Genomic DNA, 57,671 nt, shown 5'->3' with positions numbered 1-57,671 from the left:
TCGAACTCAAACCCCGGAAGGCGTTCGGGCCGCTGCGTGTCGCCGTCACCGGTGCGACGGTGAGCCCGCCGCTGTTCGAATCTATGGAATTGCTGGGTTCCGAACGCACCCTGCAGCGGCTGCGAAACGCTCGGACCTGGGAAAATGAGGTAGAGGGCCAAACCGATTCGGGTTAATCGCCCTTGGTTTGGTAGTCTGCTCGTCGGCTCCAAAGTCCGCTGTCAGCGCGCTGACCTGCGGTTCTGCGAGGCCAATGGGGTATGGTGTAATTGGCAACACAGCGGTTTCTGGTACCGCCATTCTAGGTTCGAGTCCTGGTACCCCAGCGCAAATCATTTGCACGACAAGTGATTTGGTGTGATGCATACCGGTGAGCTAGACTGTCAAGTCTGCGCGCCACGCGCGTTGCACGGAAATGTTCTAGCCCCCGTCGTCTAGCGGCCTAGGACGCCGCCCTCTCACGGCGGTAGCGTGGGTTCGAATCCCATCGGGGGTACCAGCTCTTCTTCGAAGCTAGCGCCAACTCTCGGCGCGGTAGTCACCTAACATCCGCAGTGCTTCCTCGGTCAGCTCCGGATGGCGGTTACGCAGGGTCCAGATCACAAATTTGCGTGCTTGATGCGCGCCGGCCTTTGCGACGTCCACCTCGATGTCGAGGGTCTCGGCGCACAATTCACGGATCCGGTCGCCCTGTTCTCCGCCCACCTCGCCAGAACTGAGGTGGTGGACCAGCGCATCGCTCAATGGCCGCTTGATCTTCTTATGGCGTAGACCCTCACGGAAGGAGTCGAACGCATCGCGCGCGAGCCGGCCCACCGCCGTGCCTACTGCTGCGGCGCCGTTGACCCGCCCACGGGCATCGCGGGCATGCCGAGCTTGCGGTGATCCCAGGACCGAATGCGGGTAGGGCGCACCCGGACCGCGATGCGCTTGTTGAGCATCGTCTCGACAAATGGCTTCATTTCTTCGGTGTACGGGGCGGTGTACCGCTCGAAGACGCTGACGCCCACCTGGAACAGCTTGTCCGGGTCCTCGACGATTTCTGCCTGGCCCTCGATCGCCACGCCGCGCAGGGTGTCGTAGGTGAGTCCGTCCTCGATGAGGCATGTGATGGTGGGATTGCGCTTGAGGTTGACCACCTTCTGCGACTTGGCCTTGGTCTCGAACCACAGCTCGCCGTCGATCACCGCGTACCACATGGCGACCAGGTGCGGCTGCCCGTCGGCGCCGATGGTCGCCATGGTGGTGTTGCGTGAGTTGTTGATGAACGCGGTGATCTCTTCGTCAGACATGACGATCTGCGAGCGCTGGTTGGTTCCCATCTTCGGAGCTTAAAGCCGGGCTGTTATCGCCTCTGATGCGGCCACGAGATCGGCGGCCCAGCGAGCGCCCGGCCGCCGGCCCATCCGATCGATGGGGCCGGAAACCGATATCGCCGCAACGACATTGCCGTGCCGGTCGCGAACGGGCGCTGACACACTGGCGACCCCCGCCTCCCGTTCGGCGGCGCTTTGCGCCCAACCGCGCTTGCGTACATCGGCCAGAGCACGCTCGGTGAATGTCGCTCCGGGCAGCACCGCGGCCTGGGTGGCGGTGTCGCTGTGGGCAAGCAGAACTTTGGCACCTGATCCGGCGGACATGGGCAGGCGTGATCCGACCGGCACGGTATCGCGAAGCCCCGCTGGTGGTTCGAGTGCCGCCACGCAGATGCGGACGGTGCCTTCGCGGCGGTAGAGCTGCACGCTCTCGCCGGTGATCTCACGCAGTTTCGGCAGCACCTGGGTGCTGGCGCTGAGCAGCGGATCGTTCACATGTGCGGCGAGTTCGGTCAGCCCGGCGCCGAGCTGCCATTGCCCGTCACCGTCACGGGAGAGGAGTCGGTGGACCTCCAGCCCCGCCGCCAGCCGGTGAGCGGTGGCCCGAGGGAGCCCGGTGCGCTCGCACAATTCCGCCAGCCCGCAGGGGGAGTCGCCGATGGCCGTCAGGACCTGCACCGCTTTGTCGAGGACGCCGATACCGCTATGCTGTCTCACGGAACGATACTAGCGTTCCAAATAATGAGACGCAATGAGCACGGAGCCAATGATGACTAGTGTCCAACAGCCCCGGACCCTGGCAGAGAAGGTCTGGGACTCCCACGTAGTGGTACGCGGAACCGGTGAGGGTGAGGCCCGAGAGCCAGACCTCATCTATATCGATCTCCATTTGGTCCACGAGGTGACCAGCCCGCAGGCCTTCGACGGCCTGCGGCTCGCCGGGCGCCAGGTGCGTCGGCCGGATCTGACGATCGCGACCGAAGACCACAATGTGCCGACGATCGACATCGACAAGCCGATCGCTGATCCGGTGTCGCGCACTCAGGTGGAAACGCTACGGCGCAACTGCCAAGAATTCGGCATCCGCCTGCACCCGATGGGCGACGCCGAACAGGGCATCGTGCACGTGGTCGGACCGCAGCTGGGCTTGACTCAGCCGGGCACCACAGTCGTGTGCGGCGACAGCCATACCTCTACACATGGGGCATTTGGGGCACTGGCGATGGGCATCGGGACCTCCGAGGTCGAGCACGTGATGGCCACGCAGACCTTGCCACTGAGGCCCTTTCGGACCATGGCCATCAACATCGACGGCCCCCTGCCGACGGGCGTCACCAGCAAGGACGTCATTTTGGCGGTGATCGCCAAGATTGGCACCGGAGGCGGCCAGGGCTATGTCCTGGAGTACCGCGGGCAGGCCGTCGAAGAGATGTCGATGGAGGCCCGAATGACTATGTGCAATATGTCCATTGAGGCGGGTGCGCGGGCAGGCATGGTCGCCCCCGACGAGACGACATATGCGTATCTGAAGGGTCGTCCCCACGCCCCCGAGGGGGAGCTGTGGGATGCCGCTGTGGCCGAATGGGACTCGCTGCGCACCGACGAGGGCGCTCAGTTCGACGCCGAAGTGCACATCGATGCCAGTACTTTGACGCCTTTTGTCACCTGGGGCACCAATCCGGGGCAGGGAGTGCCCCTCAGCGCGGATGTGCCTGATCCGGAGCTGATGGCCGATGAGGAGGAGCGGCTGGCGGCCGAGAAGGCGCTGACCTATATGGATCTCACCCCGGGTACCCCGATGCGTGAGATCCCGGTGGACACCGTGTTCGTGGGGTCCTGCACCAACGGGCGGATCGAGGATCTGCGCGCGGTGGCCGACGTACTAAGGGACCAGAAGGTGGCCGAGGGGGTCACCATGCTCATTGTTCCCGGCTCGATGCGGGTGCGTGCGCAGGCCGAATCCGAGGGACTGGGTGAGATTTTCACGGCCGCGGGCGCTCAATGGCGCCAGGCGGGATGTTCCATGTGTCTGGGGATGAACCCTGACCAGCTGTCTCCCGGGCAGCGGTGCGCGTCGACCTCGAACCGGAATTTCGAGGGCCGCCAGGGTAAGGGCGGTCGTACCCACTTGGTGTCACCGGCCGTCGCCGCGGCCACGGCGGTGCGGGGAAAGCTCTCATCGCCAGCTGATTTGGCAAAATCCGCGCTCTAGACCAGCAGGGAGAGGAAATAGTGGAGGCATTCGACACTCACACCGGAATTGGTGTGCCGCTGCGTCGTTCCAACGTCGATACCGATCAGATCATCCCGGCGGTGTACCTCAAGCGTGTCACCCGAACGGGTTTCGAGGACGGTCTCTTCGCCGGTTGGCGTGCCGATCCCTCGTTCATTCTCAATCAGGAGCCGTTCAACCGGGGCAGCGTGCTTGTCGCCGGGCCCGATTTCGGCACCGGATCGTCCCGCGAGCACGCCGTGTGGGCCTTGATGGACTACGGATTTCGAGTAGTACTGTCGTCCCGTTTCGGAGACATCTTCCGGGGCAACGCCGGTAAGGCCGGTCTGGTCGCCGGATTGGTGGATCAGTCCAACATCGAGCTGCTGTGGAAACTGATCGAGCAGAACCCCGGTTTGGAACTCACTGTGAATCTTGACGATCGGACAGTGACCGCCGGAACGGCGGTGGTGCCGTTTGATATTGACGACTACACCAGGTGGCGGCTGCTCGAAGGACTGGACGATATAGGCCTTACGCTGCGAAAAGTCGACGAAATCGAAGCTTTCGAGGCCTCTCGGCCGGAGTTCAAACCCCGCACTTTGGAGCCCTCCGAGTAGCTGATTGGGCGCCCTTGGGGGCCAAGGGCATTCCTTTTAGGTCGGCAAAAGGCTTAGAGAATTTTGCCGAAATTACGCGTGGCACTTGGAAATCAGGTGCAGTTGGGTTTACCGTGTTCGAAGTCGGTTCAAAGTGGACCACTGGCTTCGGAGGGTTTTACATGAACAAAGCAGAGCTCATCGACGTTCTGACACAGAAATTGGGCTCGGATCGCCGGCAAGCCACCGCCGCGGTGGAGCACGTCGTCGACACCATCGTTCGCACCGTGCATAAGGGTGAGAGCGTGACCATCACCGGTTTTGGCGTTTTCGAGCAGCGTCGCCGCGCCGCACGTGTCGCCCGCAACCCGCGTACCGGTGAGACCGTCAAGGTGAAGCCGACGTCGGTTCCGACGTTCCGTCCCGGTGCACAGTTCAAGGCGGTTGTCTCTGGCTCGCAGAAGCTTCCGGCCGACGGTCCCGCTGTGAAGCGTGGCTCCACCGCCGCCCCGGCGAAGCGTGCCGCCGCCAAGAAGGCAGCCCCGGCCAAGAAGGCTCCCGCCAAGAAGGCCGCCCCGGTCAAGAAGGCAGTGGTCAAGAAGGCTGCTCCCGCCAAGAAGGCGCCCGTGAAGAAGGCAGTGGTCAAGAAGGCCGCTCCCGCCAAGAAGGCGCCCGTGAAGAAGGCAGTCGCCGTTAAGAAGGCTGCTCCCGTCAAGAAGGCCGTGACCAAGGCTCCTGCCAAGAAGGCTGCGACCAAGGCTCCCGCCAAGAAGGCTCCGGCCAAGAAGGCTCCGGCCAAGAAGGGCCGCAAGTAGTTTCAAGACAACATCGGGTCCCACCTCAGGGTGGGGCCCGATGTTGCTTTTGGGGCAGTGTAGGCGGCTAGCCGCCAGTAGGCAGCGGGCTGTCCAGATGGTCTGCGGCCAGCAGTTTCTGGCCGTGCATCGACAGCACCCACATGCTGCCCTTGCGGTTACGTGACTTATCGGGGCGGACACCGTCGCGATCTGCCCACCATTGGATGAGGTCTGGGATGACCCGTCCCTGAGTGCATACCACCCGGATGCCGTCCGACCCGGCGATTTCGAGAATTCGGCGATGTGCACGCTTTCGATCAGCCCAGTAGGCCTCTTCACTGAGTGCGGGCTCGCTATAGATCACCGTGTTCAGTTCCTCGGCAAGCGGTTCGACGGTCTGCCGGCAGCGCAATCGATCGGCAGCGTGAATGGCACTGGCGCCGAATGCGAGTAATTGACTGGTAAGCGCTTCGGCCTGGGCGCGGCCTTTCTTGTCCAACGGACGCAGCGTGTCATCGCCGGAATAGCGTTCCTTTCGCCCCGCTTTTCCGTGGCGCACAATGATCAATGTCCGAGTGTCAATTTCGTGCTTTGCGAGATTTCGCAGCACTTTCCGATCAACGGCGTAGCTGACCGTCTTGATCGCCCGCGCTACCGACATCCACTGAATCTCATCGACTTCATTGTTGGCTTCAAACTTCCCGTCCAAAGCTTGTGCCGCCCAATATCTGACGCGTTTGGTTCCCTGGGCCACCGGGTAACTCACCGATGGCAATCGTCTGCCGAGCCGGGCGCTGAATCCGGTCTCCTCGGCGATCTCACGGACGGCGGCGATGGCCGCCGTCTCACCGGGATCGAGCTTGCCCTTCGGTAATGACCAATCGTCGTACCGTGGCCTGTGCACCAGCGCCACTTCGATGGCTCCGGCAGTGTCTTCCTTGTACCGCCAGAGTGCGGCTCCGGCAGCAAGGACCGCAGCACCGGTCCGCGTCGTCGGATCGGGCACGAAAGCTCCTTCGGGGGAGAGTTGTTCAGCCAGAAGAACCTGGGCTAGCTCAGGTATGTGAGCGGTGCCGTTTCATCATTTCGACCTGATGGTCGCGCACCTCCTCGCCGTCCGCAGGCGAGGCCAACCACTGACCATCGGACTGCAGCTCCCAGCAGCGGGTCCGGGAGTCCAACGCGGAGGTGAACATATCGTCGAGCTGTGCGGTGAGCTTCGGATCGGTGACGCGTGCAAGCACCTCGACCCGTCGGTCCAGATTACGATGCATCATGTCGGCGCTGCCGATCCAGAATTCATCGATGGCGTTGAAGTGAATGATGCGCGAATGTTCAAGGAACCGGCCGAGAATGGATCGCACCGTGACGTTGCCGGAGAACTCCGGAACGCCAGGTCGCAACGCGCAGATACCGCGCACCACCACCTCGACGGGAACACCGGCCTGCGATGCCCGGTACAGCGCGTCGATGACCTGCTCGTCCACCAACGCGTTCATTTTCATTCGGATGCGGGCATCCTGCCCGGCCCGATGAGCTGCGATCTCCTGGTCGATGCGGTCGATGATCCCCGCGCGAATTCCGTGCGGTGCCACTAACAGGTTGCGGTAGGACACCTTCCGTGAATACCCGGTGAGCGAGTTGAACAGGTCGGTGAGGTCCGCGCCGATCTCCGGGGCGCTGGTCAGCAGGCCGACGTCCTCATAGAGCCGGGCGGTTTTCGGGTTGTAGTTTCCGGTACCGATATGGCAGTACCGACGGATGGCGGACCCCTCGCGGCGCACCACCAGTGCGGTCTTGCAATGCGTCTTCAGGCCGATCAAGCCGTAGACCACGTGCACGCCGGCATCTTCCAGGGCTCGGGCCCACTTGATATTGGCCTGCTCGTCGAAGCGCGCCTTGATCTCGACCAGGGCGACCACCTGCTTACCGGCCTCGGCGGCATCGATGAGCGAATTGACGATGGGCGAGTCGCCGGAGGTACGGTACAGCGTCTGCTTGATGGCCAGCACCTGCGGGTCGGCCGCCGCCTGCTCGATAAACCGTTGCACGCTGGTGGAAAACGAGTCGTAGGGATGATGAACAAGCACATCACCGTCGCGCAGGGTGGAGAAGATGCTCTTCGGGGTCTCGCCCTGACCGAACGCGGGGTGGGTTGCCGGGACGAACGTGGGGTCCTTGAGTGCGGGACGGTCCACGCCATAGACCTGCCACAAGCAGGACAAGTCGAGCAAGCCCGGTACCTGCACCACATCGCCGGGATTCACATCCAGCTCACGCAAGAGCAGCTCGAGCATGTGCTCGGTCATATCGTCGGCGACCTCGAGCCGAACCGGTGAGCCGAACCGGCGACGAGCCAATTCACGTTCCAGTGCCTGCAGAAGATCTTCGTCGCGGTCTTCCTCGACCTCGAAATCGGCGTTCCGTGTGATGCGGAATGCATGGTGCTCCACGACTTCCAGCCCCGGGAACAGCGCCGACAGATGCGCGGCGATGAGTTCTTCCATGGGAAGGAAGCGGGCGGTGTGGGCCGCCTGCGCGGCCTCGGCGCCTTCCGGACTGCGCAGCCTGACGAATCGATCGACGTTGTCAGGCACCTTGATTCGGGCGAAGTGCTGGCCACCTGTCTCGGGAACCTGGACGGTGATCGCGAGATTCAGGCTCAGGCCCGATATATAAGGGAACGGATGCGCCGGGTCCACGGCCAAGGGGGTCAGCACCGGAAAGACCTGGTCGGTGAAATACGACGAGAGGTAACTGCGCTCGTTCTCCGACAAGTCCGCCCAGGTGACGACGAAAATGCCGTTCTCGGCGAGTTCGGGCCGTACCGACTCGCTGAACACGCGGGCGTGCTGGACCGAGATCTCCTGCGTGCGCTCACCAATCAGTTTCAACTGCTCACGCGGCGACAGGCCGTCGGCCGAACGCACCGATAGGCCCGTCTCGTCGCGGCGTTTCAGGCCCGCCACGCGGACCATGTAGAACTCGTCCAGATTGGAGGCGAAGATCGCCAGGAACTTGGCGCGCTCCAGGATGGGCAGTGATTCGTCGGCGGCCAGAGCGAGCACGCGCGCGTTGAAATCCAGCCACGAGAGCTCCCGGTTGAGGTACCGGTCTTCGGGCAGCTCCTCACCCGACGCGATCGTGGTTGCGGCCGGAGGAACGCTGGGTGTGGTCACCCTTGTGATCATAGAGTTATCGGCCCGACTCAGAGCGGCAGCGCTGCTCCCAGTTCACGGGCCGCGCTCAGATCTTCCGGGGTGTCCACATCACAGCGCAAACCGGGCCAATCGCCGGTGAGCTCGACGGCCCCCGAATCCCGGTGTCGCCGTGCCGAATCGATTCCGAACAGCGGATTCAGCTCGCCGTCGGTGCTGAACAGCGCCGCCGTGCCGGTGCCGTGCCGGTCGGCGACGAAGCTGCGCGCATGGCTGCGGGCAGCCTGCATCGCGGCCGCGAATTCCTGGGCCGTCACCGCGGGAAGGTCGGCCTGCAACACAACAAGATTCGGAGATGCCGCCCGCAGCTGGGTAGCGGCGCTGCGCAACGCGTTGTTCAGCGGGTCGGGGTGGCCCTCAGGGGTGTCATCGAAGATGAACCGGGCCCCGGCCTCGCCGGCCGCCGCCTTAGCCGCGGGATCAGGGCTGATCACCGCCACGGTTCGGGCGGCGGAGAAGGCCACCGAGATGGCGTGTGTCAGCATGCCCAGCACCAGCCGTTCCCGCTCAGGTGCGGGCAGGGACGGCGCCAAGCGGCTCTTCGCGGTCGCCAAGTTCTTGACCGCGATGATCACGCCGAAGTCTGTGCCAGCCTGTCTGCCCACGTACTCCATGGTGCCAGCCCCGGCTAGGGTGTCTGCCATGGCCACGGCTGCGGTGATGGGTGCTGGTTCCTGGGGGACCGCGTTGGGCAAGGTGCTTGCCGACGCCGGACACGATGTGCGGTTGTGGGCACGCCGATCCGAACTAGCCGATGAGATCAATGCGACGCACCGGAACTCGGTGTACCTCAGCGATGTGGATCTGCCCGCTTCGATAGTCGCCACGGGAGTGGCCGAAGAAGCCCTGCAGGGCGCCGACTTGGTGCTGTTGGCGGTGCCGTCGCAGTCTCTGCGCGCCAACCTGACCCCCTGGGCCGACCTCATCGAACCCGGGTCCTCGGTGGTGAGCCTGGCCAAGGGCATCGAGGTCGGCACGCTCATGCGGATGAGTCAGGTCGTCACTCAGGTGCTGGGCACCGATCCCAGCCGGGTTGCGGTGCTGACCGGCCCGAATCTGGCCAGTGAGATCGCGGCGGGCCAGCCCGCGGCCACCGTCATCGGGTGCACCGACTCGACCAGGGCCGTCGCCCTGCAGCGCGCCTTCTCCACGCGTTACTTCCGCCCGTACACAAACGCAGACGTCGTCGGCTGCGAGGTGGGGGGCGCGTGCAAGAACGTGATCGCCCTGAGCTGCGGCATGGCCGCCGGAGTCGGGTTGGGGGAGAACACGATAGCCACCATCATCACGCGCGGGCTGGCCGAGATCACCCGGCTGGGGCTGGCGCTGGGCGCCAGCCACACCACGCTTGCGGGTCTGGCGGGGGTCGGCGACCTGGTGGCCACCTGCACCTCGACGCACTCGCGAAACCGGACCTTCGGCATGCGGCTGGGCAGCGGTGAGACGCTGCAGGAGGCACGTAACGCCGCCGGCGGTAGGGTCGCGGAGGGAGTCACCTCCTGTGAGTCCATCCTGGCGTTGGCATCGAGCTATGACGTCGAGATGCCGCTCACCGAAGCTGTTCATGGCGTCTGTCATCGCGGACTGAGCGTCACCGATGCCGTCGCGCAGTTGTTAGGGCGCAGTACCAAACCGGAGTAAGCACATGCCAGAGCCAGGGATATCGACCCGGGCCGTTGTGGCCGCCACCGCCGAACCTGTTGCCGGGCAGCCTTTTCTTGCGGGGCCGGTATTCGCCTCTGCCTACCATCTGCCGGTGCCCGAGGACGACTCTCTGGACACATACGGGCGCGCATCCAATCCCAGTTGGAGACAGTGGGAATCGGGTCTGGCGGCGCTGGAGCGCGCCGATAGCGCGCTGGTGTTCGGCTCGGGTATGGGTGCGATCGCCTCGACGTTACGTGCGCTGGTCCGCCCCGGACAGACGCTGGTGGTTCCGGAGGACGGTTACTATCAGACGCGGCGCTATGCCACGGAAAACCTTGCAGCGCTGGGTATTAATGTGATCGCTGCCAAGTCAGATGAGATCGTGGCCGCCGCCGCGCAGGCCGATGTGGTGGTGGCGGAGACTCCCTCCAATCCGCGCCTGGATGTGGTGGACCTGACTCTGCTGGCCCGTGAGACGCACGCCCGCGGTGGCGTGCTGGTGGTGGACAACACCACGGCCACCCCGATGGGTCAGCTTCCGCTGGAGTTGGGCGCCGACCTGGTGGTCGCGAGCGCGACGAAGGCGCTTTCCGGTCACAGTGACCTGATCGCCGGGTACGTCGCGGGGTCGCGCGAGGATCTGCTGTCGGCCGTCTTACAGGAACGATCGCGCGCCGGGGCGATCCTCGGTCCGTTCGAGGCCTGGTTGGGGGCGCGCAGCCTCGCCACCGCCGGGCTGCGATTCGAACGTCAGTGCCAGAACGCGCTCGCACTCGCGACGATGCTGGGTGAACACCCCAGTGTGGTGTCGGTGCGATACCCCGGGCTTGCGGGCGATCCCTCCCATCCCGTGGCGTCCGCCCAGATGAGCAGGTTCGGTTCCCTCGTATCGATCGAACTGGCCAGTGCCGACGCCGTGCATGCGCTGGTGCGTGCCAGCGAGCTATTGGCCGCTTCGACGAGTTTTGGTGGCGTGCACACCTCGGTGGATCGCCGGGCGCGCTGGGGTGACGCGGTTCCGGAAGGATTCGCGCGGATCTCCCTGGGTATCGAGGACACCGACGATCTGCTGGCCGACATTGAGACCGCGCTCGCAGCCGGTACGGTCTGACACTGTGAACGACTCCCGGATCAAGGTCGCGCTCGTGTTCGGCGGACGTAGTAGTGAGCACGCGATTTCCTGCGTGTCCGCCGGCAGCGTTCTGCGCAACCTTGACCAGGATGCGTACGAGGTGGTGGCGGTCGGTGTCACCCCCGAAGGTGGCTGGGTGCTGACCGATGGCGACCCGGCGCAGCTGGCGATCAGCGACCGCACGCTGCCGCAGGTCACCGATGCCTCCGGTACCGAGCTGTTACTCGCCACCGATCCGCGTCGCGCGGGCCAATTGGTCAACGTTGATTCGAGCGCCGCAGGACAGGTGCTGGCCTCCGTGGACGTGGTGTTCCCGGTGCTACATGGGCCCTACGGCGAGGACGGCACCATTCAGGGTCTGCTGGAGCTGGCCGGAGTGCCCTATGTGGGCGCGGGCGTGCTGGCGAGCGCGGCCGGTATGGACAAGGAATTCACCAAGAAACTGCTGGCCGCTGAGGGGCTGCCGGTCGGCAAGTACGTCGTGATCCGTCCGCGTGATGCCACGCTGACCGCGGAGCAGCGCGAGGATCTGGGACTGCCGGTGTTCGTCAAGCCTGCCCGGGCGGGCTCGTCATTCGGTGTCTCGCGCGTCACCGCGTGGGAGGAACTGCCTGCCGCGATTGCCCATGCGCGCCAGTTCGACCCCAAGGTGATCGTCGAGGCCGCCATCGTCGGACGCGAACTCGAGTGCGGTGTGCTGGAGTTCCCCGACGGTGATATCCGTGGCAGCGTGCTCGGTGAGATTCGGGTCGAGGGTGTACGTGGTCGCGAAGACGGGTTCTACGACTTCGAGACCAAGTATCTCGATGACACGGCCGAATTGGACGTGCCCGCCAAGGTTGACGACGAGGTGAGCGATCAGATCCGCGAGCTCGCGGTGGCGGCGTTCCGGGCGATCGATTGTCAGGGTCTGGCCCGGGTGGACTTCTTCCTCACCGAAGACGGCCCGCTGATCAACGAGATCAACACCATGCCCGGATTCACCACGATTTCGATGTACCCGCGGATGTGGGCGGCCACCGGTGTGGACTATCCGGCGCTGCTGGATGCGATGGTGCGCACCGCGCTGGCGCGGGGTACTGGCCTGCGCTGATTCAGCGGGGTAGTGGCAGCGGATCGGGTTTGACGGCCGGCAGCGCCTTGCCGATGGCGTCGGACATCTCGACCAACGGTTCGGTACCTGAACCATCGGGCATGGTCACGGCGATGTAGACGCCGCGATCCACGGCAAACCAGGTGGTGATGCCCACCGCGGCATCGGTGACCCGAAACCATTGCACCCCGTTGATCTGCTCGACCGAGGTGCCGACGGCGAACTCGGCCGGTCGGTCCACACCGCAGCGTGCGACCACCGAATCTTGGCCCCGGCGCCACGCGGCCGCCGCGGGCGGTTTGGGCTCGACGATCTGCGCCCGCTTCCAGTCGCCCGCCATGTTGTCCGGATAGGCCTTGGTCATATCCACACACAGGGGCGAATTAGCCTGAGGTGCAGGGATATTGGTGATGGCCATGGGTTTCTTATCGTCCTGGAACTGCGCGAATTTCAGGACGCCGAAGAGAACGGCCAACGCTGCGACCGCGCCGAAAATGGCGATACCGATGAGGAGCTTGCGGGGCGGGCCGTCTTCGGATTGCACGGGCCTACACTAACCGAGTGCCAAATCTGGGCGATACCGGCGAGTTCGGCGTGATCAGCCGGCTCACAGCGGGTCGTGTGCCCGGTGTAGACGTCCAGCTCGGCCCGGGCGACGACGCCGCAGTGGTCCGCGCGCCGGACAGCAGAGTTCTGGTATCAACGGATATGTTGGTGCAGGACAGACATTTTCGCCTCGACTGGTCATCGGCATCGGATATCGGCCGAAAAGCGGTGGCGCAGAACGCTGCAGATATCGAGGCCATGGGGGGACGGGTCACGGCCTTTGTGGTCGCGGTGGGTGCGCCCGCCGAAACCGACATCGCGTTCCTCGACCAGCTCAACGACGGAATCTGGGCCGAAGCGGCGCGGGTGCAAGCATCGGTCGCGGGCGGAGATCTGGTGGCTTCGCGCGAGCTGGTGGTCTCGGTGACCGCGCTCGGCGACCTGCAGGGGCGTGCCCCGGTGACCCGTGGCGGGGCCACCGTGGGAGAAACGGTTGCCCTCTGCGGCGCGCTGGGCACGTCGGCGGCAGGACTCCGCCTGTGGCAGGACGGTATTGACGAGTTCCCGCAGCTCCGCGCGGTCCACCTGGTGCCGTCACCACCGTATGGGCAGGGTGCGGTGGCCGCGCGAGCCGGAGCGACGGCCATGACGGATGTCTCAGACGGTCTGTTGGCCGATCTGGGACATATCGCGGAGTCCAGCGCGGTCCGCGTCGACCTGAGCTCGTCGAACATGGAGCCGTATTTGGTGCCGCTGGCGGGCGCCGCGGGGCTACTCGGTGCCGACCCATGGGAGTGGATCTTCACCGGCGGCGAGGAGCATGCCCTGGTCGCGACCTTTCCCGATGAGGTCCCCGCGGGCTGGATACCTATCGGCCAGGTGACGGCGGGGCAAACGGGTGTGACGGTTGACGGCGCACCCTGGACTCGGGCGACCGGGTGGGATTCTTTTCGGCTAAGTTGACTCTCCGTGACCGCCCGACCTCTCACCGAGCTGGTTGACCCCGGCTGGGCCGATGCACTGGGACCCGTTGCCGATCAGGTGACCAAGATGGGGGAGTTCCTGCGCGACGAGAACTCCTCGGGCCGCGGATATCTCCCCGCCGGGGCAAACGTGCTGCGCGCGTTCACCTATCCGTTGGCCGATGTCCGGGTACTCATCGTCGGACAGGACCCCTACCCGACGCCCGGGCATGCGATGGGTCTGAGTTTCTCGGTGGCCGCCGACGTGCGACCGGTGCCGCGCAGCCTGGCCAACATCTTCGATGAGTACCAGAGCGATCTCGGTCTGCCCAAGCCCGCCAACGGCGACCTGACGCCATGGTCACAGCAGGGGGTGATGCTGCTGAACAGAGTGCTGACGGTGCAGCCGAGCACCCCAGCCTCCCATCGCGGCAAGGGCTGGGAGACGGTGACCGAATGTGCGATCAGGGCGCTGGTCGCGCGGAACACGCCGTTGGTCGCCATTCTGTGGGGGCGTGACGCGGCGACACTCAAGCCGATGCTGGGCGCGAGTGTGCCCACCATCGAATCGGTGCATCCCTCACCGCTGTCTGCCTCGCGCGGATTCTTCGGCTCCAAACCGTTCAGCCGGGCCAACGAGCTGCTCGCCGGATTGGGTGCCCAACCGATCGATTGGCGGCTGCCGTAATGCGTTGGTCTACAGGTGCATTGACCGCCGTGGGTGGCCTGACAGCGGTCCTGGCGACCGGCGGAACCGCGCTGCGTACTCCGGCGGTGGTCGACCGGCTCAATGCCTGGGCGGTGCGCCACCTCACCGACGAGCAACGGGCGGACCCGTACTCGGCGATCCTGCCGACACCGATCGACGGTGACGACTTCTACAGCGACCCGGGCGATCTGAGCCTGCTGGCACCCGGCGAGGTCATTCGCGCCGATAGGGTCTCGCCCCGGCTTCCGTTGCGCAAGGCCACCATGCAGCGGATCATGGTGCGCTCCACCGATACCGCGGGTAATGCCGTCCCCGTGACCGCGGCATTGATCGAGCCGGACCGCCCGTGGCATGGTCCCGGTTCACGTCCGGTGGTGGTACGCAACCAGGCGATCAACTCCCTGGGGCTCAAGTTCACGCCGTCGTATCGTTTGGCGCACCTTTGGTATCGGGACAATCCGCCGATGTTCCCCTTCCTGTCCGCGCAGAACTACGCCGTGCTGTTTCCGGATCATGAAGGCCCTCGGATGTCGTATGCGGCCGGGAAGATGGCGGGGCACGCGGTACTGGACTCGGTACGCGGAATGCTCTCGGAACGGCCCGATCTCGCCGATTCGCCGATCGTGATGCACGGATACAGCGGCGGGGCCATCGCCACAGTGTGGGCCGCACAGCTGCAGCCGTCCTATGCACCCGAGCTGCGCATCGCGGCCGCGGCGGCGGGAGGGACCCCCACCGATTACGCGCTGTTGCACGGCAGCATGAATCGAGGCGTCGGCGCGGGGCTCTTCGCGGCCGCCACCATTGGCCAGGCTCGTGAATTCCCGGAATTGGCGACCATTTTCGGGGATTTCGCGCTCTACTGTGCGATCCGGGCCAAGAATTTGCCGCAGCCACCGCTGGCCGCTGCGGGTCTGTTTCGATTCGACCTGGACCTGCTCTCGGCGATCGAGGCACCGTTCGAATCGGAGCTGGGGCAACACGTTATCCGCGCCAACCGGCCCGGTGACCTGACCCCGACGATGCCGGTGCTGCTGTATCACGGCTCGCGCAGTAAGGCGGTCGGCGATCTGTTCATCCCCGAAGAGGGAGCTCTGGCGCTGCGCGATACCTGGCGCGCCAACGGTGCCGACGTGGACTACTGGGCTCTGCCCGGTGAGCACATCACCGCGGACATGCTTGCGATCCCGTGGGTTGTGAACTGGATTCGTAAGAAACTGCAGGGCTGAGAACGCGGCTCGCCGAGCGCATACCTGGTGTATGCGATCGGAGAGAAACCCATGCGCCTGGTATGCGCTCGGGGTGATGGGCTCGCTAGGTCAGGGCCAGACGGGCTTGCGCTTGCCCACGAAGGCGTTGACACCCTCGATACCCGTCGGACTAACCGAGGCCTCGGCGATGCTGGCCTGCTCCAGGTCCAGCTGTGCGTCCAGGGTGTTGTTCGCGCTCAGGCGCAGAAGACGACGGATGCGGTTCTGTGCCTCACGCGGACCGGCTGCCAGCCTCTCGGCGGCGGCCACGGCAGTGTCCTGCACGTCGTCGTCGGCGACGACGCGGCTCAGCAGCCCGATGGAGAGTGCCTCGGTCGCCTCGACAACGCGATCGGTCAGCAGAATGTCGGCGGCGCGGGCCTTGCCGACGACGCGGGGCAGCGCCCAGGACATGCCACCGTCAGAGGAGTATCCGATGCCCGGGTACGCGGCACGCAGCTTGGTCGACTCGCCACCGATGGCGATATCGGCCAGCAGCACCAGGCTCAGCCCGCCACCGGCAGCCCACCCGTGCACGGAGGCCACCACCGGACGATCGGCGGCGTCTACCGCGCGCACGAAGGCATGCAGCCGACCGGCGAGATCGTTGAGCTTGGCCGCCCGGTCTTCGGCACCGGCGAAATCGCGCACGTTACCGCCGGCACAGAAATTGGGTCCGCTACTGGTCAGCAGGATGGCGCCGACCTCGGCGGGCAGATTCTGCAAGACCGGAACCGCAGCGTCTACTCCCGCGAAGTCCAGAGAGGTACCAGCCGCCGCAGTGGCGATGGTGATGTGCAGAACGCCGTTGTGAACGGCGACGTAATCAGACGACACGGCAGGTTCCGGACGCGATCAGGCGCCGCGGACGACCTTGCCGGCCTTGATGCAGGAGGTGCAGGCGTTGACGCGCTGCTTGTTGCCACCGGGGGAGGTGACGGCGTGAACCGTCTGGATGTTCGGGTTCCAGCGACGGTTGGTACGCCGGTGCGAGTGCGAAACCGACTTGCCGAAGCCGGGTCCCTTGCCGCACACGTCGCAGACGGCAGCCATAGTGAAACTCCTCAAACTCGCGATTCCGGCCAACGACCTGTTCAGTCAGGGTGGCCCACAACCCTGCAAGAATAGCTTGACCGGCCCGTGAACACCAAAATGGCCGTAGATGAGCTCTTCGGGGGAAGACCGTCAGACACTGTCAGCATCGGTAGATAGGCTTTCTCACATGCAGCTCTCGGTATTGGACAGCGCTGCGCTGCTCAATTGGGCGCGCGCCTCCGTCGAGGGGTTGATCACCCGCAGTGACGAGATCAACCGGCTGAATGTGTTTCCGGTCGCCGATGCGGACACCGGCACGAACATGCTGTTCACCATGCGTTCGGCGGTGAACGCCGCCGAGGCGCTGGGGGATGGCGCCACGGTGGCACAGGTTGCCGCGGCGCTGGCCCGGGGCGCAGTCCACGGTGCCCGCGGCAACTCAGGGGTCATCCTGTCGCAGATTGTGCGGGGGATCGCCGATGCCGCCGCCGATCAGGACGCCATCGGCGCCGAGGTGGTGCGCCGGGCGCTGCGGCAGGCCTCGCAGTTCGTGATCGCCTCGATGAGCACTCCCGTCGAGGGCACCATCGTGTCGGTCCTGGCCGCCGCCGCCGAGGCCGCGGACCGCGTCGCCGATGGCACGCCTACTACTGATGATCTCGTCGGCCTTGTCAGCACCGCCGCCGACGCCGCGGTGGCGGCCCTGGAGAAGACGCCCAAGCAGCTCGACATCCTCGCCGATAACGGTGTGGTCGATGCCGGCGCTCGCGGTCTTGTCGTCATTCTCGACGCCCTGGTGTTGGTGGTGGCCGGAGAACTGCCCACTCGCCGCGAGTACAGCCCATCACCACCGAAGAACGCGGCTTCACAGGTGTGGGTGGCCGGGCCCGGCCGTGGCTCGGGCGGACTGAACCTGGATCCTCCACGTGAACTGCCGCCCGAGTTCGAGGTGATGTACCTGCTATCCGGCTGTGATGAGCTGCAGATCGCAGACCTGCGAACGCAGCTCGACGGGATGGGCGATTCCATCGCCATCGCCGGAGACGGCGACATGGGGTATTCGGTGCACGCGCACGTGAATGACGCGGGGGCCGCCATCGAGGCCGGGATGAAATTCGGTACTCCGCAATCGATCCAGATCTCATCGCTGCGCGGTGATGTGGGCGGGGGACACCACGATGGACGGCACCGGCATCGCCGGGTACTGGCGCTGGCCGAGGGCGACGGCGCGGCCACACTCTTCTCCAGTGAGGGTGCGCAGGTCCTGCGCGTCGACGAACCTCCGGCGAGTGCCAAACGTCTCCTCGACGCGGTAGTCGACAGTGGCGCGCATCAGATCATGGTGCTGCCCAACGGATTGATGGCCGCCGAGGAATTGGTGGCGGTCTGTGCCGCGGCCCGTGGATGGGGGATCACGGTCATCCCGTTGCCCTCGGCGTCCATGGCGCAGGGGTTGGCGGCGTTGGCGGTGCACGATCCTGAGCGGATGGCCGTCGATGACAGCTACACCATGGCGCGTGCGGCCGGGGCCACCCGATTCGGGCTGGTGCGGGTGGCCACCGAGCGTGCTCTCACCTGGTCGGGAACCTGCGAGCCGGGAGATGCGATGGGCATCATCGGCGATGAGGTACTGGTCCTGAACCATGAAGTTGCCAATGCCACAAAGGCTTTGGTGAGCATCATGTTGTCCTCTGGTGGAGAGTTGGTGACGATCCTGCTGTCGGACCAGGTGGATGAGTCTCTTGCCGAGGCGCTGATCGAGCACACCCGATCGCACCATGGCGGTGTCGAGGTGATGATCTACCGCACCGGGCAACACACCGATGTCGTTCACATCGGCGTGGAGTGACAGGGTATAGATGGCGCAACTTTCCGATCGTCTCGATCATGTATTGGGACACAAGGCATCCGATGTTCTCGACGCCGAATTCGGCCTGCTGACTGTCGAGGATCTACTCCATCACTACCCGCGCCGGTACAGCACCGACTTCAGCCTGCGCGACGAGCAGGACGGCGAGCGGGCCAAACCCGGTGAGCACACCACGTTGGTGGGGTTCATCACCTCGGCAGAGCTGAAGAGCATGCGCAACCGCAAGGGGCAGTTTCTCTCGGTCATGCTGGGGAGCGCCCCACATGCCGTGCAGGCCACCTTTTTCCATCCGCACAAGGTGAAACGCGATCTTGAGGTGGGCAACCGGGTGATGCTTTCCGGAGCGGTCGGGGAGTTCCGGGGTAAACCCCAGCTGACTCATCCCGACTACCTGGTGCTGGAAACCGCGCTCGGTGAGAGCACCACCACGACGCGGGGGAGTACGGCGCTACGCGGTATTGCCGGAAACGCGCGGGATGCGTCCACTGCCATTTCGGCATTCCAGCGCAACGTGTTTCCCATCTATCCCGCAACCAAGAATCTGGAAAGCTGGGACATCTACCGCTGTATCGACCAGGTGCTGGCGCAGCTCGACCCGGTGCCCGAGGCGCTGCCCGAGGCAGTTCTGGCAGAGCACAACCTGATGTCCCTCGACGAAGCCTTGCGCAAGATTCACATGTCGGAGGACGCCACCGAACAGAAGCAGGCGCGCAGGCGTCTGGCATTCGATGAAGCGCTGGGTCTGCAGCTGGCGCTGGCCATCCGGCGCGGCAGTGATGTCGGGTCGGCGGGTCCGCCGATGCCGCCCGCCGACGGCAAGCTGCGTGATGACCTACTGAGCCAATTGCCTTTCGAGCTCACCGAGGGGCAACAGCAGGTTGTCGCCGAGATCGGTGCCGATCTTGCCGGGGTCAAGCCGATGAACCGGCTGCTGCAGGGTGAGGTGGGCTCGGGTAAGACGGTCGTCGCGCTGCTCGCGATGATGCAGGCGATCGACGCCGGGTACCAGTGCGCGCTCTTGGCGCCCACCGAGGTGCTCGCGGTTCAGCACGCCCGATCGCTGCGTGCGATGCTCGGATCGTTGGCCACCGCAGGCGAGTTGGGGGCTCCTGACGACGCGACCAGCATCGCGCTGTTGACCGGCTCGATGTCACCGGCGCTCAAGAAGCAGATCAAGGCCGACGTGGCGACCGGACTGGCCGGCATCGTCATCGGAACCCACGCGTTGTTGCAGGACTCGGTGGATTTCCACAATCTGGGGCTGGTGGTCGTCGACGAGCAGCACCGGTTTGGTGTTGAGCAGCGGGATCGATTGCGGGCCAAGGCTCCCGAGGGCATTGTGCCGCATCTGCTGGTGATGACAGCCACTCCGATTCCGCGCACGGTGGCGCTTACCGTGTTCGGCGATCTGGAGACTTCGACACTGCGTGAGTTGCCGCGCGGGCGCCAGCCCATCACCACCACCGCGGTGTTCACCCGCGAGAAGCCGGGCTGGCTGGCGCGCGGCTGGGAACGGATCGCCGAGGAAGTGGCTGCCGGGCGGCAGGCCTACGTGGTGGCCTCCCGGATCGATGCCGATGACAAGGACAGTGGTCCCGACGAGGCCGAGGAGAAACGCCCACCGCCCGTCCCCGTCACGGAGTTGTACGAGACCATTCGTGGCTCGCTGCTTCCGGGGCTGCGCATCGGGCTGCTGCACGGTCGGCTCCCGTCTGAGCAGAAGGACGCCGTCATGACGGCATTCAACGCGGGTGAGATCGATGTTCTGGTCTGTACCACCGTGATCGAGGTCGGTGTGGACGTCCCCAATGCCACCGTGATGCTGATCATGGATGCGGATCGGTTCGGTATCAGCCAGCTGCACCAGTTGCGCGGCCGTGTGGGGCGCGGCGGCAACAAGGGCCTGTGCCTGTTGGTAAGCCCTTGCAGCCCAGCAGGTTCGGCAGGACGGCGGCTACGCGCGGTACAGGACACTCTCGATGGATTCACCCTGGCCGAACTCGACCTGGAGGAGCGCCGCGAGGGCGATGTGCTGGGGCGTGACCAGTCTGGCCGCGCGGTGAATCTGCGGTTGCTTTCGCTGATGGATCATCGCGACATGATCGAGACCGCCCGGGATATGGCCGTGCGGGCGTGCGCCGAGGATCCCGAACTGACGAGCCGACCGGCGCTGGCGGGTATGGCGCGGCGCTTCCTGATCGCCGACCAGATCGAGTACCTGGACAAGTCGTGAGGAATCGCACCATTCTCGTCGTCGCCATCGCGGCGGCGATCGCAGTGGTGGTGGCGTATCAGGTATCAGCCCGGTATCGGCTGCAGCGCGCCAATGCTGTTGCCGGGCAATCGAATATTCCGACTCTGGCTCCGGGCGTCGATCCACTGGCCGGGGTGATAGTGGTGCCCAAGAGGGTGCGCGGCAAGGACTATCAGCGTGTTGAGTTCGGCGACGCGTGGTCCGATGACACCGATGCCCCGGGCGGTCACAACGGCTGCGACACGCGCAACGACATCCTGAATCGCGATCTGGCGGACAAGAGCTTCGTGTACACCAGCAGATGCCCCAATGCAGTCGGTGCCGGAATGCTGCACGATCCCTATACGGGAGCGATGGTGGGTTTCGCCCGTGGCCCGAAGAGCGGAGAAGCCGTCCAGATCGATCACATTGTTCCCTTGGCGTACGCATGGGACATGGGTGCACGTGAGTGGCAACCCTCCATGCGTTGGCGTTTTGCCAATGACCCGGCCAATCTCATCGCCGTGCAGGGCCAGGCGAACAAGGACAAGGGAGATCAGCCGCCCGCGACCTGGATGCCGCCAAACAAAGCATTCTGGTGCCGGTACTCTATGCAATTCGCGGAAGTGGTTCGGGGATACCATCTTTCGATCGATGAGCGTTCGGCCAAGGCCATCCGTGAGGCGGTGCAGACCTGTCCACAACCGTTGAATCTGTGGTAGACAGGGACTGAAGCCCGAACAGGTGGTGGTCGTTAATGAAGAGAGTTCGGTGGGGCTGGTTACTTGCCGTTGTGGTCATGTGCGCCCTGATTGGTTCGCCCGTCGGTATGCCGTCCGCGGCAGCTGCTGCGTGTCCCGACGTCGAGATCGTGTTCGCACGAGGCACTTTTGAGCCGCCGGGTGTCGGTGGGACCGGCGAAGCGTTCGTGTCCGCGCTGCGCGCACGGACTAAGGGCAAGTCGGTGGAGGTCTATCCCGTCGAGTACCCGGCGTCCCTGGCCTTTGCGACTGCGGCCGACGGTGTGATCGACGCCAGCAACCGGGTCAAAGATGTTGCCGCGCGGTGCCCCAACACCAAGATCGTGATGGGCGGATTCTCGCAGGGTGCAGCGGTTGTCGCCTACACCACGGCCGACGCGGTGCCCCCGGGGTTCGAATTGCCGGAGGGGATCACCGGGCCGATGCCGCCCGAGGTCGCCGACCACGTCGCGGCGGTAGCGCTGTTTGGTAAGCCCTCCACGGGATTCCTGCAGCGCATCGACAACACGGCTCCGCCGATCAACATCGGGCACCTGTACGCGGACAAAACGGTCGACATGTGCGTCCCCGAGGACCCGATCTGCTCCGCGGATGGCAGCGACAACGCCGCCCACGGTTCGTACGGAGACAACGGGATGACCAACCAGGCTGCCGACTTCGCAGCCCGGCAGATCGCCTCGACGGCGGAGTCGGCTAGCGCTTCTCGATGAGTTCGATCGTCGCCTCGATCACGGCGATATCGGATGCCCCCGGCACCAGGATGAATTCGTCGAGTCAGTGACACTGCGGCTCTGTTGCAGCTCGGTCGTGGTCCGATCCAGCGTCAGCGCGCCAAGCCAACTCTGTCGAATATGAGACGATCATGTCGCATATGCGATAACGCTAGTCGCGGAGCAATCGGGAGGGTCAATGGCTGTGAGTCGTGACAGCTTGTTACACGCGGCGGCTGTCTTCTTGGGGAGGCAGCCCGCGGCGACTATGGATGAGATCGCGGCGGCAGTGGGGGTGAGCCGCGCGACTCTTCATCGACATTTTGCAGGACGATCCGCATTGATAGAAGCACTGACCATGCTGGCGATGACCAATATGGAGTCGGCGTTGACCGAAGCGCGTCTGACCGAGGATTCAGCGACCGATGCCCTGGAGCGGCTGGTCCGGGCCTGTGAGCCGATAGCAGACCAACTGGTTCTCGTATATGCCCAGTATCAGAATCTTGACCTTCCTCAGACTCTGGAAGGCTTTTCAGGTGTTGAAGGTCAGATCACTGCGTTGTTTGTGCGGGGGCAAAAGAGCGGCCAGTTCCGCACCGATTTGACGGCGGTGTGGCTTACCGAAGTCTTCTTCAGCTTGGTTGCCGGGGCGGCCTGGGCCATTCAGAGTGGAAGGGTCGCTCGCCGCGACTTCTCCCACATGATTACCAGTTTGATTCTGAGGGGCGTGAACACTCCATGAGGCTTCAGTAACCGCCCGCATAGTCTCAGGCCTGTTTAGCGTCTTGGGCAGGTTTGTGGCGCTGGCGGACCGCTATGGGCTGCTAGGAACCGTTGTTGTTCACAGAAGGAATCGTAGAGGGGCTGAATGTGGCCCTGCCCGGGTAAGATGAGTTCGTCGATTTCTGACCCTTTTCGGCGGAGACTATCGATAAGTTTTAGTGTGCCAGCAGTGGGGACGATAGTGTCGGCATCTCCGGTAATGATCAACACGGGACCATTAGTAGGCCCGTTGTCTGGATTTCCGTATATTCCCAGGCGTTTGCTTAACTCTGCAATTGTTCGAGAATCATGAAGAAATATGTCTGCTCCAGGCAGATTTCTTGTGTTATTCAGTAGGTCTGCTAGGCACGTGCTGTTTCGCACTTTGTCCACGATTTGCTGTCCTTGCGGCGATAGGATCTGTTCCAGATGTATGTTTTGATCAGCAGCGGCAGCGCCGATCAAAACAAAGAGATCCAAAGCTGGAGCGAAGGGATCAGTGTCAGTTCCATCGATCACCGCCTGAAGCGCACTCTCAGCCGAGTTGCCTGGACCGATGGCGATCACGGCCTTAAGGCCGTGAGGCAGCTGGCCCTCGACGCCGGCACGTGTGGCAGACAGTGCAGCGGCCCCACCCTGCGAGTGTCCGATAACGAACCAATTCTCAGATAAGTGGGGGTAGATTTGCCGGGCGGCCGGGACAACATCGGCCACGGCATTACCCTGGTCAATGGAGCCCATGTACGTATGGTCGCCGGGGGTGCCTAAACCAATGTAGTCGGTAGCCGCAACCGCGTAGCCCGCATGCAGTAGTGACTTCACGTACTCCCCGTTAAATTCGCCACCCATTGTGGGGGAATGGGAGGGGGCGCAGCGGTCTGCAATACCCACTGTTCCGTGCGCCCAGGAAATCAGCGGCCAGCCTCCGGCGGGTACGTCTCCCTGCGGTATCAGCAAGACTCCACTTACAACAACGTCCTGCCCTCGCGAGTTCACTGAGCGATAGAGAAGGGTTACCCGGTCCGACGCCCCTAGGCCCATATCAGCTCCCTGGCTGGCTGAGGCAATTAGATCGCCGCGATTGCCGTCGGGCAGATGGGACGGTACGTCGTAAGTGCCCTGAGAATCCGTACTCACCTGAAAATTCATCCGTACCCGGTCGGGTGGCAATTGAGGTGAGGAACACCCGACTAAAGCTCCGGCCACGATCATCACTCCGGCAATAGCGCCCCATTTCCGGTCAATGTTCCTGGACACCACAGCTACTCCTTAAGTGGGCGCAATCCACCCGTTCTGCGTCAAAGTCGACTCAAATGATACATAAATGTCTCATGGATGGCGGGTCTTTGTCGGGCTGCAACCGCCGACAAGAAGCCATTTCCTCGCGAACAAGTTCCTCGGTCGGCATCTGAATCACGCGCTCTCCGGGGAACTTTCGCGCCTGCAGCCCGGCAGATCGCCTCGACGGCGGAGTCGGCTAGCGCTTCTCGACGAGTTCGATCGTCGCCTCGATCACGGCGATATCGGATGCCCCCGGCACCAGGATGAATTCGTCGAGCCCGGCCTCGTGCGCTCCGTCGAGGGTGCGGTTCAATGCGTCGGCGTCGAAATTGGTCAACGTTTTCGGAACATTCTCGGCGATCTGCGATCCGAAGATGGCCAGGTAGTCGCTGGTGAACTGTTTGAGTTCGGACGCAGCGTCGGGGATACCCAGCGTGTAGAAGCAGCCACTTGATAACAGCGGCGGTTCGGCGTGTCCGGCTTCCTGCCATGCCGCGCGCGCCGCCCCTGCCGAGTAGGCAAGCTCGGCCGGCGAGCCGGAGACACTGAACCCGGTGATGCCGTCGGCCCATTGTGCCGCGCGGGCCAATGATTTCGGGCCGATCGCGGCGGCAACGATGGGCGGACCACCAGGTTGAACAGGTGCGGGTCCACCGGGTCGGCACCCTCGAACGGGGGCTCGCCCCGCCACAGCCGCCGCAGCTCGGCCACCTGGTCATCGAGGCGCTGGTGGCGTCGGTCGAAGGATGCGTCCAGCGAGCGGTAATCGTGTTCGCGGCCGCCTACCCCTACCCCCAAGGTGAACCTGCCCGCGGACAATACATCCAGCGTCGCCGCCTGTTTGGCGACCAGCGGCACCGGATGTGCCGGCAGCACAGACACATTCGCGAGTATCCGGATTCGCTCGGTGACCGCCGCCGCGGCCGCGAGTGTCACCCACATGTCTTGGTTGTGATACGAGATTCGTTCACCCGAGGAAATCGTGGAGAACGGCCCCTCGTCGGCGAGGCGCGCCCAGGTGATCGTCGACTCACGGGTGTACTCCCGGCACATAAAGGGCAGGGCAATGCCGATATCCATACCGGCAGCCTAGGAGCACTCGCTACGGTTACGTCGTGAGCCTGTTACGTGACCTCGCCCTGCGTGTCAGCACCGCCGCGACACCGCATATCCCGATCCCCGTTCGAAGGGCGGCAGCGGGCCGCCAGGTGATCATCGACGGCAACATTCTCGACCCGTCGACCCAGCTGCTGCTGCGCGGCATGGCGCTGCTGGGAGAGGGGGAGATCACCAAGGGTGAGGACGTCGAAGACAGTCGCGCCAACATCCGTAAGCAGTCGGCCTTACTTTCCTTCAGTACCCCCGTCGGGCAGGTGCGCAACTTCTCCATTCCGGGCCCGGCCGGGCCTATCCCGGTCCGGCATTACCGGCCGGTTGTCGAGGACACGGGTGCGGTGCTGGTGTTCTTCCACGGCGGCGGCTGGGTGATCGGCGACCTGGAGACACACGACCAGGCGTGCCGGCAGACCTGCCGCGACGCGGGCGTCTCGGTGCTGTCAGTGGACTATCGGCTGGCGCCCGAACATCCGGCACCCGCGGCGGCCCAGGACTGCCTGGCGGCCTATCTGTGGGCTGTCGAACATGCCAATGAGCTCGGTGCCACCCCGGACAGGGTTGCGGTGGGCGGCGACAGCGCCGGCGGCAACCTGGCCGCCGTCGTTTCGCAACAGGCACGCGACACTGGGGCGCAACTGCCGCTGCTGCAATTCCTGATCTATCCAGCCGTCGACTTCACCGTGCGCAGGCCATCACGCGATCTCTTCGCCGAGGGCTTCTTCCTCACCAAGGCGGCCATGGACATGTTCGAAGGTCACTATCTGGACGGGTCCGACGTCGAGAAGACCGACCCCCAAGTGTCACCGATTCTGGCCGCGGACCTTTCCGGACTGCCCCCGGCGCTGATCACGACGGCGGGCTTCGACCCATTGCGCGATGAGGGCAACGAGTACGCGGCGAAGCTTCGGGCCGCCGGAGTGCCCGTGGACCTGCGGGTACAGGGTTCGCTGATACACGGTTTCTACAACATGGCCCGGCTGCGCGGCGCGCCTGCGGCTGCGGTGGACGAGCTGACGTCGGCCTTGCGCGCACACCTGTCTCGCTAATTCTGCCCGGTAGGCTGTTCGCGTGGCCAAACCGAAGCAACCTCCTAGCTACGACCTCAAGAAGGCGGAGCAGCGCCGAAGCCAGCTGATTCAAATCGCACTCACGGCGATCGTCGTGCTGTTCGCCGCGGGGCTGGTCGGTTTCATCGTCGTCAAGAACAAGAAGGACCCGGGTCCGCCCGCTCCGCCCGCGGGTGAGGTGAAGGCAGTCGAGGTGGTCACCCCCGGCCCCGCCAAGCTCGTCACCAAAGAGGGAACCACCGAGCCCAAGGTGGTCCTGACCCTGATCGAGGATCCGATCTGCCCCGCCTGCGCCATGTTCGAGCAGGAGTTCGGGCCTACCGTCAAGAAGCTCATCGACACCGGTGCGGTGCGCGCGGACTACGACATGGTCGGGATCCTGGACGTGCCCCGGCTCAAGCGCGACTACTCGTCGCGGGCGTCGGCGGCGGCCTACTGCGTGGCCGACCAGTCCCCGGAGCTGTTCCTCAAGTACCACTCAGCGCTCTACGACCCGAACAATCAGCCCGATGAGGTCAACGCCAAGACCTGGCACGACGACAAGTGGCTGACCGACCTCGCCAAGAGCGTGGGTGCGTCGGACTCGGTCTCCAAGTGCATCAAGGACAAGAAGTACATCAACATGGTCAAGGAGCTGGGCCCGAAGCTCAACATCCAGGCCACCCCCACCATTCGGATCAACGGCAAGGACTGGGAAATCGGGAAGGGCACGACCCCCGCTGACCTGATCAAGGCCGTCACGGACATCACCGGACCCGTTCCGGGCCTGCCGTGACCCTTCGTCCCGCGACCGCCTGGTACGTCCTCGTCGCCGGGGTGGCCGGACTAGCCGCCGCACTGGCGCTGACCGTTGAGAAGATCGAGATCCTCATCGATCCGACGTACGTCCCGTCCTGCAGCCTGAATCCGATCATTTCCTGTGGTTCGGTGATGACGACCGAACAGGCCTCGGCCTTCGGCTTCCCCAACTCGCTCATCGGCATCGTGGCGTTCACGGTGGTGCTGGTGACGGGAGTCCTGTCGGTCGCCAAAGTGGAGCTGCCGCGCTGGTACTGGGGCGGTCTGGCCATCGGCTCGTTACTCGGGGCGGTCTTCGTCCACTGGTTGATATTCCAGAGCCTGTACCGGATCGGCGCGTTGTGCCCGTACTGCATGGTGGTCTGGTCGGTGACGATTCCGCTGTTTGTCGTGAGTACTTCGATTGCCTTGCAGCCCTTGGGATCTCAGCGCTGGGCCAGAATTCTGCATCAGTGGCGATGGTCGCTGGTGGCGTTCTGGTTCGCCGCGGTGATCCTGGCGATCCTCGAGCGATTCTGGGATTACTGGATCACACTCGTCTGAACCGATTTGTGAAGTTCAGCGGACGCGCGTTCGCTGAATCCTCACGGTACGGTCTGTAACTATGTTCTCGAAGGTTCTTGTCGCCAACCGCGGTGAGATTGCGATCCGGGCATTTCGTGCCGCCTACGAACTAGGTGCCGAAACCGTCGCTGTCTACCCATATGAAGACCGCAACTCGGGTCATCGGCTGAAGGCCGATGAGGCCTATCAGATCGGTGAGAAGGGCCATCCGGTCCGCGCCTATCTGTCGGTTTCCGAAGTGGTCAAGGCCGCCAAGAATGCCGGTGCCGACGCGATCTACCCCGGTTACGGTTTCCTCTCCGAGAATCCCGATCTGGCCGCGGCGTGCGCCAAGGCGGGTATCACCTTCGTCGGACCGCCTGCGGACGTGCTGGAGCTGACGGGTAACAAGGCCCGGGCGATCGCGGCCGCGCGGGAGGCCGGTCTGCCGGTGCTGTCCTCTTCAGAGCCCTCGGCCTCGGTCGACGAGCTGCTGACGGCCTCCGAGTCGATGGAATTCCCGGTGTTCGTCAAAGCGGTCGCCGGTGGCGGCGGCCGAGGCATGCGCCGGGTCGCCGAACGCGAGCAGCTGCGTGAGGCGATCGAGGCGGCCAGCCGGGAGGCAGAGTCGGCCTTCGGAGACCCGACGGTGTTCCTGGAGCAGGCCGTCATCAATCCCCGGCATATCGAGGTGCAGATCCTCGCGGACACCGCGGGCAATGTCATCCACCTCTACGAGCGCGACTGTAGTGTGCAGCGGCGTCACCAGAAGGTCATCGAGCTGGCACCCGCGCCCAACCTGCCCGCAGAGCTGCGCGAGAAGATCTGTTCGGACGCTGTCGCTTTCGCGCGACACATTGGGTACAGCTGCGCAGGCACCGTCGAGTTCCTGCTCGATGAGCGTGGTCGTCACGTCTTCATCGAGATGAATCCCCGGATTCAGGTGGAGCACACGGTGACCGAGGAGATCACCGATGTGGACCTGGTGGCGAGCCAGCTGCGCATCGCCTCCGGCGAGACCCTCGACGATCTTGGTCTGCACCAGGAGACATTGCCGGCACCACGGGGATTCGCCCTGCAGTGCCGCATCACCACCGAGGACCCGGCCAACGGTTTCCGTCCCGACACCGGCCGCATCACGGCCTACCGCAGCCCGGGAGGTGCGGGTATCCGCCTCGACGGTGGCACAACGCTTGGCGCCGAGGTAGGCGCGCACTTCGATTCGATGCTGGTGAAGCTGACCTGCCGTGGGCGGGACTTTCAGACTGCGGTGGCACGTGCGCGCCGCGCCGTCGCGGAATTCCGCATCCGCGGTGTCGCCACGAATATCCCGTTCCTGCAGGCAGTTCTCGATGATCCGGACTTCCGGGCGGGGCATGTCACCACCTCGTTCATCGAGGAGCGCCCGCAGCTGCTGACGGCCCGATCCTCGGCCGACCGCGGCACGAAGATCCTGAATTACTTGGCCGATATCACCGTCAACAAGCCTCATGGGGCCAAGCCCTCGAAGGTGTATCCGCATGACAAGTTGCCGGCGATCGATCTGTCGGTGCCGCCACCGGACGGGTCGCGCCAGCGGCTGTTGGCTCTGGGGCCCGAGGGGTTCGCGAAGGCGCTGCGGGAGCAGAAGGCGGTTGGTCTGACTGACACCACCTTCCGTGACGCGCATCAGTCGCTGTTGGCCACCCGGGTGCGCACCACCGGTCTGCTGGCGGTCGCGCCGTACGTGGCGCGGCTTACCCCCGAGCTACTTTCGATTGAGGCCTGGGGTGGCGCGACTTACGATGTGGCGCTTCGCTTCTTAAAGGAGGATCCGTGGGAGCGGCTTGCCGAACTGCGTGAGGCCGTCCCCAACATCTGCCTGCAGATGTTGTTGCGCGGCCGGAACACCGTGGGGTACACGCCGTATCCGGAGACCGTGACCAAGGCCTTCATTCGTGAAGCGACCGCCACCGGCGTCGACATCTACCGAATCTTCGATGCACTCAACAACATCGAGGCCATGCGCCCGGCGATCGACGCCGTGCGCGAGGTCGGCGGCTCGATCGCCGAGGTGGCCATGTGTTACACCGGCGACCTGTCCAACCCCGGTGAAAACCTCTACACGCTGGACTACTACCTCAAGCTCGCCGAGCAGATCGTCGACGCGGGCGCGCATGTGCTCGCGATCAAGGACATGGCGGGCCTGCTGCGTCCGCCCGCGGCCGCCACCCTGGTGACGGCGCTGCGATCGCGGTTCGACCTGCCGGTGCATGTGCACACGCATGACACCGCGGGTGGGCAGCTGGCCACCTATCTGGCGGCATGGCAGGCGGGCGCCGATGCGGTGGACGGCGCTGCGGCACCCATGGCCGGAACCACCAGCCAGCCGTCGTTGTCGGCGATCGTGGCTGCGGCCGCGCATAGCGAGTACGACACCGGAGTTTCCCTGACCGCGGTGTGTGATCTAGAACCGTATTGGGAGGCGTTGCGAAAGGTCTACGCCCCCTTCGAATCAGGGCTCCCGTCGCCGACCGGCCGGGTGTACACGCACGAGATTCCCGGTGGGCAGCTCTCGAACCTGCGCCAGCAGGCCATCGCCCTGGGGCTGGGCGACCAGTTCGAGGAGATCGAGGCACGATACGCCGCCGCCGACCGGATGCTCGGGCGTCTGGTCAAGGTGACCCCGTCCTCGAAGGTGGTCGGTGACCTGGCGCTGGCGTTGGTAGGCACCGGCGTGAGTGCTGATGAATTCGCTTCGGATCCTGGTCGTTTCGATATTCCCGAGTCGGTCATCGGGTTCCTGCGCGGCGAACTCGGCGATCCGCCGGGTGGCTGGCCCGAGCCGTTCCGGACACGTGCGCTCGAAGGTCGCGGTCCGGCTCGCGCGGAGGTTGAGCTCACGGCCGATGACGAGGCTGCGCTCGATGGTGACAGCGCGACCCGGCGGGCGGCGTTGAATCGCCTGCTGTTCCCCGGTCCGACCAAGGAGTTCCTGGCCCACCGCGAGCAGTACGGCGACACGTCGCGGCTTTCGGCGAACCAGTTCTTCTACGGCTTGCGGTACGGCGAGGAGCACCGCGTCAAGCTTGAGAAGGGCGTCGAGCTGCTGATAGGCATCGAGGCGATTTCAGATGCCGACGAGCGCGGTATGCGCACCGTCATGTGCATCCTCAACGGTCAGCTACGTCCCGTGCAGGTGCGCGACCGGAGCATCGACAGCGCGGTGGCCAGTGCGGAGAAGGCCGATCGGTCCAATGCCGACCATGTGCCTGCGCCCTTCGCGGGTGTGGTGACTCTCAATGTGGTGTCGGGCCAGGAGGTCGCGGCGGGCGAGACCATCGGCACCATCGAGGCGATGAAGATGGAAGCCTCTATTACCGCGCCCAAGGCGGGAACCGTTGCGCGGGTGGCGTTGACCGAGACCTCTCAGGTCGAGGGTGGGGATCTGCTGGTGGTGATCAGCTGACCCGGATCATCGCCGGTGCGGCGGGCGGACGCCGGATCGCGGTGCCGCCGAAGGGAACCCGACCGACGACGGATCGGGTACGGGAGGCGCTGTTCAGCATGCTGGAGGCGCGCCTGGACTTCGACGGAATCGCGGTCCTTGATCTGTTCGCGGGCTCCGGTGCGCTGGGCCTGGAGGCGCTGTCGCGCGGTGCCGAACATGTGACGTTCGTGGAGTCGAACGCCGCCGCGTCGAAGGTGATCTCGGCCAATATCGCGGCGGTGAACCTGCCCGGTACCGAGCTGCGGCAGGCTGCGGTATCGACGTTCCTGTCGACATCACCTGGCCGCGCCTACGATCTGGTTCTCGCCGATCCGCCGTATTCGGTTTCTGCCGAGGAGGTTTCGGCTCTGTTGTCACGCCTGACGGATCACTGGGTGAGCGACGATGCCCTCGTGGTGCTCGAGCGCGACGCCTCGGGGCCCGAAGCGGTGTGGCCGGACGGCTGGGAGGTGTCCTCACGCAAGTATGGAGGGACACGGCTCGAGCTGGGATCTCTGTAACTGTCCAGGTAATCCACAGCGCATGTTTACCTATCGAGCGCACACTTCTGGCCATGACCCCGCTGCAGCGATACATCGCCGAGGAGATCGCCACGGACCATGTCGAGGGACTGCTGACGCGGCGGGAGGCCATCCGACGGCTGGCGCTCCTGGGTGTCGGTGCCACCGCTGCCAGTGCGCTAATCGCGGCCTGCGGCAGCGAGAACAAACCCGACAACACTTCCGCCGCCACTGCGACGCCGGTCGCCACGTCGCCGCCGCCCGGTGCGGACAAGGTGGTCGCCACTGAGCCGATCACCTGGAGCGGACCCAACGGCACGCTGCAGGGGGCGTGGGCACCGGCGGCGCGGTCGCGTGGCTCGGTACTGGTGATTCACGAGAACAAGGGCCTCAACGACTGGGTTGGTTCGGTCGCGGGACGTCTTGCGGGCGTGGGCTATTCGTCCCTGGCGATCGACCTGCTGTCGGAGGAGGGCGGCACCTCGACGTTCAAGGACCCGGCCGAGGCAACGGCGGCGCTGGGCAAGGTTCCCTCGGAGCGCTTCATCGCGGACCTCAAGTCCGGTGTGGACGAGATTCTGCGCCGGGTTCCCGACAAACCTGCCGGTGTGGCCGGATTCTGCTTCGGCGGCGGCCTGGTGTGGCAACTTCTGGCAGCGGGGGAGCCACGGCTGGCCGCGGCCGCCCCGTTCTACGGACCGCTTCCGGACAACCCGGACTTTTCGCGGTCCAAAGCGGCGGTCCTCGCGTTTTACGGTGAACTCGACAAGCGGGTCACCTCGTCGAAGGATGAGGCCGCGGCGGCGTTGCAGCGGGCAGGGCTGGTTCACGACATCGTCGTCGAGCCCGGTGCGGACCATGCCTTCTTCAACGACAGCGGCCCCCGCTACAACCCTGGCGCAGCGGCAGATGCCTGGCAGCGTCTGACCACCTGGTTCGGTCAGCACATTGGCTGATGGGCGCTTAGTCTTGCTCACCATGTGGTGTAGAGCGGTAGTGGTGGCGGTGGCATCCGGTGCGATATCGATCGCCGCCGCCGGTGTCGCGCTGGCCGACGACGGAGACGCGCCGGCACCGCCTGCGCCAGAGCCTTCCGCGTCGTCGCCTGTCGCGAACCTGCTGCCCGGAGGTGCGAAGGCTCCGGTCGGCCCATCAGTTGCTAACGACGCCTTGTCCGCTGGCCTCCCGGCTCCGGTCGCGGGCCTGGGAGCGCCGGGCGGTCCGTTGTCGGCCGAAGGCCCGCTGTTGTCTCCCAGCGGTCCGTTGTCGGCCAACGGTCCGCTGACAGCGTCGGGCGGTCCGCTGGCTACCGATGGTCCTGTGCTGTCACCGACCAGTCCGGTGTCACCGCTCAACGAGATTTGCGGATCTGGCAGCCTGCTGAAGTCGGTGACCGACAGATTCGCCGGAGTCATTCCGGACAGCACATTGGCGTCGATGCAGAACCAGCACCCCGTCGGCACTGGCAAGTGCCCCGCGACTCCGCCCGCGGACGATCAGGCCCCGGTCGTTGATCAACCCGGAAATTAGCCGCTCAGGTATTGCCAATCAAGCCGCTTAACAATTACCCGTACGTTCCTTGATTCGGTCTGCTCCGAAACCATCCGTACTTCCCTTGATTTTGGGTGGTACCGGGAGCATCATCACTTCTTAATGTGAGGTGAGTCACAGTCAAGACGGTGGGTATTGCCTAACGCGAGGAGTTTGACGTGGTGGTGCGGGGTATCAAGGCATTCAAGAAAATCATGCAAACGACATTCGACCCGGAGCGGGTAATCCCGGAAGACATCAGGGTGACGGAATTTACCGGGGATAATAGTCTGCGACGGAAAGATCTTTGTCAGCATCCGATTCCTGCCGATTCCCTGATATGGAAGTATTGGGGGCGTCTTGACGTAATGTATTTCGGTAGCGGGGTATTGGGCCCTATTGCGGGTGCATGGCCGCAGATGGCCAGGGGGACCGCGGGTTCCGTTCTTTTCACTGGTGACAGTTCTTTCCGTGCGCGCGCCACGATATACAAGAAACGGCGTCAGCAATCCCGCGAGTACATTTACGGGTCGGTGTATGACGCTCCGGAAGATGCGAAGAAATACGGGCTGAAGACCCGTAACATGCACAAGTCCGTGAAAGGCACACTGCAGGACGGCACGTTTCATGCTTTGAATGCGGAAACCTTCTATTTCGCGCATGTCACCTTCTTTTATCACCACATGCTCCTGGTAATCGAGCGGTTGCATTTCGGCGGGGTCATGCCGCGCGCGATAAAGGAGCAGATATTCGAGGAATCCAAGGAGTGGTACAGCATTTGGGGGGTCGACGATAGTTCTCAGCCGGACACGTACGAAGATTTCGAACGGTATCTGGGAAACATCGAGCGCAACTATTTGGTGAACTCGCAGGTAACTCAGGCCATGCTGGAGCAATTCATGGAGCGCCGGGTGGCGCCGCGGTGGTGGCCGGCGGTCATGAAGAAGCTTGTGTGGCCCTGGCTGGTGGGTCGGCGGCAAGTCGTTGTCGGTAGCTATCCGCCCCATGTTCGGGAGCTGTTCAATGTGGAGTGGACCCGCGAGGACGAGGAGATGCTGCGCCGCTTTACAGCCATGTTCGGGCGGCTCTACGCAGTTCTCGAGCGTGTCCTTCCGCTGAAGTTCTTCTACTTGCCGATTGCCGTGCGGGGCTTCGAGCGGGAAGGGATCGATCCGCGCAACATCACCCTGGAGTCCGCGCGGCAAGCGCTCCGGGAGAATCGCGTCCGCCGCGCTGCGCCAGAAAATGCGCCAGCAGATGAGGCGAAGGGGATGGTGGCCTCCAGCTGAAGCCCGGCCACTCAGCTAATCTGCGAGGGTGGGGCCAAAAGGGTGGACATCGCTGAGCGCAATCGTCGCCGTCCTCGTGCTCGGGCTGTCGTATCTGTTCGGTCAGGCCTACTGGAGTACGCGCGCGATTGTGGGAAATCCCGAACCCGCGCATGATCTGCCCGCCTACGCCGAGCTTCTGGTGCCGGTGCATGCCGAACACGCGGGTCAGCTGCCTCGTCCCGAGAACGCTGCCAAGTGGAGCGTGGACGGTATCAAGCTGCCCGAAGGGCATCTGATCATCAGCCCGGCGGGCCGTTCGCTGGCGTGGGTGAGCAATGCCGCGGTGGTTGACATCCAATCGCTCTGGTTGCGTTTGGCGGGCCGCTTCGATCGAACGGGGCTGTGGCCCTTGGCCTCCCGTGGGCTCAGTGGAGATTTGCGTCGGCCATGGTCGGACGCCGAAGACCTTCGGCACCTTGCCGAGCCCGCCGATGTTGACGCCGTTGACGCGAAATCCTTTCTTGTGAAAGAGGTTTCGTCTGCCAATGCTGCGGCCGTCGACGTGCCGGTTGTGCCCATCACGCTCGAGCAGCGTACTCAGCCGCCCCAGCGTGCACTCCCGTTGACCGCGGATCACCTGGAGCAGGGCTCGCTGCTGATTCTGGTGCCCACGGCACGTCCGGCCGACGCGCTCAATGCCCTGGGATGGACACACGGCGTGAACTACGACCTCTCCGAGGCTGCGCTGGCGGCGGTTCTCCGGTCCTGGGAAGACCGGTTTGGTGCGGTGCTCACAAGCGTGGATTTCGACGCCATCGACGTGGAAGTCACGCGGCCGCCGGGCGCTGATCTTTCGGTAGCGGTCGGCTACGAGCACTACGGGTTCTGTCCCGACAACATCGATCAGGGCGCGGGTACCTTGAGCGCCTATGCCCGCCAGATCAGTGGTGCGCGAACCTGGAAGTTTTGGTGGGACTAGCGCAATGGCCGCACTAGTCTGAATCGGATCTTCGGCCGGGTAAGACGGGAGGCGCACATGCGTTACGGCGGCGTAGTAATGGTGAGTGGTGCGTTGTCGGCCGTCGTGTGGCTTGCCGGCTGTTCGTCGGGCGGAGGCTTGCGACACGACTCGCCGGTAAGCAATCCGGCGTCGAGCGCGGCAAGTGGTGGCCAGGCGGCCGGTCCACGTGTAGTTGTCGACGGTGTCGTGAGATCGGTTGAGAATCGGGTCGAGTGCGTTACCGCGGCCGATATGACCTTCGTGAACATCGGTAGCGAGAATGATGCGATCGCCGCCACGCTGGCAGCGGGCGATAACCCGACCCTGAAGAGTTTGACCCTGGGAATCATCGATGGCCACCCGGTTATGTACAACTCGGGGCATGGTGCGACTGAGCCGACGGTGACCAAGTCCGCGCAGTCCTACAAGATTTCCGGCACCGCCACCGCCGGTTTGAGTACACCCGCGACCTTCGAACTTGAGTTCACCTGCCCAGCCAGGAGATAACAGAATCATGGTGAGTCTGTAACGCACGGCACGAATCGCCCCGCCACCGTTGCCGAGGAAATACCCTTAGGTCCATGACTACAAGTGTCGGGCAGGACCTCGTCAAGCACCTCTGGAAGACAGCGGTGGTATCAGGAGTTTTGGCGGTAATCGTTGGCGCCGTGGTGCTGATATGGCCTCAAATCACCGTGCTGGTCGCCGCATACGCTTTCGGCGCGTACCTATTGATATCCGGTATTGCTCAGGTCGTTTTCGCCTTCACGCTGCCGGTGTCGTCGGCCGGGATGAGGGTTCTGTTGTTCCTCACCGGCGTGATCTCGTTCGTCCTCGGTGTGTTGTGCTTCAAGGACGAGCTGAATTCGATTCTGCTGCTGGCCATCTGGATTGGCGTCGGCTGGATCGCCCAGGGCATTGCGGGCACCATCACGGCCGTCGGTGACAAGGAACTTCCCGGACGGGGCTGGCAGATCTTCAGCGGAATCATCTCGACAATCGCGGGCATCGTGCTCATCGTCTACCCGATCAGCTCGATCTTGACCCTCACGCTGGTCGTCGGTATCTGGCTCATCGTGATCGGCGTACTGCAAATCGGTAGCGGTATCGGCATTCGCTCGGCCACTAAATCGTCCGCATGACGGGAGCTGTCTGCCCCGGCTCGTTCGATCCGGTAACCCTCGGGCATCTGGATGTTTTCGAACGAGCCGCGGCGCAGTTCGATGAGGTCGTCGTCGCGGTGTTGATCAACCCCAACAAAGCGGGCATGTTCACCATCGACGAGCGCATCGAGATGATCCGCGAGGCCACAGCCGATCTGCCCAATCTGCGCGTCGAATCGGGGCAGGGGCTGCTGGTCGACTTCGTGAGAGCGCGGGGTCTGGGTGCGATCGTCAAGGGGCTACGTACCGGCACCGACTTCGAATACGAACTCCAGATGGCTCAGATGAACAAACACATCGCCGGTGTGGACACCTTCTTCGTCGCTACCGCCCCGGCGTATTCGTTCGTGTCGTCCTCGCTTGCCAAGGAGGTGGCGACGTACGGGGGAGATGTCTCGGCGTTGCTGCCTCCTTCTGTTCATCAACGACTTCTCGGGAAACTGCGTGGCCAGGCACAATAGAAAACAGGCCGCGCAGAAATAGCCGACACACCGGTCAGCTAGCACGGTCACAGCAGTCACACCAGGCACACTGGTAACAGTGGAAACTCGCGTGAAGGGTGTAGCCGTGTACCGAGTATTTGAAGCGCTCGACGAGCTGGGCGCCATTGTTGAAGAAGCGCGCGGCGTTCCGATGACCGCCGGATGCGTCGTGCCCCGCGGCGATGTCCTTGAGCTGATCGACGACATCAAGGACGCCATTCCCGGCGAGCTCGATGACGCCCAGGATGTTCTGGATGCCCGCGATGCGTTGCTGCGTGAGGCCAAGGAGCATCACGAGACGGTGATCGGCCAGTCGAACGCCGATGCTGAGCAGACGCTCAGCCATGCCCGCAACGAGGCCGACCGGCTACTGGCCGACGCCAAGTCGCAGGCCGATCGCATGGTTGCCGAGGCGCGTAACCACGCTGAGCAGACCGTCGGTGAGGCGCGTGAAGAAGCGGCCCGCACGCTGGCCAACGCCAAGCGTGAGCAGGAGAGCACCGTTGCCCGGGCCAAGGCGGAGGCAGATCGCCTGGTCGACTCGGGTAACGCTTCCTACGACAAGGCCGTGCAGGAAGGCATCAAGGAGCAGCAGCGCCTGGTGGCCCAGACGGAAGTCGTGCAGGCGGCCAACGCCGAGTCCACCCGGCTGATCGATGCGGCCCACGCCGAAGCCGACCGGTTGCGTGGTGAATGCGACATCTACGTCGACAACAAGCTGGCCGAGTTCGAGGACTACCTCAACGGCACGCTGCGCTCGGTGGGCCGCGGCCGTCATCAGCTGCGCACCGGCGCTGGTACCCACGACTACGTGCAGCGTTAAGATTGGGTTCATGCCGGGACCTTTCGTTCTTGATGTCCTGGCCCTCGGGCTTGGGCGGCGTCCTGGGTCGATGCAGGAGATCGAGCGCACCGTCGCTAGCCCGGTGCGCATCGGCAACGACCTGATCGCGATCCCCGAGGGCGCGGACGTCGATATGGATCTACGTGTCGAAGCGGTTTCGGAGGGCGTTCTCGTCACCGGAACCATCGCCGGAGACCTCGCGGGGGAATGCTCACGCTGTCTGGAGCCGATTACGGGCCATGCGGATGCGTATCTCACCGAGCTCTTCGCGTACCCGGATAGTGAGACCGAGGCGACCACCGAGGAAGACGAGATACACCGGGTTGTGGACGGCCTTGTCGACCTTGAACAGACCATCGTCGATGCCATCGTGCCCGACCTGGAATTGGCACCGCTGTGCCGGCCAGATTGCCCGGGCCTCTGCCCCGACTGCGGCATCGTTATGGCGACCGCCGAAGCCGGTCACCACCACGACAAGATCGATCCGCGTTGGGCCAAACTCGCCAATTTCGGTGACGACCAGTGAGCCCTGCCCCAGAGAATCGGTACGACGATCTGCGCGCGGCGATTGGGGTAAGGGTCGGCGACGATCTACTGACGCTGGCGCTCACGCACCGCAGCTATGCGTACGAGAACGGTGGCCTGCCCACGAACGAGCGGTTGGAGTTTCTCGGCGATGCCGTGCTTGGCCTGACGATCACCGAGACGCTGTACCACGGTCATCCCGACCGCTCGGAGGGTGATTTAGCGAAACTGCGTGCCAGCATCGTCAATACCCAGGCCCTCGCTGGAGTGGCACGCGGCCTGACCGGCAACGGTTTGGGCGCGCACCTGTTTCTCGGCAAGGGCGAGGAGAACACGGGCGGCCGCAACAAGTCCAGCATTCTTGCCGACGGCATGGAGTCGATTCTGGGTGCGGTCTACGTGGAGCATGGGCTCGAGGTCGCGCGCGCGGTCGTGCTGCGTTTGTTCGGCCAGCTCCTGGAGACCGCGCCCAAGCTCGGTGCCGGTCTGGACTGGAAGACCAGCCTGCAGGAACTGACTGCCGAAAAGGGTTGGGGTGCACCGTCGTATGTGGTTACCTCGACCGGGCCCGATCATGACAAGGAATTCACCGCCACCGTGATGGTCAACGACGCCGCGCATGGCGTGGGAGTCGGCCGGTCCAAGAAGGAAGCCGAACAGCGGGCGGCCTCGGAGGCTTGGAACGGCATCAACGGGTCAAGTGCCTGAGCTTCCCGAGGTGGAGGTGGTCCGCCGTGGGCTGCACCATCACCTCGTCGGAAAGACCATCGGATTCGCGTCTGTGCACCATGACCGGGCCGTGCGCAGGCAGCCCGGAGGCGCCGTCGAGCTGGCGGGACTGCTTGCCGGACAACAGATCAGCGGTACCGGTCGCCGGGGCAAGTATCTTTGGTTGACGCTGGGCGAGGGACAGGCGCTGGTGGTCCATCTCGGGATGAGCGGCCAGATGCTCATCGGACCCATTTCCCGGCCGCAGCATTTGCGTATTGCCGTGACACTCGATGACGGATCGGTATTGAGCTTCGTCGATCAGCGCACCTTTGGCGGCTGGATGGTGACCGATGTGGTCACCGTCGATGGCAGCGACCTCCCGGAGCCGGTCGCCCATATCGCGCGAGATCCGCTCGATGAACGATTCGACGCGTCGGCCGTGGTTACCCGGCTGCGCGGTAAGCACACCGAGATCAAACGGGCGCTGCTCGATCAGACCGTGGTGTCCGGTGTCGGCAACATCTATGCCGACGAGGCTCTCTGGCAGGCGAAGGTGCACGGACGTCGGCTCACCGACGGCATGAGCCGTGCCAAGCTCACCGAGGTGCTAGACAGTGCGGCCGGTGTCATGCGTCTGGCGCTCGCACAGGGCGGTACCTCGTTCGACGATCTCTATGTGAATGTGAACGGCGAATCCGGCTACTTCGAGCGCTCTTTGGAGGCGTACGGACGCGAGGGTGAGCCATGCCGGCGCTGCGGACGCGCCATGCGCCGGGAGGCTTTCATGAACCGGTCGTCGTACTTCTGCCCGGGCTGTCAACGGCTGGTTGAACCCCGTTAATAGCGCGTCAAGAGGCCCGATGCGCCCGTCAGGGACGCGTAAAGAACGCAGGTAGTGCCCTCGGCCGGGATCATGATTCCTGCGTGGTTGATTTCTGGTACCTGGTCCTGATCGTCGTGGGCTTCGCCTTGTGCGTCGCCGTCGTGCGCGGATTGCAGGCGCGATGACCATCGACGTCATCACCAACATTGTGCTGATTATCTTGTCGGCCGCGCTCGTTGTGTATCTGGTGGTCGCACTGCTCGACCCGGAAAGGTTCTAACGGTGAATTCCGCTCTGGCGGCCGGTCTTCAGATCGGCTTCGTCATTCTGGTGCTCGCTATCGCGTACGTCCCCTTGGGGGACTACATGGCGCGCGTTTTCACAGGCCCGCATTCTCTGCGCGCAAGCGGCCCATCAACCGTCAAGCATTCGCTCGTCGAGCGCGTGATCTACCGCGCGGGCCGGGTGGATCCGGAGACCGAGCAGACATGGGTGGGATACACCCTGTCGCTGCTGGGATTTTCGTTCGCGAGTGTGCTCTTCCTCTATCTGCTGCAACGTATCCAGGGTGTGTTACCGCTTTCTGGCGACCTGGGCGCGGTGAGCCCCGCGGTGGCCTTCAACACCGCGGTTTCCTTCGTGACGAACACCAACTGGCAGTCGTACACACCCGAGACAACCATGACCAACCTGACCCAGATGGTTGGACTGGCCGTGCAGAACTTTGTCTCCGCGGCTGTCGGGCTGGCAGTCGCGGTGGCACTGATTCGCGGCATCGTGCGAACCACGACCGGGGGAGAACTCGGCAATTTCTGGGTTGACCTGGTGCGGGGAAGTTTAAGGATTCTCCTACCCCTGTCATTTGTGGTCGCACTGATCCTGTTGTCCCAGAGCACCATTCAGTCGCTGTATACGCATTTCGATGCGACAGCGCTCGACGGCACGGCGCAACACATCGCGCTGGCCCCGGTCGCCTCGCAGGAGGCCGTCAAGGAAGTCGGAACCAACGGCGGTGGCATTCTGGCCGCGAACTCGGCGCACCCCTTCGAGAACCCGACGCCGCTGACCAACATCGTCGAGATTCTCGCCATCCTCATCGTCCCGGTGTGCCTGACCCGCAGCTACTCAACGATGGTGGGAGACAAGCGCCAGGGCCTGACCGTCCTGTCCGTAATGGCCACCCTTTTCGGCGGCATGCTGGCATTTGTCACCTGGGCGGAGTCGACTCCGCGCGGCATCGCCGCGCAGGCGGCCGGTGCCATGATGGAAGGCAAGGAGGTCAGATTCGGCATTCCCGCGACCAGCTTGTTCGCGGTGGCGACCACCGGAACCTCCACGGGCGCTGTAGATGCCGCCCATGACAGCTTCACCGCCGCCGGCGGCGGAGCATTGATCTTGAACATGCTGTTCGGCGAGATCGCGCCGGGTGGTGTCGGCACCGGCCTCTACGGGATTCTGGTGCTGGCCATCATCGCGGTGTTCGTCGGCGGCCTATTGGTGGGCCGCACACCGGAATTCCTGGGCAAGAAGATCGGACGACGCGAGATCACCATGGCCGCGCTGTCCGTGCTCGTCATGCCGGCCCTGGTACTTATCGGCACCGGCATCTCGGTGGCTCTGTCGACCACTCCCGGATATCAAGGCAACAGCGGAGATCCGGGCAGTGCGCAGTCCATCCACGGGTTCTCTGAAGTGTTGTACGCCTACGCCTCGGCCGCCAACAACAACGGCAGCGCCTTTGGTGGGCTCACGGTGACCAGCCACTGGTTCCAGGCATCCCTTGGCGTGGCGATGCTGCTGGGCCGCTTCCTGCCCATCATCTTCACGCTGGCGCTGGCCGGATCGCTTGCCACTCAGCAGAAGACACCGGTGTCGGCCGGAACTCTGCACACCCACGGCCCCATGTTCGCCGGATTGCATACCGGCACCGTTCTCTTGGTGGCCGCACTCACCTTCTTCCCAGCCCTGGCGCTGGGACCGATCGCCGAGGCTGTCCTATAGTGTCCAAGACCAGTAAGAGCACAGTCAGTACCGGAGTCTTCGACCCCACCCAGTTGGTCAAGGCGCTTCCGCTTGCCGTGCGCAAGCTGGATCCGCGGCATATGGCCCGCAACCCGGTGATGTTCGTGGTGACCGTCGGGTCGGTGGCCACCACCGTGCTCGCCGCACTGCATCCGTCGATCTTCGCGTGGGCCATCACCGCCTGGTTGTGGTTCACGGTGGTATTCGCGAATCTGGCCGAAGCTGTCGCCGAGGGGCGCGGAAAGGCGCAGGCGGCGAGCCTGCGAGAGGTCAAGCGTGACACGGTCGCCCGCAAGCTGGTGGGGGACGGCCATGGGAACGAGATGGAGGAGGAGGTCGCAGGGAGTGCGTTGCGGCCAGGTGATCGCGTCGTGGTCGAGGCCGGCCAGGTAATTCCCGGTGACGGCGACGTAGTGGAGGGCATCGCGACGGTCGACGAGTCGGCCATCACCGGTGAATCAGCGCCCGTGGTCAGAGAATCCGGGGGTGACCGGTGCGCCGTCACCGGCGGCACCACCGTGCTGTCGGACCGGATCGTCGTAGAGATCACGGCGGCACCCGGTGAGTCCTTCGTCGATCGGATGATCGCGCTCGTGGAGGGCGCTGCGCGTCAGAAGACGCCTAACGAGATCGCGCTCAACATCCTGTTGGCCTCCCTCACCATCATCTTCCTGCTGGCCGTCGTCGCGCTGGGCCCGATGGGCAATTACGGGGGTGAGCAACAGGATCCGATCAAGCTCATCGCATTGCTCGTCTGTTTGATTCCCACCACCATCGGCGCTCTGATGTCGGCGATCGGTATCGCGGGCATGGATCGTTTGGTGCAGCACAACGTGCTGGCCAAGTCGGGGCGAGCGGTGGAGGCAGCCGGTGACATCGACGTCCTGCTGATGGACAAGACCGGCACTATCACCTTCGGTAACCGGCAGGCCACCGAATTCATTGTGGCGCCCGGTATCACGCACGAAGCCCTGGCCCAGGCCGCGCGGGCCTCGAGCCTTGCCGACGAGACCCCCGAGGGTCGCAGCATTGTGGAACTGGCCGCCGGCGGGAGCGAACCCACGGGGAAAGTAAGCGATGAGGGCTCGCATGAGGGCGAGTTTGTGGCCTTCACCGCGGCCACCCGGATGAGCGGTTTGGATACCACCGACGGCAAGCAGATCCGCAAGGGCGCCGCCGATGCGGTGTTTACCTGGGTGGCAAGCCTGTCCGGTGTTCAGGAGGATGACCCTGCGGTGGTCGTGGTCCGCAAGGTCGCAGATCAGGTGGCCAGCGAGGGCGGCACCCCGTTGGTGGTGGCCGATCATGACGGCACCGAGACTCGGCTGCTGGGCGTGATTCGGCTCTCCGATGTCGTCAAACCCGGCATGGCCGAACGCTTCGCCCAGATGCGAGCCATGGGAATACGCACCGTCATGGTGACCGGTGATAACCCATTGACCGCCAAGCAGATCGCCGCCGAGGCCGGTGTGGACGACTACGTCGCGGAGGCCACCCCGGAGGACAAGCTGGAGTTGCTGCGCCGGGAGCAGAAGGCCGGTCGGCTCGTCGCGATGACCGGTGACGGCACCAACGACGCCCCGGCCCTGGCGCAGGCGGACGTGGGTGTGGCCATGAACACCGGGACTTCGGCCGCCAAGGAAGCCGGGAACATGGTGGACCTGGACTCCGATCCCACCAAGCTCATCGACGTGGTGGCCATCGGCAAGCAGCTGCTGATCACCCGGGGCGCGCTGACCACTTTCTCGCTGGCCAATGACCTCGCGAAGTACTTTGCGATCTTGCCCGCGTTGTTCAGCGGCATCTACCCGCAGCTGGGTGAGCTCAACATCATGCGACTGGCCACTCCGCAGTCGGCGATCCTCTCTGCCGTCATCTTCAACGCTCTGGTGATCATCGCGCTGGTGCCGTTGGCGCTCAAGGGTGTTCGTTACCGGCCGGTGGGCGCGGGGGAGTTGTTGCGGCGAAATCTGTTGATCTACGGGCTTGGCGGCGTGATCGTTCCGTTCGTGGGGATCTGGCTGATCGATCTGGTTGTGCGTTTCATACCGGGAATTGGGTGAGTTGGTAATGACGAAGATCTCCATCGCGTGGCTGCGGCAGTGTGTGGCAGGCCTGGTCGTGCTGCTGTCGCTCACCGTGGTACTCGGTATCGCGTACCCGGCCGCGGTGTGGCTATTCGGCCGCATCGATTCCAGATCCGCGGAGGGCTCACCCCTTACGGACCGCAACGGCTGTGTCGTCGGGTCCGCACTCATCGGGGTGGACCCACAAGCCTCCGGCTCGGATCCCTACTTCCACACCCGGGCCAGTGGCGATCCCGCCGCCGGAGTGCCCTCCAACCAGGGACCGAACAGTGAGAAGCTGAAGACGGATATCGATACTCGCCGCGCCACCATCGCCCGGCGCGAGAGCGTTGATCCCGCACGGATTCCCGCCGACGCGGTGACCGGTTCCGGTTCGAGTCTGGACCCCGATATCAGCCCGGAGTATGCGGCGCTGCAGATACCGCGGGTGGCGGCGGCCACCGGCGTGGGCACGGCGCGGCTCGCGGAGTTGGTACAAGCACACACGTCTTCCCGGCAATGGGGCATTCTGGGAGAGCCGCGCGTCAACGTCCCCACACTGAACGTGGCACTGGGCCTGACCGGCCCACCCTGCCGATGAAGGAGAGACGGTGCCTGACGGTCTTCGCGCACGCGGGACTTTGCGGATCTACCTGGGGGCCGCACCCGGTGTAGGAAAGACCTACGCCATGCTCAACGAGGCACACCGCCGGGCCGGACGTGGCACCGATGTGGTCGCGGCAACGGTAGAAACTCATGGCCGCTCCAAGACCGCGGAGATGCTCGACGGCTTAGAGCTCATTCCGCCCAAGGAGACGACCTACCGCGGCACGCTCATGCACGAGCTGGATGTCGATGCGGTGCTGGCCCGCAAGCCGGCGCTGGTACTCATCGACGAGATGGCGCACACCAATGCGCCGGGTAGCCGGAATCCCAAGCGCTGGCAGGATATCGACGAGATCCTGGACGCCGGGATCGATGTGCTGACCACCATCAACGTGCAGCACCTGGAAAGCCTGAACGACGTTGTCGAACAGATCACCGGAATCGTGCAGCGCGAGACCGTCCCCGATGCTGTGGTGCGACGTGCCGAGCAGGTTGAGCTCGTGGACATCACGCCGGAGGCATTGCGGCGCAGGATGGTTCACGGCAATGTTTATGCGCCGGAAAAGGTGGGATCGGCGCTGAGTAACTACTTCCGGACGGGCAATCTGACGGCGCTGCGTGAGCTGGCGCTGCTGTGGCTCGCCGATCAGGTGGACGCCGCGCTTGCCAAGTACCGTTCGGATAACAGGATCACCAAGACCTGGGAGGCACGTGAGCGCGTAGTCGTCGCGGTCACGGGGGGTCCTGAATCGGAGACTCTGGTGCGGCGGGCAAGCCGTATCGCCGCCAAGTCGAGCGCCGAACTCCTGGTAGTCCATGTGGTGCGGGGCGACGGACTGGTCGGGGCATCGACGGCGGTCATGGCGCGGGTACGCCGGCTGGCCAACGATATTGGGGCCTCGGTGCAGACCGTCACCGGAGACGATGTACCGCAGACGCTGCTCGACTTCGCCCGCGGTGTCAACGCCACCCAGTTGGTGTTGGGCACCTCACGGCGTTCGCGATGGGCCAGGATCTTCGACGAAGGGGTGGCCGCGGCGGTCATCCGAGACTCCGGCGCCATCGACGTGCACATGGTGACGCATGGGCACGCCGGGCCAGTGAGGCTGCGCAGTGGGTCCATGCCGCAAGAGGGACGCAAGCGCCTGATCATCAACTGGCTGGCGGCGATCCTGGTGCCGCCGGCCACCGCGTTGTTCATTCATTTCTTCGACTCCGCGCTCGGGGTCGGCAGCAAAAGCGCGTTGTTTCTCATTGCGGTGCTGGCAGTTTCATTGCTCGGCGGTGTGTCGACCGCGCTGGTGTCGGCCGTCATCTCCGGGCTGCTACTCAACTATCTGTTCGTTTCTCCGCGCTACAGCTTCACCATCGGCGAGACCGACAACGCACTGACCATCCTGATGATCATGGTGACCGCCGTCGCGGTCGCGGCGCTCGTCGACGTGGCCGCCACGCGCGCTCGGCAGGCTAGGCGGGCCGCCCGTGAAGCCGAGCTGCTGGCGCTCTTCGCCGGTGGCGTCCTGGTGAATTCGGATCTCTCGGCCCTTCTGGAGCGGGTACGCACCACCTACAACCAGACCGCGGTGAGTCTGCTGTGCGCGGAGGGACCGGCCGTGGCGAGTGTCGGGGACCACCCGCCCACACGGGAGTCCGAAGCCGACTCGGTGTTCCGGGTCGACGATGGCGCGTACGCATTGGCGCTCAATGGGCCGCCGGTGCCCTCCGCCGACGCGCGGGTGCTGCAGGTGGTCGCCGGAACGGCGGTCGGTTTGGTTCGTTCGGCGCGGCTGGCCGAGGAAGCGTCACAGGCCTCTGCCCTTGCCGAGGCCGACCGGTTACGGCGGGCACTGTTGTCTGCGGTGAGCCATGACTTGCGTACACCGCTCGCCGCGGTCAAGGCCGCCGTGTCAAGCCTGCGCAGTCCGGACATCGAGTTCTCGCCGGAGGACACTGCCGAACTACTTGCCACCGTGGAGGAGTCGACCGATCAACTGACGGCGCTGGTGGGCAATCTGCTGGACTCGTCACGGCTGGCGGCGGGGGTCGTGAAACCCCGCGCGGTGCCGGTGTACGTCGAGGAAATCGCGCATCGAGCCCTTCTGGGGGCCACCGAGAACGATCGCAAACGGGTACATCTGGACCTGAACGGTGCCGTGGTCCGGGCAGACCCGGGCCTACTGGAACGCGTATTGGCCAACCTTGTCGACAATGCGCTGCGATACTCACAGGCAGAGGTGCTGGTCAGCTACGAGGAGGTAGAGGACCGCACGCTGGTGATCGTCGCCGACCACGGGAAAGGGCTGGAGGCGTCCAAACGCGGTGCTGCCTTCGATGCGTTCCAGCGGCTCGGCGATCGTGACAACACAGTGGGTGTGGGGCTGGGACTTTCGGTGGTGAGGGGTTTCGTGGAAGCAATGGAGGGCACGGTGAACGCGACCGACACGGCAGGCGGCGGTCTGACCATGATCGTTGATCTACCGAGTGTCGGAGTGCTGCGATGACACGGGTGCTGGTGGTTGACGACGAACCGCAGATCCTGCGCGCCTTGCGGATCAATCTGTCGGCGCGTGGCTATGAGGTGGTGACGGCATCCTCGGGGGCGGGTGCTCTGCGCGCGGCCGCCGAGACCCAGCCCGAGGTGGTCATTCTGGATCTCGGGTTGCCGGATATGGATGGCACCGAGGTGCTCGCCGGGCTGCGCGGCTGGACCGAGGTTCCGGTGATCGTGCTTTCGGCGCGCACCGACTCGGCAGACAAGGTGGAGGCACTCGATGCAGGTGCCGACGACTATGTGACCAAACCTTTTGGCATGGACGAATTCCTGGCCCGTCTGCGGGCAGCGGTGCGCCGCGGCACACCGGACAGTGCCGAGCCGGTGGTCCGCACCGAAACATTCGACGTGGATCTTTCGTCGCACAAGGTGATTCGCGATGGCAGGGAAGTGCATCTGACGCCTACCGAATGGTCGATGCTGGCGGTGCTGGTGCGTAACCGCGGAAAACTTGTCGGGCAGAAGGAGCTGCTCCACGAGGTCTGGGGCCCGGCGTACAGCTCCGAAACTCATTATCTACGTGTGTATCTGGCGCAGCTACGACGCAAACTGGAGATCGATCCGGCTCATCCGAAACACCTGCTCACCGAGGCGGGGATGGGATACCGCTTCCAGGAGTGACAGGTCAGAAGGGTGGGCGGCCCAGATCGATCTGTTGAACGTCGGGATCGCAACCCGGACGGTACTTGGGCACCAACTGACCGTAGGTGGCCCGGAAATTGTCGGCACCGACCTTCTCAACGGTTTCCGGTGAGGCCAGCAGAAGGTAGATACCCATCGGAGTGATCCGTTTGGTGAAGCAGGTATCGACCACCGTGAAGGTCTGCCGCATGGCGGACGTCGGCACGATCTTGGGATCGCCGGGCGGGATGTACACCAGCTCCTCGATGCGAGGCGCCCACGAACCAGACAACAACTGCGCCCGTACCTCGCTGTACGGACGCAGCAAGAGTGACTCTAGCGCCACTATGGGTTCCGCCGCGGCAGTTGGCGCAGAGAAAAATGAGGCGCAGAACGCCATCGCGGCCGTGATGGCGGCGATTACATAGCATTGCGGGCGTGACGTCATTATGGGTAGAGCGTACGGGCAATCGGCGCTACACGGGACATAGCTCCCGGGGTGCCGAAGTGCTGATCGGATCAGAGACTGTCGACGGGGTCTTCACCCCCGGTGAGCTGCTCAAGATCGCGCTTGCGGCCTGTAGCGGGATGTCCAGCGACCAGCCCCTGGCCCGCCGCCTGGGCGAGGACTACCAGGTGCGCATCGATGTCAGCGGCCCGGCCGATCGGGAGCAGGAGCGCTACCCGGTGCTCGACGAGAAGATGGTCATCGATCTCAGCGCGCTCACACCCGAGGAACGCGCGCGGGTACTGACCGTCGTGGAACGTGCCGTCGACCAGGTCTGCACGGTGGGGCGCACCCTGAAAGCCGGAGCCGAGGTGAACTTCAGTATTGAGTCCTGAGGTCCGCCTTGACGCCTGGGTGCACGGACATGTCCAGGGGGTCGGGTTCCGCTGGTGGGTGCGATCCCGCGCCCTTGAACTCGGCCTGACCGGATATGCCGCGAACGCACGCGACGGCCGGGTACACGTCGTCGCGCAAGGGGACAAGGCCGAGTGTGAACAGCTGCTTGCCAAGTTGAACAGCGGTGAAACGCCAGGTCGCGTAGATCTTGTGGTGGATAGCTGGCAGCAGCCCGGCGAGCCTGTTTCCGGGTTTAGCGAGCGTTAGCGCCAAGACCGGTATTCTGGCCCGCTGTGCACCTCAAGAGTCTGACGCTGAAGGGCTTCAAGTCCTTTGCTTCGCCGACGACTCTGCGTCTGGAGCCGGGTATCACCTGCGTCGTCGGCCCCAATGGCTCGGGTAAGTCCAATGTTGTGGATGCCTTGTCCTGGGTGATGGGCGAACAGGGCGCCAAGGCCCTGCGCGGCGGCAAGATGGAAGACGTCATTTTCGCGGGGACGTCGACCCGCGCACCGTTGGGCCGTGCTGAGGTGACCCTGACGATCGACAATTCCGACCACGCGCTGCCGATCGAATACTCCGAGGTGTCGATCACCCGCCGGATGTTCCGGGACGGCGCCGGTGAGTACGAGATCAACGGCCAGAGCTGCCGGCTGATGGACGTCCAGGAGCTGCTGTCCGACTCGGGCATCGGACGGGAAATGCACGTCATCGTCGGGCAGGGGCGCCTGTCGCAAATCCTGGAATCGCGACCGGAGGATCGTCGCGCCTTCATCGAGGAAGCGGCCGGTGTGCTCAAGCACCGTAAGCGCAAGGAAAAGGCGGTTCGCAAGCTCGAGTCGATGGCCGCCAACTTGGCCCGGCTCACCGACCTCACCACCGAGTTACGTCGTCAACTCAAACCCCTTGGCCGCCAAGCCGAAGTTGCGCGCCGCGCCGCCACAGTGCAGGCCGATCTGCGCGATGCACGACTGCGTCTGGCCGCCGATGACCTGGTGACTCGCCGGGCGGACTTCGACGGAACCAACGATGCCGAGACGGCGCTGCGCAAGCAACACGCGGAGATCAGCGAGAAGCTCGACGTGGCTACCGCCCTGCTGACCGAGCACGAGACGGCACTGAGCGAGCTCATGCCGCAGGCCGAGCTGGCGCAACAGACCTGGTTCCGGCTCTCGGCGCTCGCCGAACGGGTCAGCGCCACGGTCCGGATCGCGGGCGAGCGGGCCAGCCACCTCGATGAAGTCGTCACCGCGCCGACTGGACCGGATCCTGAAGAGCTGGAGGCGCAGGCGGAGCGCGTGGCCGAGCAGGAACGACTGCTGATCGCGCAGCTGGAAACGGTCACCGAGCAGCTGACCACCGCGAAGGCCGAGTTGTCGGCCAAGGAGGCTGCCGTCGCGCAGGCGCAGCGCCAACACCTGGCCGCTGTCGCTGCCGAGGCGGACCGCCGTGAGGGCCTGGCCCGGCTTACCGGTCAGGTCGACACGATGCGTACGCGACTGGAATCGATTGACGGTCAGGCGCAGCGACTCACCGATGCGATCGGGGAGGCGACGGTGCGCGGCGAGGTCGCACAGACCGAGTTCGACACGGTCAAGGCGCGGGTGGCCGAGCTGGACCAGGGCGAGGTTGGACTGGACGAGCACCACGAGCGCTCGGTCTCGGCGTTGTCGATCGCCAATGAACGTGTGGCGGAGCTGCAGTCGGCCGAAAGGCAGGCCGAACGGCAGATCGCCTCGCTCAAGGCGCGTATCGACGCGCTGGCCATTGGCCTGGAACGCAAGGACGGCTCGGCCTGGCTCGCTGAGAATCGCAGTGGTGCAGGAATTTTCGGATCTATCGCGCAGCTGGTCAAGGTGCGGCCCGGTTATCAGGGCGCCATCGCGACCGCGATGGGCCCGGCCGCGGACGCGGTGGCCGCCGAGAATCCCGCTGCGGCGCAGGCAGCGGTGGCCGCGCTGAAGGCTTCCGACGGCGGACGCGCAGCGATTGTGTTCGGCGACTGGCCCGCACACACGCACACACGTCCGGCGATCGCTCTGCCGCCCGGGGCGCACTGGGCCGCCGATCTGGTGGAGGCGCCCGAGCGGCTGGCCACGGCGGTGTCGGCAATGCTGGCCTCGGTGGTCGTCGTCGATGAGCTGGGCGCCGCCATCGAAGTGGTGCTGGCCAACCCATTGCTGCGGGCCGTGACCATTGACGGCGACCGGGTAGGCGCCGGGTGGGTTGCGGGCGGCTCCGACAAGAAGCAGAGCACGCTGGAGGTCCAGGCCGCCATCGAGGCTGCCGGAGAAGAGCTGCGGGCCACCGAGACTCAGGTGGGCGAGATTTCCGCCGCGCTGGCCGGCGCGCTGGCGGAGCAGACCGCCCGTCAGGACACCGCCGAGCAGGCCCTGGCCGCTCTCAATGAATCCGATGCGGCCATCTCCGCGGTGTATGAGCAGCTGGGCCGGGTCGGCCAAGACGTCCGTGTTGCCTCCGACGAGGTGAAAAAGCTCACCCTGCAACGTGATCAGCTCGAACTGGGCCGCGCCAAGACGATGGAGGAGCTGGCTGAGGTCGAGTCGCGGCTGCGCAATGCCGAAGAGGCGCCCAACCTGTTCGACGACGAGCCGATTGACCGCGACGACATGGCCATCGAACTGGAAGAGGCGCGTTCGGTTGAGATCGAGGCGCGCCTGGCGGTACGTACCTCCGAGGAACGGGTGAATTCCGTTCGCGGTAAATCTGATTCGTTGCGCCGTGCCGCTACGGCCGAGCGCGAGGCGCGTGTGCGGGCTGAGCGAGCGGCGGCCAGCCGGATGCGGGCGGCCGCGGTGGCGGCCGCGGTGGCCGAGTCGGGACGGTTGGTTGCGGCTCGCCTTGAACACGTGGTCGCCGCGGCGTCCGCGCGCCGGGACCTGCTCGGCGCGACCCGCGCGCAACACACCGCCGCGATGGGTGCGGTGCGTGAGGAAGTCCGCGAACACACGCAGAGCCTGGCGCGTCTGACCGATGCGCTGCATCGCGATGAAGTTGCCAAAGCCCAAGCGGCCCTGCGCATCGAGCAGCTCTCCGAGCAGGTACTCGAACAGTTCGGTATGGCCGCCGACGACCTCATCGCCGAGTACGGTCCGCATGTCGAGTTGCCGCCCTCGCAGCAGGAACTAGACGAATACGAGCAGGCCCGCGAGCGTGGTGAGCAGGTGAGCGCGCCGCAGCCCATGCCGTTCGATCGGGACACTCAGGAGCGCCGCGCTAAGCGCGCCGAGAAGGACCTACGCGAGCTCGGCAAGGTTAATCCTCTTGCCCTGGAAGAGTTCGCGGCTCTGGAGGAGCGCTACAACTTCCTGTCCACGCAGCTCGAGGATGTCAAGGCGGCCCGCAAGGATCTGCTCGACGTCGTCGCCGACGTCGACGCGCGCATTCTGCAGGTCTTCACCGAGGCGTATGCCGATGTGGAACACGAGTTCAAGGGCGTGTTCTCGTCTTTGTTCCCCGGTGGTGAAGGCCGGTTGGTGCTCACCGACCCCAACGACATGCTCACCACCGGTATCGAAGTGGAGGCGCGCCCCCCGGGTAAGAAGGTCAAGCGCCTGTCACTGCTCTCCGGTGGCGAGAAGTCACTGACCGCGGTCGCCATGCTGGTCGCAATCTTCCGCGCGCGGCCCTCGCCCTTCTACGTGATGGACGAGGTCGAAGCCGCGCTCGACGACGTCAACCTGCAGCGCCTGATCGGACTGTTCGAGCAACTGCGGGAGAAGTCGCAGCTCATCGTGATCACGCACCAGAAGCCGACGATGGAGGTCGCGGACGCGCTCTACGGCGTCAGCATGCGCGATGACGGCATCACGCAGGTGGTATCGCAGCGTATGCGCGGCCTAGAGACTCAGCTCGCGGGCCAAAACACCTAGCGCCTCAGCACGTTTGGCGGGATCACCCAATACCTGGATGGCCACTTGGGTGGCACCGGCATCCCGGTGCTCCTGCAGCCGGGCCGCGATCTGTTCCGGAGTGCCGTAGGCGATGAGGGCATCGACCAGTTTGTCGCTACCGGGCTTGACCAGATCCTCCTTGCTGCCCGCGAAACGCTCCAGCATGGTCAGGTAGTTGGTCAGGCCCAGGTACATGTCCAGCGCCTGGCGGCCGAGCGCGCGGGCCTCGTCGGCATCGGTGGTGAGTACCACTTTCTGCTCCGGCACGATGATCGCGTCGGGTCCCAGAAGTTCACGTGCCCAACGGGTATGCGCGGGGGTTGTGAGGTATGGGTGGGCCAGCGCGGAGCGGTCTACGGCAAGTTTGAGCGACTTCTCGGCCAGTGCGGCGAGTGCCCGGCCCTCCTGGGGCACACCGACTTCGTCGAGAACATTGAGGTAGTCGACGAGTCCGGTGTAAGGCTTGTAGGCGACGCCGCTGTCGATTTCCGGGTGGCCGGCGCCAATGCCCAGAATGAACCGCCCGGGATGAGCGGCCTCGATGCGCTGCCACGATGCACCGGCCTCGCGAGCGGGCGCGGACCAGATGTTCACGATCGCGGTCACGATCCGGATCCGCTCGGTCGCGGACAGCAACGGATCAACCCACGGTAAATCGGCGGGAGGCGAACCACCCAGCCACGCTGTGTCGAAGCCCAGATCCTCGACAGCGCGCAAGAGATCTGCGTCCACCGCCGAGTAGAGGGTGAAGAAGCCGTACGGTGCGAACTCTGGTGTGGTCACCTCACGGCGAACGCGCGTGTGCGCCGTGAGTATTCCCAGAAGCTACTTATCGGAGCCGCAGGAGCAATTGGCCCCACACTGACAGTTGGTGCAGGTGCAGTTCGGGTTGTCGCAGCTCGCAGAGGTCTCGGGCGCGACGGTCTCATTGCTAGTCATGCATATGATGCTACGCCCGATGAGCTATTCCTTCGCAGTATTGCGCCACCAAATGGCCGCGCCGACCGCCACCAGCCCGAGGATGAACAACCACGGCCAGGCGCCGTGCAGATACACCCAGCCTGAGATTGTGCGCTGAATCTTCCCGGCCGCGTTGATGATCGGGTCGTCGGGGTTGCCGTTGGCGTGGAACAGCCTGACCTCGTAGCTGCCGTAATAGCCCACGTAGGCGCCGACTACCAGAAGGATGGCGCCGCTGATCCGATTCAGATAGGGCAATGCGCGCCGCATGGCGTTCAGCAGCACCGTGCTTGCCAATGCGGTGGACACGGCCAGCGTGCCCACCACCAGGGTGATACCGGAGGCGTACGCCAGATAGACCATGACACCGTCGAACAGGGAGCCGCTTTCAAAGGTGGTACTGGTGACTGCCAGGAAGGGGCCGATGGTGCAGGACAACGAGGCCACCGCGTATCCCACGCCGTAGCCGAACATGGAGCCCAGCCGGGTGGTGGGGGCATTGGCATCCAGCACTTTGGGCATGAGCGCGATGATGTCGCGGCCGGACAACAGCCACAGACCGAGGATCACCAGGCCGATTCCGAAGACCACCGTCACAAACGGCAGATACCGCTGCACCACGGACGCCACCGACACCGTCAACAACCCGAAAACGGTGAAGACCGCGACGAACCCGGCTGCCATCACCATGGTGGCGATGACCGCGCGAGCCAAAGCCCGCGACTTGCCGATTTCGGCACCGGGTCCGCGCACCACAAGGGCGAGGTAGACCGGCAATAAGGCGAATCCGCACGGGTTGAGCGCGGCGATCAGCCCGGCTGCAAAGGCAAGCGAGGTCAGGTCAGTGCCTTCACCCGGTCGCTGAGCTCCTGTTCGGACATCGACGATGTCGGGTTGTTCACAAAGTCCGAGGTGCCGTTGGAGTTGATGAACAGGTAGGCCGGCTGCCAGGGCACACCGAACTGCCGCCACAACGAACCGTCGGCGTCGTTGAGGTTGGTGAAGTGAAGGTTGTAGCGCGAAATGAATCCCTCCATTTCTCCCACCGAACCGCGGCCGGAGATGCCGACGAAGGTGACGCGGGGATTAGCCGCCGATACCGCACTCACATGCGGTCCCTCGCCGTTGCAGAACGGGCAATAGGCGGCCCAGAACCACAGCACGACCGGCTTGCCCTTGAGGCTGGCACCGTTGAAGGGCGCGCCCGAGACGGTGGTTCCGGTGAAATCGAGCAGGGAATCGGCTCGCGCCACAGGCGCCCGGACGATGCCGGCCGATATCAACAACACTGCGACGGTGACCGCAAGGGTCCGCGCCACGGCCCGAAATTTATTACGTCCCCCGAATTGGATATTCATGCCAAGAACCTCCTGGGACCCAAAACACAGCCAACACGGTGTGACTCCCGCAGTGTATGACGGGTCTGGCCTGTTTAGCGGGGGCTTGAGCGCGGACGCAGTGAAACTCGCCGCAGCTGGGCGATCGTATTGACATCGGCACAGTGCATGGCGATGCGCAGCTCGTCGAGGAATTGTTCGAGCCAGGCGATCACTGCCTGCGGCGACTGCACCGCCGGTGCCAAGAGAGGGAGCGCGACCGACACGACGCTGGCGCCCAGTGCGATCGCCTTGGCAGCGTCCATCCCGGTGCGTATGCCGCCCGAGCCGACGAGAGGCAGGTGCGGCAGCTCGGCATGCACCTCGGCGAGCGCATCGGCTGTCGGGATACCCCATTCGGCGAGCTCGGGAGAGGTGATGGCGCCGAACCTGACGAACTGCTCCACCCGGGCCCAGGACGTGCCGCCCGCGCCGGCGACATCAATGGCCGCAAGACGGCATCCGCTGAGGCGGCGCGCTGCGGCGCCACTGATGCCATGGCCGACCTCCTTGAGGAGCACCGGAAATTCGACCGCGTGGGTCAGCTCGGCGAGCCGATACACCTGACCGGTGAAATCGGTGTCGCCGTCGGGCTGTACCGCCTCCTGCAGCGGATTGGTGTGCACCGCCAGCGCATCCGCCCCCACCCGCTGCACCAGGTCGTTGAGCTGCGCGGCGGCCGCGGTGTTGCCGAGCTGTGCCAGCCCGATGTTGCCGATCAGCAGGATGTCGGGTGCTACCTCGCGCACCGCGAACGTCGCCGCGCTGTCAGGGTCGACCAGCATCACCCGTTGCGAACCCAGCATCATGCCGATGCCCAGCTCTTGGGCGGCGGCCGCGAGATTGCGATTGATGGTGGCCGAAAGTTTCGCGCCGCCGGTCATCGCTCCGATGAGAACAGGAGCGGCCAATCGCTTGCCCAGAAACCCGGTGGACAGGTCAACCCCGGCGAGGCTGGAATTGGGTAACGCCATATAAGGCAGGTCGAGTCGTTCCAGTCCCGTGGTTCGGGTGACGTACTGCACTGGATCGCTCAGGCAGGCGTCAATGTGGCGCTTCTTGCGTTCCTGTAACAATGCCCTGGTGCCTTTTGAAGTGTGGATCGCCATCGCGATCGTCGCCGTCGTGGTTTTTGCTGCATTGGTCTTCGGACTGGTGCGTTACCGCTCCCGTCGTATCAGCCTGACACGTTCCGACACAAACACGGGGATCACCGAGGGCGCCACACCGGCCGACCGTTCCGGCGGATACAGCGCCGGGTCCACCATCACCTTCAGTGAGGGCGGAGCGCAGGCAACTCCCGTGCCCAGTGTGGGCGATGACGCCGAAGTTCCGCGGGACGCGCCGCGGCGCACCATCTCCAATGTCCAGCTGCCTGAACCCGCAGCTGAACCGAAACCGCAGCCTGAACCCGCCGCGACACCCAAACCAGAGCCCGAGGCGGTCGCCGAACCCGAACCGGCGCCCGAACCAGAGCCCGAGACAGTCGCCGAACCAGAGCCGCAACAGGCGGCGGTGCTCGATGAGATCGCGCCGGTGGCAGGACGCCTCGACCGATTGCGGGGACGGCTGGCCAGTTCGCAGAATGCCGTGGGCCGGGGCCTGCTGGGCCTGCTGGGTGCGGGTGACCTCGACGAGGAATCGTGGGAGGAGGTCGAGGACACCCTGCTCATCGCCGACCTCGGCACCGCGGTCACCACGTCGATCGTGGACAGGCTGCGCAGCGAGATGGCCGCCCGCAGCGTGCGCACCGAGGCACAGGCGCGGGCTCTGCTGCGCGAGGTACTCATCGATGAGCTGCAGCCCGACCTCGACCGGTCGATCAAGGCGCTGCCGCACAACGACAAACCCTCGGTGCTGCTCATCGTCGGGGTGAACGGCACGGGCAAGACCACCACGGTCGGCAAGCTGGCCCGGGTGCTGGTCGCCGACGGACGCCGGGTGGTGCTCGGGGCCGCGGACACCTTCCGTGCCGCAGCGGCCGACCAGTTGCAGGCCTGGGGGCAGCGCGTGGGTGCTCAGGTGGTGCGGGGTGCCGAGGGTGCCGACCCCGCCTCGGTCGCCTTCGACGCCGTCGACGCCGGGATCCGCGAAGGTGCCGATGTGGTGGTGATCGACACGGCCGGGCGACTGCACACAAAGACCGGACTCATGGATGAGCTGGGCAAGATCAAACGTGTCGTGGAACGGCGTGCCGAGGTCGATGAGGTGCTGCTGGTTCTCGACTCCACGATTGGGCAGAACGGTTTAGCGCAGGCCCGGGTGTTCGCTGACGTGGTAGACATCACCGGGGTGGCGCTCACCAAGCTTGACGGAACAGCGAAGGGCGGCATTGTTTTTCACGTGCAGCGTGAACTTGGCGTGCCGGTGAAGCTAGTTGGCCTGGGGGAGGGCCCCGACGATCTGGCCCCATTCGAGCCCCCGGCCTTCGTCGACGCCTTGTTGGGGTAAGGGCGCCGCCTATCCCGGGTCGCTTCGCTCCTGCCCGCTGAAACCGGTAACAGACGCGAAACACACACGCGCTCTCTCGGAAACATCCGCTGCGCACTCTGCATGGGCAGAGTTCAAGCTTCAAGATCCTCGAGAGGAATGCCGCTAGTGGATGGTTTCCCGACTATGGGTGTCCCGAATACCGGTGACACTGCGTGGATGCTGGCCAGTGCCGCGTTGGTGTTGTTGATGACGCCCGGCCTGGCTTTTTTCTATGGCGGCATG

General features: G+C 64.5%; 57 protein-coding genes, 2 tRNA genes and 1 pseudogene (1 of these 60 running past the window's edge). 44 read left to right on the top strand and 16 right to left on the bottom strand.

What is annotated here, in order from left to right; all coding sequences use genetic code 11:
• The 3 genes from gltX to AOT83_RS24295 all read left to right on the top strand — a co-directional run.
• Positions 1-176 carry the final stretch of a glutamate--tRNA ligase gene (gene gltX / locus AOT83_RS24305; RefSeq protein ID WP_057963698.1) on the top strand. Its footprint begins 1,327 nt before the window's first position, so 176 of the gene's 1,503 nt are visible here — the last part of the coding sequence; the start codon falls outside the window, past its left edge; the stop codon is at positions 174-176.
• A gap of 78 nt (positions 177-254) precedes the next feature.
• Positions 255-326: transfer RNA gene (locus AOT83_RS24300), tRNA-Gln, on the top strand.
• 97 nt (positions 327-423) lie between these two features.
• Positions 424-499: transfer RNA gene (locus AOT83_RS24295), tRNA-Glu, on the top strand.
• A gap of 14 nt (positions 500-513) precedes the next feature.
• On the opposite strand, the gene AOT83_RS24290 is transcribed toward AOT83_RS24295, so the two are convergent.
• From AOT83_RS24290 to AOT83_RS24280, 3 genes are read right to left on the bottom strand one after another with little or no spacing between them, the layout of a single operon-like run.
• Positions 514-816: a hypothetical protein gene (locus AOT83_RS24290; protein WP_030094100.1), complete on the bottom strand. Its 303-nt coding sequence runs from the start codon at positions 814-816 to the stop codon at positions 514-516.
• An 8-nt stretch (positions 817-824) separates the two neighbouring features.
• Complete coding sequence (locus tag AOT83_RS24285; RefSeq protein ID WP_030094099.1) at positions 825-1,322, bottom strand: PPOX class F420-dependent oxidoreductase; 498 nt, start codon at positions 1,320-1,322, stop codon at positions 825-827.
• A 9-nt stretch (positions 1,323-1,331) separates the two neighbouring features.
• Entirely contained in the window at positions 1,332-2,033 is a 702-nt protein-coding gene (locus AOT83_RS24280; RefSeq protein WP_030094098.1) for an IclR family transcriptional regulator, read from the bottom strand.
• Between the two features lie 49 nt (positions 2,034-2,082).
• On the opposite strand from AOT83_RS24280, the gene leuC reads away from it, so the two are divergent.
• The 3 genes from leuC (at position 2,083) to AOT83_RS24265 (ending at position 4,942) form a co-directional block, all read left to right on the top strand.
• Entirely contained in the window at positions 2,083-3,528 is a 1,446-nt protein-coding gene (gene leuC / locus AOT83_RS24275) for a 3-isopropylmalate dehydratase large subunit (protein ID WP_030094097.1), read from the top strand.
• A gap of 20 nt (positions 3,529-3,548) precedes the next feature.
• Positions 3,549-4,148, top strand: coding sequence for a 3-isopropylmalate dehydratase small subunit (leuD, locus tag AOT83_RS24270; RefSeq protein WP_030094096.1), 600 nt, complete (start codon positions 3,549-3,551; stop codon positions 4,146-4,148).
• A gap of 161 nt (positions 4,149-4,309) precedes the next feature.
• Positions 4,310-4,942: an HU family DNA-binding protein gene (locus AOT83_RS24265; RefSeq protein WP_030094095.1), complete on the top strand. Its 633-nt coding sequence runs from the start codon at positions 4,310-4,312 to the stop codon at positions 4,940-4,942.
• A gap of 67 nt (positions 4,943-5,009) precedes the next feature.
• Here AOT83_RS24265 and AOT83_RS24260 read toward each other — a convergent pair whose 3' ends face one another.
• Genes AOT83_RS24260 through cofC form a run of 3 tightly spaced genes read right to left on the bottom strand, consistent with a single transcriptional unit; the run spans position 5,010 to position 8,756 of the window.
• A complete protein-coding gene (locus tag AOT83_RS24260; RefSeq protein ID WP_030094094.1) occupies positions 5,010-5,930 on the bottom strand; it encodes an NUDIX hydrolase in 921 nt (306 codons plus the stop codon).
• 49 nt (positions 5,931-5,979) lie between these two features.
• Complete coding sequence (locus tag AOT83_RS24255) at positions 5,980-8,136, bottom strand: RNA degradosome polyphosphate kinase (protein WP_256364554.1); 2,157 nt, start codon at positions 8,134-8,136, stop codon at positions 5,980-5,982.
• Complete coding sequence (gene cofC, locus AOT83_RS24250) at positions 8,133-8,756, bottom strand: 2-phospho-L-lactate guanylyltransferase (protein WP_057963733.1); 624 nt, start codon at positions 8,754-8,756, stop codon at positions 8,133-8,135. Before cofC ends, AOT83_RS24255 begins: the two co-directional genes overlap by 4 nt.
• 46 nt (positions 8,757-8,802) lie before the next feature.
• Here cofC and AOT83_RS24245 point away from each other — a divergent pair, with 46 nt between their 5' ends.
• The 3 genes from AOT83_RS24245 to AOT83_RS24235 are packed head-to-tail and all read left to right on the top strand — an operon-like array spanning position 8,803 to position 12,014.
• Positions 8,803-9,783 carry an NAD(P)H-dependent glycerol-3-phosphate dehydrogenase gene (locus AOT83_RS24245; RefSeq protein ID WP_030094091.1) on the top strand — a complete coding sequence of 327 codons (981 nt, stop codon included), beginning with the start codon at positions 8,803-8,805 and terminating at the stop codon, positions 9,781-9,783.
• 4 nt (positions 9,784-9,787) lie between these two features.
• A complete protein-coding gene (locus AOT83_RS24240) occupies positions 9,788-10,900 on the top strand; it encodes a cystathionine gamma-lyase (protein WP_057963697.1) in 1,113 nt (370 codons plus the stop codon).
• Between the two features lie 4 nt (positions 10,901-10,904).
• Complete coding sequence (locus AOT83_RS24235; protein WP_057963696.1) at positions 10,905-12,014, top strand: D-alanine--D-alanine ligase family protein; 1,110 nt, start codon at positions 10,905-10,907, stop codon at positions 12,012-12,014.
• Between the two features lies 1 nt (position 12,015).
• Here the strand turns inward: AOT83_RS24235 and AOT83_RS24230 are convergent, their stop codons facing one another.
• A complete protein-coding gene (locus AOT83_RS24230) occupies positions 12,016-12,558 on the bottom strand; it encodes a DUF3515 domain-containing protein (protein ID WP_057963695.1) in 543 nt (180 codons plus the stop codon).
• A gap of 17 nt (positions 12,559-12,575) precedes the next feature.
• Between AOT83_RS24230 and AOT83_RS24225 the strand changes: the two genes are divergently transcribed.
• From AOT83_RS24225 to AOT83_RS24215, 3 genes are read left to right on the top strand one after another with little or no spacing between them, the layout of a single operon-like run.
• Positions 12,576-13,523 carry a thiamine-phosphate kinase gene (locus tag AOT83_RS24225; RefSeq protein ID WP_057963694.1) on the top strand — a complete coding sequence of 316 codons (948 nt, stop codon included), beginning with the start codon at positions 12,576-12,578 and terminating at the stop codon, positions 13,521-13,523.
• A 6-nt stretch (positions 13,524-13,529) separates the two neighbouring features.
• Complete coding sequence (locus AOT83_RS24220) at positions 13,530-14,210, top strand: uracil-DNA glycosylase (protein WP_030094086.1); 681 nt, start codon at positions 13,530-13,532, stop codon at positions 14,208-14,210.
• Positions 14,210-15,460 carry a lipase family protein gene (locus tag AOT83_RS24215; RefSeq protein WP_057963693.1) on the top strand — a complete coding sequence of 417 codons (1,251 nt, stop codon included), beginning with the start codon at positions 14,210-14,212 and terminating at the stop codon, positions 15,458-15,460. The genes AOT83_RS24220 and AOT83_RS24215 overlap by 1 nt, the downstream gene beginning before the upstream one ends.
• Positions 15,461-15,550: 90 nt before the next feature.
• Here AOT83_RS24215 and AOT83_RS24210 read toward each other — a convergent pair whose 3' ends face one another.
• Together AOT83_RS24210 and rpmB are read right to left on the bottom strand one after the other, a co-directional pair.
• Complete coding sequence (locus tag AOT83_RS24210; RefSeq protein ID WP_030094084.1) at positions 15,551-16,318, bottom strand: enoyl-CoA hydratase-related protein; 768 nt, start codon at positions 16,316-16,318, stop codon at positions 15,551-15,553.
• A gap of 18 nt (positions 16,319-16,336) precedes the next feature.
• Positions 16,337-16,534 carry a 50S ribosomal protein L28 gene (gene rpmB / locus AOT83_RS24205; RefSeq protein WP_005056915.1) on the bottom strand — a complete coding sequence of 66 codons (198 nt, stop codon included), beginning with the start codon at positions 16,532-16,534 and terminating at the stop codon, positions 16,337-16,339.
• Between the two features lie 169 nt (positions 16,535-16,703).
• On the opposite strand from rpmB, the gene AOT83_RS24200 reads away from it, so the two are divergent.
• The 5 genes from AOT83_RS24200 to AOT83_RS24180 all read left to right on the top strand — a co-directional run bounded on the left by AOT83_RS24200 (position 16,704) and on the right by AOT83_RS24180 (position 22,832).
• Positions 16,704-18,365: a DAK2 domain-containing protein gene (locus AOT83_RS24200; protein WP_057963692.1), complete on the top strand. Its 1,662-nt coding sequence runs from the start codon at positions 16,704-16,706 to the stop codon at positions 18,363-18,365.
• A gap of 10 nt (positions 18,366-18,375) precedes the next feature.
• A complete protein-coding gene (gene recG / locus AOT83_RS24195; protein WP_057963691.1) occupies positions 18,376-20,619 on the top strand; it encodes an ATP-dependent DNA helicase RecG in 2,244 nt (747 codons plus the stop codon).
• Positions 20,616-21,341, top strand: coding sequence for an HNH endonuclease family protein (locus AOT83_RS24190; RefSeq protein ID WP_057963690.1), 726 nt, complete (start codon positions 20,616-20,618; stop codon positions 21,339-21,341). The genes recG and AOT83_RS24190 overlap by 4 nt, the downstream gene beginning before the upstream one ends.
• A gap of 35 nt (positions 21,342-21,376) precedes the next feature.
• Positions 21,377-22,090: a cutinase family protein gene (locus AOT83_RS24185; protein WP_030094080.1), complete on the top strand. Its 714-nt coding sequence runs from the start codon at positions 21,377-21,379 to the stop codon at positions 22,088-22,090.
• A 199-nt stretch (positions 22,091-22,289) separates the two neighbouring features.
• Positions 22,290-22,832, top strand: coding sequence for a TetR/AcrR family transcriptional regulator (locus tag AOT83_RS24180; RefSeq protein ID WP_057963689.1), 543 nt, complete (start codon positions 22,290-22,292; stop codon positions 22,830-22,832).
• Positions 22,833-22,867: 35 nt separating this feature from the next.
• On the opposite strand, the gene AOT83_RS27965 is transcribed toward AOT83_RS24180, so the two are convergent.
• Positions 22,868-23,674, bottom strand: a complete 807-nt coding sequence (locus AOT83_RS27965; RefSeq protein ID WP_157897441.1) for an alpha/beta hydrolase — start codon at positions 23,672-23,674, stop codon at positions 22,868-22,870.
• Positions 23,675-24,329: 655 nt separating this feature from the next.
• Positions 24,330-25,213, bottom strand: a pseudogene (locus tag AOT83_RS24170) (LLM class flavin-dependent oxidoreductase).
• A gap of 35 nt (positions 25,214-25,248) precedes the next feature.
• On the opposite strand from AOT83_RS24170, the gene AOT83_RS24165 reads away from it, so the two are divergent.
• From AOT83_RS24165 to AOT83_RS24065, 22 genes are all read left to right on the top strand, one after another.
• Complete coding sequence (locus AOT83_RS24165; protein ID WP_057963687.1) at positions 25,249-26,295, top strand: alpha/beta hydrolase; 1,047 nt, start codon at positions 25,249-25,251, stop codon at positions 26,293-26,295.
• Between the two features lie 22 nt (positions 26,296-26,317).
• Positions 26,318-27,091, top strand: a complete 774-nt coding sequence (locus AOT83_RS24160; protein WP_030094077.1) for a thioredoxin domain-containing protein — start codon at positions 26,318-26,320, stop codon at positions 27,089-27,091.
• Entirely contained in the window at positions 27,088-27,657 is a 570-nt protein-coding gene (locus AOT83_RS24155) for a vitamin K epoxide reductase family protein (RefSeq protein ID WP_057963686.1), read from the top strand. Before AOT83_RS24160 ends, AOT83_RS24155 begins: the two co-directional genes overlap by 4 nt.
• A 61-nt stretch (positions 27,658-27,718) precedes the next feature.
• The gene (locus AOT83_RS24150) at positions 27,719-31,105 is read left to right on the top strand and encodes a pyruvate carboxylase (RefSeq protein WP_030094075.1); all 3,387 of its coding nucleotides are present in this window, start codon (positions 27,719-27,721) and stop codon (positions 31,103-31,105) included.
• Positions 31,102-31,647 carry a 16S rRNA (guanine(966)-N(2))-methyltransferase RsmD gene (gene rsmD / locus AOT83_RS24145; protein ID WP_057963732.1) on the top strand — a complete coding sequence of 182 codons (546 nt, stop codon included), beginning with the start codon at positions 31,102-31,104 and terminating at the stop codon, positions 31,645-31,647. The genes AOT83_RS24150 and rsmD overlap by 4 nt, the downstream gene beginning before the upstream one ends.
• Positions 31,648-31,700: 53 nt before the next feature.
• Positions 31,701-32,603, top strand: coding sequence for a dienelactone hydrolase family protein (locus AOT83_RS24140; RefSeq protein ID WP_057963685.1), 903 nt, complete (start codon positions 31,701-31,703; stop codon positions 32,601-32,603).
• Between the two features lie 40 nt (positions 32,604-32,643).
• Positions 32,644-33,177 (top strand): hypothetical protein, encoded by a 534-nt coding sequence (locus tag AOT83_RS24135; RefSeq protein ID WP_030094072.1) that lies wholly within the window; start codon positions 32,644-32,646, stop codon positions 33,175-33,177.
• Between the two features lie 215 nt (positions 33,178-33,392).
• Entirely contained in the window at positions 33,393-34,466 is a 1,074-nt protein-coding gene (locus AOT83_RS24130; protein ID WP_109394453.1) for an oxygenase MpaB family protein, read from the top strand.
• 61 nt (positions 34,467-34,527) lie between these two features.
• A complete protein-coding gene (locus AOT83_RS24125; protein WP_057963731.1) occupies positions 34,528-35,427 on the top strand; it encodes a DUF4253 domain-containing protein in 900 nt (299 codons plus the stop codon).
• Positions 35,428-35,655: 228 nt separating this feature from the next.
• Positions 35,656-35,955 carry a lipoprotein LpqH gene (locus tag AOT83_RS28285; protein ID WP_232783307.1) on the top strand — a complete coding sequence of 100 codons (300 nt, stop codon included), beginning with the start codon at positions 35,656-35,658 and terminating at the stop codon, positions 35,953-35,955.
• Between the two features lie 74 nt (positions 35,956-36,029).
• Positions 36,030-36,590, top strand: coding sequence for an HdeD family acid-resistance protein (locus AOT83_RS24115; protein WP_030094068.1), 561 nt, complete (start codon positions 36,030-36,032; stop codon positions 36,588-36,590).
• A complete protein-coding gene (gene coaD, locus AOT83_RS24110) occupies positions 36,587-37,072 on the top strand; it encodes a pantetheine-phosphate adenylyltransferase (protein ID WP_030094067.1) in 486 nt (161 codons plus the stop codon). The genes AOT83_RS24115 and coaD overlap by 4 nt, the downstream gene beginning before the upstream one ends.
• Before the next feature lie 106 nt (positions 37,073-37,178).
• Entirely contained in the window at positions 37,179-37,916 is a 738-nt protein-coding gene (gene sepIVA, locus AOT83_RS24105; RefSeq protein ID WP_030094066.1) for a cell division protein SepIVA, read from the top strand.
• Between the two features lie 10 nt (positions 37,917-37,926).
• A complete protein-coding gene (locus AOT83_RS24100; protein WP_109365254.1) occupies positions 37,927-38,463 on the top strand; it encodes a YceD family protein in 537 nt (178 codons plus the stop codon).
• Positions 38,460-39,170, top strand: a complete 711-nt coding sequence (rnc, locus tag AOT83_RS24095; protein WP_057963682.1) for a ribonuclease III — start codon at positions 38,460-38,462, stop codon at positions 39,168-39,170. Before AOT83_RS24100 ends, rnc begins: the two co-directional genes overlap by 4 nt.
• Positions 39,163-40,014, top strand: a complete 852-nt coding sequence (gene mutM, locus AOT83_RS24090; protein ID WP_057963681.1) for a bifunctional DNA-formamidopyrimidine glycosylase/DNA-(apurinic or apyrimidinic site) lyase — start codon at positions 39,163-39,165, stop codon at positions 40,012-40,014. Before rnc ends, mutM begins: the two co-directional genes overlap by 8 nt.
• A 163-nt stretch (positions 40,015-40,177) precedes the next feature.
• Positions 40,178-40,276, top strand: coding sequence for a K(+)-transporting ATPase subunit F (kdpF, locus tag AOT83_RS27130; RefSeq protein ID WP_078286308.1), 99 nt, complete (start codon positions 40,178-40,180; stop codon positions 40,274-40,276).
• A gap of 2 nt (positions 40,277-40,278) precedes the next feature.
• Positions 40,279-41,997, top strand: a complete 1,719-nt coding sequence (kdpA, locus tag AOT83_RS24085; RefSeq protein WP_057963680.1) for a potassium-transporting ATPase subunit KdpA — start codon at positions 40,279-40,281, stop codon at positions 41,995-41,997.
• On the top strand, positions 41,997-44,081 hold the full coding sequence (gene kdpB, locus AOT83_RS24080; RefSeq protein WP_078313603.1) for a potassium-transporting ATPase subunit KdpB: 2,085 nt from the start codon (positions 41,997-41,999) through the stop codon (positions 44,079-44,081). Before kdpA ends, kdpB begins: the two co-directional genes overlap by 1 nt.
• 7 nt (positions 44,082-44,088) lie before the next feature.
• Positions 44,089-44,685 carry a potassium-transporting ATPase subunit C gene (locus AOT83_RS24075; RefSeq protein ID WP_030094060.1) on the top strand — a complete coding sequence of 199 codons (597 nt, stop codon included), beginning with the start codon at positions 44,089-44,091 and terminating at the stop codon, positions 44,683-44,685.
• Positions 44,686-44,695: 10 nt separating this feature from the next.
• A complete protein-coding gene (locus AOT83_RS24070) occupies positions 44,696-47,191 on the top strand; it encodes a sensor histidine kinase KdpD (RefSeq protein WP_057963678.1) in 2,496 nt (831 codons plus the stop codon).
• On the top strand, positions 47,188-47,862 hold the full coding sequence (locus AOT83_RS24065) for a response regulator (RefSeq protein WP_030094058.1): 675 nt from the start codon (positions 47,188-47,190) through the stop codon (positions 47,860-47,862). The genes AOT83_RS24070 and AOT83_RS24065 overlap by 4 nt, the downstream gene beginning before the upstream one ends.
• A gap of 4 nt (positions 47,863-47,866) precedes the next feature.
• Here AOT83_RS24065 and AOT83_RS24060 read toward each other — a convergent pair whose 3' ends face one another.
• Complete coding sequence (locus AOT83_RS24060) at positions 47,867-48,310, bottom strand: hypothetical protein (protein ID WP_030094057.1); 444 nt, start codon at positions 48,308-48,310, stop codon at positions 47,867-47,869.
• Here AOT83_RS24060 and AOT83_RS24055 point away from each other — a divergent pair.
• Genes AOT83_RS24055 through smc form a run of 3 tightly spaced genes read left to right on the top strand, consistent with a single transcriptional unit; the run spans position 48,301 to position 52,599 of the window.
• Positions 48,301-48,705: an OsmC family protein gene (locus AOT83_RS24055; RefSeq protein ID WP_044103998.1), complete on the top strand. Its 405-nt coding sequence runs from the start codon at positions 48,301-48,303 to the stop codon at positions 48,703-48,705. The two genes, AOT83_RS24060 and AOT83_RS24055, sit on opposite strands and share 10 nt — an antisense overlap.
• Positions 48,695-48,973, top strand: coding sequence for an acylphosphatase (locus tag AOT83_RS24050; RefSeq protein WP_044103997.1), 279 nt, complete (start codon positions 48,695-48,697; stop codon positions 48,971-48,973). Before AOT83_RS24055 ends, AOT83_RS24050 begins: the two co-directional genes overlap by 11 nt.
• A gap of 26 nt (positions 48,974-48,999) precedes the next feature.
• Positions 49,000-52,599: a chromosome segregation protein SMC gene (smc, locus tag AOT83_RS24045; RefSeq protein WP_057963677.1), complete on the top strand. Its 3,600-nt coding sequence runs from the start codon at positions 49,000-49,002 to the stop codon at positions 52,597-52,599.
• Here the strand turns inward: smc and AOT83_RS24040 are convergent.
• The 4 genes from AOT83_RS24040 to fni form a co-directional block, all read right to left on the bottom strand.
• A complete protein-coding gene (locus AOT83_RS24040; RefSeq protein ID WP_030094053.1) occupies positions 52,567-53,403 on the bottom strand; it encodes a TIGR03620 family F420-dependent LLM class oxidoreductase in 837 nt (278 codons plus the stop codon). The genes smc and AOT83_RS24040 overlap by 33 nt on opposite strands.
• A 180-nt stretch (positions 53,404-53,583) precedes the next feature.
• Positions 53,584-54,420: a cytochrome c biogenesis CcdA family protein gene (locus AOT83_RS24035; RefSeq protein WP_199340806.1), complete on the bottom strand. Its 837-nt coding sequence runs from the start codon at positions 54,418-54,420 to the stop codon at positions 53,584-53,586.
• Entirely contained in the window at positions 54,417-54,938 is a 522-nt protein-coding gene (locus AOT83_RS24030) for a protein disulfide oxidoreductase (RefSeq protein WP_030094051.1), read from the bottom strand. The genes AOT83_RS24035 and AOT83_RS24030 overlap by 4 nt, the downstream gene beginning before the upstream one ends.
• A 74-nt stretch (positions 54,939-55,012) precedes the next feature.
• A complete protein-coding gene (gene fni / locus AOT83_RS24025) occupies positions 55,013-55,981 on the bottom strand; it encodes a type 2 isopentenyl-diphosphate Delta-isomerase (RefSeq protein ID WP_057963676.1) in 969 nt (322 codons plus the stop codon).
• 22 nt (positions 55,982-56,003) lie between these two features.
• On the opposite strand from fni, the gene ftsY reads away from it, so the two are divergent.
• A complete protein-coding gene (gene ftsY / locus AOT83_RS24020; protein ID WP_075908793.1) occupies positions 56,004-57,407 on the top strand; it encodes a signal recognition particle-docking protein FtsY in 1,404 nt (467 codons plus the stop codon).
• 165 nt (positions 57,408-57,572) lie between these two features.
• The coding region (locus tag AOT83_RS27690) for an ammonium transporter (RefSeq protein ID WP_131726905.1) at positions 57,573-57,671 on the top strand (99 nt) is incomplete at its 3' end.

The sequence above is a fragment of the Mycobacteroides sp. H001 genome, assembly GCF_001440005.1.
Lineage (GTDB): Bacteria > Actinomycetota > Actinomycetes > Mycobacteriales > Mycobacteriaceae > Mycobacterium > Mycobacterium gwanakae.
Note: the sequence above shows the minus strand (reverse complement) of the source record. Positions and strands in the feature narration are given on the sequence as shown.

Coding starts and splice junctions, on each gene's coding strand:
- AOT83_RS24100 (WP_109365254.1), top strand. CDS start 37,927: ATGCCGGGACCTTTCGTTCTTGATGTCCTGGCCCTCGGGCTTGGGCGG.
- recG (WP_057963691.1), top strand. CDS start 18,376: ATGGCGCAACTTTCCGATCGTCTCGATCATGTATTGGGACACAAGGCA.
- AOT83_RS24065 (WP_030094058.1), top strand. CDS start 47,188: ATGACACGGGTGCTGGTGGTTGACGACGAACCGCAGATCCTGCGCGCC.
- AOT83_RS24200 (WP_057963692.1), top strand. CDS start 16,704: ATGCAGCTCTCGGTATTGGACAGCGCTGCGCTGCTCAATTGGGCGCGC.
- AOT83_RS24140 (WP_057963685.1), top strand. CDS start 31,701: ATGACCCCGCTGCAGCGATACATCGCCGAGGAGATCGCCACGGACCAT.
- AOT83_RS24265 (WP_030094095.1), top strand. CDS start 4,310: ATGAACAAAGCAGAGCTCATCGACGTTCTGACACAGAAATTGGGCTCG.
- leuC (WP_030094097.1), top strand. CDS start 2,083: ATGATGACTAGTGTCCAACAGCCCCGGACCCTGGCAGAGAAGGTCTGG.
- AOT83_RS24240 (WP_057963697.1), top strand. CDS start 9,788: ATGCCAGAGCCAGGGATATCGACCCGGGCCGTTGTGGCCGCCACCGCC.
- AOT83_RS24060 (WP_030094057.1), bottom strand. CDS start 48,310: ATGACGTCACGCCCGCAATGCTATGTAATCGCCGCCATCACGGCCGCG.
- AOT83_RS24185 (WP_030094080.1), top strand. CDS start 21,377: ATGAAGAGAGTTCGGTGGGGCTGGTTACTTGCCGTTGTGGTCATGTGC.
- AOT83_RS24245 (WP_030094091.1), top strand. CDS start 8,803: ATGGGTGCTGGTTCCTGGGGGACCGCGTTGGGCAAGGTGCTTGCCGAC.
- AOT83_RS24130 (WP_109394453.1), top strand. CDS start 33,393: ATGCAAACGACATTCGACCCGGAGCGGGTAATCCCGGAAGACATCAGG.
- coaD (WP_030094067.1), top strand. CDS start 36,587: ATGACGGGAGCTGTCTGCCCCGGCTCGTTCGATCCGGTAACCCTCGGG.
- AOT83_RS24285 (WP_030094099.1), bottom strand. CDS start 1,322: ATGGGAACCAACCAGCGCTCGCAGATCGTCATGTCTGACGAAGAGATC.
- cofC (WP_057963733.1), bottom strand. CDS start 8,756: ATGGAGTACGTGGGCAGACAGGCTGGCACAGACTTCGGCGTGATCATC.
- AOT83_RS24150 (WP_030094075.1), top strand. CDS start 27,719: ATGTTCTCGAAGGTTCTTGTCGCCAACCGCGGTGAGATTGCGATCCGG.
- AOT83_RS24115 (WP_030094068.1), top strand. CDS start 36,030: ATGACTACAAGTGTCGGGCAGGACCTCGTCAAGCACCTCTGGAAGACA.
- ftsY (WP_075908793.1), top strand. CDS start 56,004: ATGTGGCGCTTCTTGCGTTCCTGTAACAATGCCCTGGTGCCTTTTGAA.
- AOT83_RS24215 (WP_057963693.1), top strand. CDS start 14,210: ATGCGTTGGTCTACAGGTGCATTGACCGCCGTGGGTGGCCTGACAGCG.
- AOT83_RS24075 (WP_030094060.1), top strand. CDS start 44,089: ATGACGAAGATCTCCATCGCGTGGCTGCGGCAGTGTGTGGCAGGCCTG.
- kdpF (WP_078286308.1), top strand. CDS start 40,178: ATGACCATCGACGTCATCACCAACATTGTGCTGATTATCTTGTCGGCC.
- rpmB (WP_005056915.1), bottom strand. CDS start 16,534: ATGGCTGCCGTCTGCGACGTGTGCGGCAAGGGACCCGGCTTCGGCAAG.
- AOT83_RS24180 (WP_057963689.1), top strand. CDS start 22,290: ATGGCTGTGAGTCGTGACAGCTTGTTACACGCGGCGGCTGTCTTCTTG.
- AOT83_RS24030 (WP_030094051.1), bottom strand. CDS start 54,938: ATGAATATCCAATTCGGGGGACGTAATAAATTTCGGGCCGTGGCGCGG.